The organism is uncultured Roseibium sp. (assembly GCF_947499295.1).
Classification (GTDB): Bacteria; Pseudomonadota; Alphaproteobacteria; order Rhizobiales; family Stappiaceae; genus Roseibium.
The window spans coordinates 172,115-229,000 of record NZ_CANMNP010000002.1 but is presented as its reverse complement, the minus strand read 5'-3'; the positions used below and the strand labels follow the sequence as shown (position 1 = coordinate 229,000).

At 55.2% G+C, this 56,886-nt stretch carries 56 protein-coding genes (2 of these 56 only partly in view); 39 read left to right on the top strand and 17 right to left on the bottom strand.

The window, feature by feature from the left end; genetic code table 11:
• The 16 genes from Q0835_RS05185 to Q0835_RS05110 all read left to right on the top strand — a co-directional run.
• Positions 1–760, top strand: the 3' portion of a protein-coding gene (locus Q0835_RS05185) for a hypothetical protein (protein ID WP_298959021.1). The gene continues 431 nt to the left of window position 1, outside the view; the window shows 760 of its 1,191 coding nt (coding positions 432–1,191); its start codon lies beyond the left edge, outside the window; the stop codon is at positions 758–760.
• 392 nt (positions 761–1,152) lie between these two features.
• Positions 1,153–3,072, top strand: coding sequence for a 1-deoxy-D-xylulose-5-phosphate synthase (gene dxs / locus Q0835_RS05180; RefSeq protein WP_298813662.1), 1,920 nt, complete (start codon positions 1,153–1,155; stop codon positions 3,070–3,072).
• A gap of 166 nt (positions 3,073–3,238) precedes the next feature.
• On the top strand, positions 3,239–4,663 hold the full coding sequence (locus Q0835_RS05175) for an MFS transporter (RefSeq protein WP_298959018.1): 1,425 nt from the start codon (positions 3,239–3,241) through the stop codon (positions 4,661–4,663).
• Between the two features lie 64 nt (positions 4,664–4,727).
• Complete coding sequence (locus tag Q0835_RS05170; protein WP_298959017.1) at positions 4,728–5,123, top strand: hypothetical protein; 396 nt, start codon at positions 4,728–4,730, stop codon at positions 5,121–5,123.
• Between the two features lie 34 nt (positions 5,124–5,157).
• The gene (locus Q0835_RS05165; RefSeq protein WP_298813669.1) at positions 5,158–5,664 is read left to right on the top strand and encodes a copper chaperone PCu(A)C; all 507 of its coding nucleotides are present in this window, start codon (positions 5,158–5,160) and stop codon (positions 5,662–5,664) included.
• A gap of 24 nt (positions 5,665–5,688) precedes the next feature.
• The gene (locus Q0835_RS05160; protein ID WP_298959014.1) at positions 5,689–6,315 is read left to right on the top strand and encodes an SCO family protein; all 627 of its coding nucleotides are present in this window, start codon (positions 5,689–5,691) and stop codon (positions 6,313–6,315) included.
• Positions 6,316–6,342: 27 nt separating this feature from the next.
• A complete protein-coding gene (locus Q0835_RS05155; RefSeq protein ID WP_298813673.1) occupies positions 6,343–6,477 on the top strand; it encodes a hypothetical protein in 135 nt (44 codons plus the stop codon).
• Positions 6,478–6,540: 63 nt separating this feature from the next.
• The gene (locus Q0835_RS05150) at positions 6,541–7,281 is read left to right on the top strand and encodes a TlyA family RNA methyltransferase (protein ID WP_298959012.1); all 741 of its coding nucleotides are present in this window, start codon (positions 6,541–6,543) and stop codon (positions 7,279–7,281) included.
• A gap of 58 nt (positions 7,282–7,339) precedes the next feature.
• A complete protein-coding gene (locus Q0835_RS05145; protein WP_298959009.1) occupies positions 7,340–7,708 on the top strand; it encodes a VOC family protein in 369 nt (122 codons plus the stop codon).
• Between the two features lie 136 nt (positions 7,709–7,844).
• A complete protein-coding gene (locus Q0835_RS05140) occupies positions 7,845–9,077 on the top strand; it encodes a class I SAM-dependent RNA methyltransferase (protein ID WP_298959006.1) in 1,233 nt (410 codons plus the stop codon).
• A gap of 3 nt (positions 9,078–9,080) precedes the next feature.
• Positions 9,081–10,193, top strand: a complete 1,113-nt coding sequence (locus tag Q0835_RS05135; protein ID WP_298959003.1) for a class I SAM-dependent methyltransferase — start codon at positions 9,081–9,083, stop codon at positions 10,191–10,193.
• 72 nt (positions 10,194–10,265) lie between these two features.
• Positions 10,266–11,585 carry a 3,4-dihydroxy-2-butanone-4-phosphate synthase gene (ribB, locus tag Q0835_RS05130; protein WP_298958998.1) on the top strand — a complete coding sequence of 440 codons (1,320 nt, stop codon included), beginning with the start codon at positions 10,266–10,268 and terminating at the stop codon, positions 11,583–11,585.
• Positions 11,586–11,646: 61 nt separating this feature from the next.
• A complete protein-coding gene (locus Q0835_RS05125; protein WP_298958995.1) occupies positions 11,647–12,168 on the top strand; it encodes a hypothetical protein in 522 nt (173 codons plus the stop codon).
• 188 nt (positions 12,169–12,356) lie between these two features.
• Positions 12,357–13,460, top strand: a complete 1,104-nt coding sequence (locus Q0835_RS05120) for a patatin-like phospholipase family protein (RefSeq protein WP_298958992.1) — start codon at positions 12,357–12,359, stop codon at positions 13,458–13,460.
• Positions 13,461–13,523: 63 nt separating this feature from the next.
• The gene (locus Q0835_RS05115; RefSeq protein WP_298958989.1) at positions 13,524–14,411 is read left to right on the top strand and encodes an alpha/beta hydrolase; all 888 of its coding nucleotides are present in this window, start codon (positions 13,524–13,526) and stop codon (positions 14,409–14,411) included.
• Between the two features lie 22 nt (positions 14,412–14,433).
• A complete protein-coding gene (locus Q0835_RS05110; RefSeq protein WP_298958986.1) occupies positions 14,434–15,966 on the top strand; it encodes an MFS transporter in 1,533 nt (510 codons plus the stop codon).
• 51 nt (positions 15,967–16,017) lie between these two features.
• Here the strand turns inward: Q0835_RS05110 and yghX are convergent, their stop codons facing one another.
• Positions 16,018–16,905, bottom strand: a complete 888-nt coding sequence (gene yghX, locus Q0835_RS05105) for a YghX family hydrolase (protein ID WP_298959499.1) — start codon at positions 16,903–16,905, stop codon at positions 16,018–16,020.
• A gap of 162 nt (positions 16,906–17,067) precedes the next feature.
• Complete coding sequence (locus Q0835_RS05100) at positions 17,068–17,931, bottom strand: LysR family transcriptional regulator (RefSeq protein WP_298958983.1); 864 nt, start codon at positions 17,929–17,931, stop codon at positions 17,068–17,070.
• Between the two features lie 95 nt (positions 17,932–18,026).
• Between Q0835_RS05100 and Q0835_RS05095 the strand changes: the two genes are divergently transcribed.
• On the top strand, positions 18,027–18,788 hold the full coding sequence (locus Q0835_RS05095) for a sulfite exporter TauE/SafE family protein (protein WP_298958980.1): 762 nt from the start codon (positions 18,027–18,029) through the stop codon (positions 18,786–18,788).
• Between the two features lie 20 nt (positions 18,789–18,808).
• Here the strand turns inward: Q0835_RS05095 and aroC are convergent, their stop codons facing one another.
• Positions 18,809–19,894: a chorismate synthase gene (aroC, locus tag Q0835_RS05090; RefSeq protein WP_298958976.1), complete on the bottom strand. Its 1,086-nt coding sequence runs from the start codon at positions 19,892–19,894 to the stop codon at positions 18,809–18,811.
• A 326-nt stretch (positions 19,895–20,220) separates the two neighbouring features.
• Here aroC and Q0835_RS05085 point away from each other — a divergent pair, with 326 nt between their 5' ends.
• Positions 20,221–22,467 carry a bifunctional diguanylate cyclase/phosphodiesterase gene (locus Q0835_RS05085; protein WP_298958973.1) on the top strand — a complete coding sequence of 749 codons (2,247 nt, stop codon included), beginning with the start codon at positions 20,221–20,223 and terminating at the stop codon, positions 22,465–22,467.
• Between the two features lie 6 nt (positions 22,468–22,473).
• Here Q0835_RS05085 and Q0835_RS05080 read toward each other — a convergent pair whose 3' ends face one another.
• From Q0835_RS05080 to fabI, 3 genes are all read right to left on the bottom strand, one after another.
• Positions 22,474–23,643, bottom strand: coding sequence for a DUF3095 family protein (locus Q0835_RS05080; protein WP_298958971.1), 1,170 nt, complete (start codon positions 23,641–23,643; stop codon positions 22,474–22,476).
• Positions 23,644–23,839: 196 nt separating this feature from the next.
• Positions 23,840–24,484 carry a histidine phosphatase family protein gene (locus tag Q0835_RS05075; protein WP_298958968.1) on the bottom strand — a complete coding sequence of 215 codons (645 nt, stop codon included), beginning with the start codon at positions 24,482–24,484 and terminating at the stop codon, positions 23,840–23,842.
• Between the two features lie 83 nt (positions 24,485–24,567).
• A complete protein-coding gene (fabI, locus tag Q0835_RS05070; protein ID WP_152503013.1) occupies positions 24,568–25,386 on the bottom strand; it encodes an enoyl-ACP reductase FabI in 819 nt (272 codons plus the stop codon).
• Between the two features lie 170 nt (positions 25,387–25,556).
• Between fabI and Q0835_RS05065 the strand changes: the two genes are divergently transcribed.
• Together Q0835_RS05065 and dnaA are read left to right on the top strand one after the other, a co-directional pair.
• Positions 25,557–26,969, top strand: a complete 1,413-nt coding sequence (locus tag Q0835_RS05065; protein ID WP_298958965.1) for an FAD-binding oxidoreductase — start codon at positions 25,557–25,559, stop codon at positions 26,967–26,969.
• 1,021 nt (positions 26,970–27,990) lie between these two features.
• A complete protein-coding gene (dnaA, locus tag Q0835_RS05060) occupies positions 27,991–29,451 on the top strand; it encodes a chromosomal replication initiator protein DnaA (protein ID WP_298813704.1) in 1,461 nt (486 codons plus the stop codon).
• A gap of 146 nt (positions 29,452–29,597) precedes the next feature.
• Here the strand turns inward: dnaA and Q0835_RS05055 are convergent, their stop codons facing one another.
• A complete protein-coding gene (locus tag Q0835_RS05055) occupies positions 29,598–29,780 on the bottom strand; it encodes a hypothetical protein (protein ID WP_298813706.1) in 183 nt (60 codons plus the stop codon).
• Positions 29,781–29,783: 3 nt separating this feature from the next.
• On the opposite strand from Q0835_RS05055, the gene Q0835_RS05050 reads away from it, so the two are divergent.
• Both Q0835_RS05050 and Q0835_RS05045 read left to right on the top strand, forming a co-directional pair.
• Positions 29,784–30,215 (top strand): glyoxalase superfamily protein, encoded by a 432-nt coding sequence (locus Q0835_RS05050; RefSeq protein ID WP_298958963.1) that lies wholly within the window; start codon positions 29,784–29,786, stop codon positions 30,213–30,215.
• 214 nt (positions 30,216–30,429) lie between these two features.
• On the top strand, positions 30,430–32,196 hold the full coding sequence (locus Q0835_RS05045) for a caspase family protein (RefSeq protein WP_298958961.1): 1,767 nt from the start codon (positions 30,430–30,432) through the stop codon (positions 32,194–32,196).
• A gap of 11 nt (positions 32,197–32,207) precedes the next feature.
• Here Q0835_RS05045 and Q0835_RS05040 read toward each other — a convergent pair whose 3' ends face one another.
• On the bottom strand, positions 32,208–33,065 hold the full coding sequence (locus Q0835_RS05040; protein ID WP_298958958.1) for a methyltransferase: 858 nt from the start codon (positions 33,063–33,065) through the stop codon (positions 32,208–32,210).
• Positions 33,066–33,125: 60 nt separating this feature from the next.
• A complete protein-coding gene (locus tag Q0835_RS05035) occupies positions 33,126–33,878 on the bottom strand; it encodes an SOS response-associated peptidase (protein WP_298958956.1) in 753 nt (250 codons plus the stop codon).
• A 125-nt stretch (positions 33,879–34,003) separates the two neighbouring features.
• Here Q0835_RS05035 and Q0835_RS05030 point away from each other — a divergent pair, with 125 nt between their 5' ends.
• From Q0835_RS05030 to Q0835_RS05010, 5 genes are all read left to right on the top strand, one after another.
• Positions 34,004–34,516 (top strand): hypothetical protein, encoded by a 513-nt coding sequence (locus tag Q0835_RS05030; RefSeq protein WP_298958953.1) that lies wholly within the window; start codon positions 34,004–34,006, stop codon positions 34,514–34,516.
• Between the two features lie 26 nt (positions 34,517–34,542).
• Positions 34,543–34,965: an NUDIX hydrolase gene (locus Q0835_RS05025; RefSeq protein ID WP_298958950.1), complete on the top strand. Its 423-nt coding sequence runs from the start codon at positions 34,543–34,545 to the stop codon at positions 34,963–34,965.
• A gap of 106 nt (positions 34,966–35,071) precedes the next feature.
• Complete coding sequence (locus tag Q0835_RS05020) at positions 35,072–36,100, top strand: DUF3179 domain-containing protein (RefSeq protein WP_298958948.1); 1,029 nt, start codon at positions 35,072–35,074, stop codon at positions 36,098–36,100.
• 38 nt (positions 36,101–36,138) lie between these two features.
• The gene (locus Q0835_RS05015) at positions 36,139–36,549 is read left to right on the top strand and encodes a TIGR02301 family protein (RefSeq protein WP_363324465.1); all 411 of its coding nucleotides are present in this window, start codon (positions 36,139–36,141) and stop codon (positions 36,547–36,549) included.
• Between the two features lie 189 nt (positions 36,550–36,738).
• Complete coding sequence (locus Q0835_RS05010) at positions 36,739–37,011, top strand: hypothetical protein (protein ID WP_006933467.1); 273 nt, start codon at positions 36,739–36,741, stop codon at positions 37,009–37,011.
• A gap of 76 nt (positions 37,012–37,087) precedes the next feature.
• Here Q0835_RS05010 and Q0835_RS05005 read toward each other — a convergent pair whose 3' ends face one another.
• Positions 37,088–37,726, bottom strand: coding sequence for a LysE family transporter (locus tag Q0835_RS05005; protein ID WP_298958945.1), 639 nt, complete (start codon positions 37,724–37,726; stop codon positions 37,088–37,090).
• Between the two features lie 182 nt (positions 37,727–37,908).
• Between Q0835_RS05005 and Q0835_RS05000 the strand changes: the two genes are divergently transcribed.
• Positions 37,909–38,607 (top strand): hypothetical protein, encoded by a 699-nt coding sequence (locus Q0835_RS05000; RefSeq protein ID WP_298958942.1) that lies wholly within the window; start codon positions 37,909–37,911, stop codon positions 38,605–38,607.
• Between the two features lie 100 nt (positions 38,608–38,707).
• Positions 38,708–40,042, top strand: coding sequence for an MFS transporter (locus Q0835_RS04995; protein ID WP_363324464.1), 1,335 nt, complete (start codon positions 38,708–38,710; stop codon positions 40,040–40,042).
• Between the two features lie 96 nt (positions 40,043–40,138).
• Here the strand turns inward: Q0835_RS04995 and Q0835_RS04990 are convergent, their stop codons facing one another.
• Positions 40,139–40,756 carry a TetR/AcrR family transcriptional regulator gene (locus tag Q0835_RS04990; RefSeq protein WP_298958936.1) on the bottom strand — a complete coding sequence of 206 codons (618 nt, stop codon included), beginning with the start codon at positions 40,754–40,756 and terminating at the stop codon, positions 40,139–40,141.
• Positions 40,757–40,941: 185 nt separating this feature from the next.
• Between Q0835_RS04990 and Q0835_RS04985 the strand changes: the two genes are divergently transcribed.
• The 5 genes from Q0835_RS04985 to Q0835_RS04965 all read left to right on the top strand — a co-directional run bounded on the left by Q0835_RS04985 (position 40,942) and on the right by Q0835_RS04965 (position 46,481).
• A complete protein-coding gene (locus Q0835_RS04985) occupies positions 40,942–41,886 on the top strand; it encodes a homocysteine S-methyltransferase family protein (RefSeq protein WP_298958933.1) in 945 nt (314 codons plus the stop codon).
• Between the two features lie 68 nt (positions 41,887–41,954).
• On the top strand, positions 41,955–42,548 hold the full coding sequence (locus tag Q0835_RS04980; protein WP_298958930.1) for a GNAT family N-acetyltransferase: 594 nt from the start codon (positions 41,955–41,957) through the stop codon (positions 42,546–42,548).
• Between the two features lie 90 nt (positions 42,549–42,638).
• Positions 42,639–43,712: an agmatine deiminase family protein gene (locus tag Q0835_RS04975; protein ID WP_298958927.1), complete on the top strand. Its 1,074-nt coding sequence runs from the start codon at positions 42,639–42,641 to the stop codon at positions 43,710–43,712.
• Between the two features lie 176 nt (positions 43,713–43,888).
• Entirely contained in the window at positions 43,889–44,965 is a 1,077-nt protein-coding gene (locus Q0835_RS04970; RefSeq protein ID WP_298958924.1) for an OmpA family protein, read from the top strand.
• Between the two features lie 40 nt (positions 44,966–45,005).
• A complete protein-coding gene (locus Q0835_RS04965) occupies positions 45,006–46,481 on the top strand; it encodes a caspase family protein (protein WP_298958921.1) in 1,476 nt (491 codons plus the stop codon).
• Positions 46,482–46,519: 38 nt separating this feature from the next.
• Here the strand turns inward: Q0835_RS04965 and Q0835_RS04960 are convergent, their stop codons facing one another.
• The 4 genes from Q0835_RS04960 to Q0835_RS04945 all read right to left on the bottom strand — a co-directional run bounded on the left by Q0835_RS04960 (position 46,520) and on the right by Q0835_RS04945 (position 51,406).
• Positions 46,520–47,176 carry a class I SAM-dependent methyltransferase gene (locus tag Q0835_RS04960; RefSeq protein WP_298958918.1) on the bottom strand — a complete coding sequence of 219 codons (657 nt, stop codon included), beginning with the start codon at positions 47,174–47,176 and terminating at the stop codon, positions 46,520–46,522.
• A gap of 21 nt (positions 47,177–47,197) precedes the next feature.
• Positions 47,198–48,460, bottom strand: coding sequence for a DUF3419 family protein (locus Q0835_RS04955; protein WP_298958916.1), 1,263 nt, complete (start codon positions 48,458–48,460; stop codon positions 47,198–47,200).
• Positions 48,461–48,618: 158 nt separating this feature from the next.
• Positions 48,619–49,845: a L,D-transpeptidase family protein gene (locus Q0835_RS04950; protein ID WP_298958913.1), complete on the bottom strand. Its 1,227-nt coding sequence runs from the start codon at positions 49,843–49,845 to the stop codon at positions 48,619–48,621.
• Positions 49,846–50,074: 229 nt separating this feature from the next.
• A complete protein-coding gene (locus Q0835_RS04945; protein WP_298958911.1) occupies positions 50,075–51,406 on the bottom strand; it encodes a dihydroorotase in 1,332 nt (443 codons plus the stop codon).
• Between the two features lie 178 nt (positions 51,407–51,584).
• Here Q0835_RS04945 and Q0835_RS04940 point away from each other — a divergent pair, with 178 nt between their 5' ends.
• The 5 genes from Q0835_RS04940 (at position 51,585) to Q0835_RS04920 (ending at position 56,241) form a co-directional block, all read left to right on the top strand.
• Positions 51,585–52,475 (top strand): folate-binding protein YgfZ, encoded by an 891-nt coding sequence (locus Q0835_RS04940; RefSeq protein WP_298958908.1) that lies wholly within the window; start codon positions 51,585–51,587, stop codon positions 52,473–52,475.
• 24 nt (positions 52,476–52,499) lie between these two features.
• Positions 52,500–53,162 carry an HD family hydrolase gene (locus Q0835_RS04935; protein ID WP_298958905.1) on the top strand — a complete coding sequence of 221 codons (663 nt, stop codon included), beginning with the start codon at positions 52,500–52,502 and terminating at the stop codon, positions 53,160–53,162.
• Between the two features lie 52 nt (positions 53,163–53,214).
• On the top strand, positions 53,215–53,730 hold the full coding sequence (locus Q0835_RS04930) for a tyrosine phosphatase family protein (RefSeq protein ID WP_298958904.1): 516 nt from the start codon (positions 53,215–53,217) through the stop codon (positions 53,728–53,730).
• A gap of 2 nt (positions 53,731–53,732) precedes the next feature.
• Positions 53,733–54,719, top strand: coding sequence for an NAD regulator (locus Q0835_RS04925; RefSeq protein WP_298813753.1), 987 nt, complete (start codon positions 53,733–53,735; stop codon positions 54,717–54,719).
• 274 nt (positions 54,720–54,993) lie between these two features.
• The gene (locus tag Q0835_RS04920) at positions 54,994–56,241 is read left to right on the top strand and encodes a cell wall hydrolase (RefSeq protein ID WP_298958902.1); all 1,248 of its coding nucleotides are present in this window, start codon (positions 54,994–54,996) and stop codon (positions 56,239–56,241) included.
• An 18-nt stretch (positions 56,242–56,259) separates the two neighbouring features.
• Here Q0835_RS04920 and Q0835_RS04915 read toward each other — a convergent pair whose 3' ends face one another.
• Both Q0835_RS04915 and nadC read right to left on the bottom strand, forming a co-directional pair.
• Positions 56,260–56,763, bottom strand: a complete 504-nt coding sequence (locus Q0835_RS04915) for a YqhA family protein (protein WP_298813757.1) — start codon at positions 56,761–56,763, stop codon at positions 56,260–56,262.
• A gap of 84 nt (positions 56,764–56,847) precedes the next feature.
• Positions 56,848–56,886 carry the 3' portion of a carboxylating nicotinate-nucleotide diphosphorylase gene (gene nadC, locus Q0835_RS04910; RefSeq protein WP_298958899.1) on the bottom strand. Its footprint extends 825 nt past the window's final position, so only the last 39 of its 864 coding nucleotides appear in the window; its start codon lies off the right edge, out of view; the stop codon is at positions 56,848–56,850.

The following is a 56,886-nucleotide window of genomic DNA, read 5'->3' as shown; positions in this document are numbered from 1 at the left end:
CCGAACCACCATCCTATTCGGATGCTTCTTCCTGGAACATACGCCTGAAACCGTTGATGTTGCCGTTGCCAGCGAAACGTTCCGGCGATTGACCAAAGCAATCTCACCGGCTCTCAGCCTGCACTTTCAGCTTGAAAAGGAACGCGTCGGCAATCTGATGCAGCAGGTCCTGCTTTCCTCCCTGGACCGTTCCGTCATTCTCATCAGCGCAGATCGAGATATCCTTGCAGCAACACCCACTGGTTCAACTGCATTTGCCGACATCGACGCAGCCGAACCAAGGCGCGGCAAACTTGTCATCAAAAACAAGTTGATCGAAGCGGCCCTGCAAGACCTATCTGCGGAGTGCAACTCTTCGCAGCAAACATTCAAGTCTTCCGGCATCGCAGATCAGACCCGCTCGGTCTATGTAACGGCGGCAGACAATGCGCCTCGCAGGGTTGCCATCGAAATGGTCCCCCCAGCACTGACGGAGAGTAGTTCTACATCGACACCCTGGTTTCTTGTCAGTGTCAGCGAACCGGCGGATTTGCCGGAAGAACTCGAGCAGGTTCTGCAGGATAGATACGATCTGTCCCAGTCAGAGGCTCACTTGGCCCGGAACCTGACGATGACCGGGTCGATGAACGAGACGGTGGCACAGCTCGGCATTACGCGAAACACGGCCAAAACCCACCTCAGGCGTATCTATGAAAAGACAGGCGCTCATACACAACTGCAACTCGCAAGCCTGATCTACAGGCTCGCCGGACTGTTCTAGGACAGCTCAGCAAATCGGCGCTAAACACCGCCTAACTGGTTGAACGTACAAGCGAAAAACGATGACAGGACATTGCCTTGAACAAAAAAATGGGGCCGCGAGATGCGACCCCAAGTTGATCACTGTGCACGTGGCCCCATCGACCACGATAAATTCATTAGGCCAGATCCACCAAAGATGCATCACCCAAACGGGTGATTGCGTATAATTTCGTCAAAAGTTGCGCAGCATTTGCACCAGTGCCACCTTATTTTCAAAGATCGATAGACACAGCATCTCACCCGAAGGAAACACAAGGCCAAAATGGCGCATTCCAACACCACCATTTGCGCGCTATATCCCGTTGGTGTATGCCTGCCCGCCATGCCTGAAATCTTGGAGCCGTCTTAGTAGTGACTTCCAGACCCGAAACCCCATTGCTCGACAAAATTTCTTCGCCGGCTGAGCTTCGCAAGTTGAATGAAGCGGATTTGCTTCAGCTCGCGGACGAATTGCGCTCGGAAACCATTGACGCGGTTTCAATTACCGGTGGTCATCTGGGAGCAGGCCTCGGTGTTGTGGAACTGACAGTTGCCTTGCACTACGTGTTCAACACACCGGACGACAAAGTCATCTGGGACGTTGGACACCAGTGCTATCCGCACAAGATCCTGACGGAAAGACGCGACCGCATTCGCACACTGCGTCAGGGAAAAGGCCTTTCCGGCTTCACCAAACGGGCGGAAAGTGTTTACGATCCATTCGGGGCCGCTCATTCTTCGACGTCGATTTCAGCCGGGCTCGGCATGGCGGCCGCACGCGACCTGAAAGGTGGAGACAACAATGTCATCGCGGTGATCGGTGACGGTGCCATGTCCGCCGGAATGGCTTACGAGGCGATGAACAATGCCGGACATCTCGGCTCCCGCCTTATAGTGATCCTGAATGACAATGACATGTCGATTGCACCACCGGTCGGTGCCATGTCCGCATATCTTGCAAAGCTCGTTTCGGGCCCGACCTACCAGACCTTGCGGGACGCTGCCAAAAACCTTGCCAAGAACCTGCCGAAGCCTGTCTTTGAAAAGGCTGCCCGCGCTGAAGAATATGCACGCGGCTTCTGGACAGGCGGAACCATGTTTGAAGAACTTGGCTTCTATTATGTCGGCCCGGTCGACGGCCACAATCTGGATCACCTTCTGCCGATCCTGAAAAATGTTCGAGATACGCATCACGGTCCCGTTCTCATCCATGCCGTCACGCAAAAGGGCAAGGGATATGGCCCGGCCGAGGGCGCCAAGGACAAGTATCACGGCGTTGCCAAGTTCGATGTGGTAACCGGCAAGCAGGCCAAGCCGAAGGCAAACGCGCCCAGCTACACAAATGTATTTGCCACGTCCCTGATCAAGGAAGCCGAAGCAGACGAAAAGGTCGTTGCGATCACGGCTGCAATGCCCGACGGCACAGGCCTGAACCTCTTCGGCGAAGCCTTTCCTGAGCGAACCTATGATGTCGGCATTGCCGAACAGCATGCTGTAACCTTCGCTGCCGGCATGGCAACGGAAGGTTTCAAACCCTTCGCAACGATTTATTCCACGTTCCTGCAAAGGGCCTATGACCAGGTCATTCATGACGTGGCAATCCAGGGGCTTCCTGTTCGCTTCCCGATTGATCGTGCTGGCCTGGTGGGCGCTGACGGTCCGACACATGCCGGTGCGTTCGACACAGCGTTTCTGTCCTGTCTTCCAGGCTTCGTGGTCATGGCAGCTGCAGACGAAGTGGAATTGAGGCACATGGTGGCGACTGCTGTCGCCTATGACCAGGGACCAATATCCTTCCGCTATCCGCGCGGCGAAGGTGTTGGACTTGATCTGCCGGAACGCGGCAGTGTGCTTGAAATCGGCAAAGGGATCATCCGCCGCGAGGGAACCAAGGTTGCCCTACTGAGCTTTGGCGGACGCATGAGCGAGTGCCTAAAAGCAGCTGATGAACTTGATGCCGCAGGCCTCTCGACAACCGTTGCGGATGCGCGCTTTGCCAAGCCACTCGACATGGACCTCATCCGCCGCCTGGCGCGGGAACATGAGGTTCTTGTTACTGTTGAAGAAGGCTCAAACGGTGGTTTCGGCAGTCATGTTCTGACCCGCCTCGCTGAAGAAAGCCTGCTCGACAACGGGCTTAAAATTCGCACGCTTGCCTTGCCAGACACCTATCTGGATCAGGACAAACCCGATGCCATGTATGCGGCAGCGGGCCTGAATTGCGACGGCATCATGCGCACGGTTTTCGCAGCTCTTGGAACCGAAGCCCTGACTGCACCGCAACGCGCATAAGCGTCACTGCGAAGCGGTATTCCGGCATCCGGGTGATGCGCTTGTGGGCCGGAAATGAATCTTGATTGACACGCGTCTTCAGAACTGAAAAGGCTGGATGCAAGTAGTTATCGCGTCGGTTTCGCCCGGCGCGTTTTGCATTGTTTTCAGCACGCGGGAGGCAGCCATGGTTCAGACACTTCTTTCAGTGTCCGCACTCATGTTCTCCGTTGCCCTGTTCATATTCGGGCACGGGCTTCAAACGACTTTGCTGCCTCTGGCCGCTGACCGATACTATTTCTCCGATTTTGAAATCGGGGCAATGTCATCTGCCTACTTCTTCGGCATGGTGCTTGGCTGTCTGGGCGCTCCCCTGATTATTATGCGAGCCGGCCATATCCGCGCATTTGCTGCTTTGGTTTCGCTGATGTCTGCCGCTGCGATCATGCATCCGGTGTTCATTGACCCATACGCCTGGATCGTCATTCGCATGATTTCCGGTTTCAGCCTTGCCGGATTTTACATGATTGCAGAAAGCTGGCTGAACGAGAGTGCCACCAACGAAAACCGCGGCACGGTAATGTCGTTTTACATTGTCGTTCTGTTCGGAGCGCTGATGGCAGGTCAGATTTCCATCGCGACCATGAACATTGCCACCTTTGTTCCCTTTGCGATTGCTTCGGTCGCGGTCAGTCTCGCTGTCATGCCCGTGTCGCTGACGACCTCCACACAGCCTGCCCCGATCACGCTTGTCCGCTTCCGTCCGATCCAGCTTTACAAGAACTCACCGGCGGCCTTTGTCGGCGTCGTCTTTATCGGCGCAACACAGGGTGCGATCCTCACACTGTCACCTCTTTACGGGTCTCAGATCGGTTTGACGACAAACGAAGCGGCGTTGTTCGCAGCAGCGCTCTTTGGCGGCGGGCTCATTTCCCAGTGGCCTGTCGGACGGCTTTCAGACCTCTTTGACCGTCGCCGCGTCCTGATCGGCCTTGGTGTTGCGACAGCGGCCACATCCCTTGCGATTGTGTTGGTGTCTCCAAGCACTTTTGTCGTGGCTGCACTGATGGGCATTCTGATCGGCATGTCAGCGCAACCGCTTTACGCAATTGCCGTAGCGCATGCCTTTGACCATGCCGCCGCGGAAGACTTTGTCGAAACCTCCTCCGGCATGCTGCTCTCCTTCGGCATCGGCTCGATCGCTGGCCCGTTGATTGCATCCGTTGTCATGAGCAACACCGGCCCGTCCGGTCTGTTCTACATGGTGATTGGGTCCAATCTGATCATGGTCACCTTCCTGTTGACTCGCGTTGTCGCCCGCAGAGCGCTTCCGGCGGCCGAGAAGACAGACTTCGAATATGCATCGACCGCACAAGTTGGTACCGTCATTTCATCCGAGCCTTTGGATGCCGAAGCTGAGGAATACGTCATTCCGCCGGAAGAATTCCCTGCCTATGAAGATGACATCTACAATTTCGAACCCTCCGAGGAAGGAGACGGATCCGAAGGAGCGGAAAAGGCTGCCGGCATTCCAGAGGAGCAAAATGCAGAAGCTCAACAAGCAACCGCGACCGCAAAAGGCAAGGTGACAGAGCCACAACCGCCAACCTGATGGCGATATGACCTGCGCTGTTTCGTCCCTCGACTTGACCAGAAATTAGGCGTATAGCCGAAGCATGAGCTCGCGTGTTTCACAACTGCAAGTGCTGCGCCAGGAACGCCACCCATTGGTCGCGTTTGCCGCTCTTGCTTTTGTCATGCGGCTCTGCATCACCGTCCTTGCGACCGCCTTATCGCCGAATGCGGCGGCAGCGGCAGGCTTTACGAGCTTGTGTCAGCCATCAGGTCAGCATGAAAACTTAGCCGGACAACACGACGCGCTCTCCTGTCAGTGTGGTCCGGTCTGTGCTCATGGCTGTGCTCTTGGCCCTTGTCTCGCCGGCAATGCCTGCCTCCCCCAGCCCATTCAAGCATCCGGCACCCCGGGTTGGGTTCAGGCCTATCAGGACAGCTGGAAATCCGACGTCGGCCGGTTCAATTCAATCCGTGCACCACCAGTCTCCTTGATCTGAAAATCAACACGAATTCAGACCTCAAGGAAACGTTATGAAATTCTGGAAATCCATCGCCGCGGCGACGGCGCTAACACTTGTTTCGCTTGCAGCGACAGCAGGCGACTACACGGCTGGCGATCTGAGCATCGGCCAGGCCTGGACACGGGCAACTCCGCCAAAAGCAAAGGCCGGTGGCGGCTTTGTCGAAATCGTTAATTCCGGCACCGAAGCCGACACACTGGTCAAGGCATCGTCCGATGTTGCGGGCAAAGTTGAACTGCATGAAATGGCCGTTACGGATGGCGTCATGAAAATGCGTGAACTTGAAAGCGGCATCGAAATCCCTGCAGGCGAGACCGTCACCTTGAAGCCGGGCGGTCTGCACATCATGTTCATGGGTCTAAACCAGTCATTCGAAGAAGGCGCGACCGTCCCGGTTGTCCTGACTTTTGAAAAAGCCGGTGAGGTTGCCGTTGAGCTGGCGATTGCGAAAATGGGTGCGAAAACCATGGCAGCCGGTCATATGGACCATGGCAAAATGGATCACAGCAAGAACTAAGCGTCTTGAAGAAGAGGACATTCCATGTCTGGCTTGAAACTCTTCCGGTATCTGGCTTGGGCGGCGGTTGCCGTCCTCGCCGTTGTATCCGGAGCACTCGTCTATCAGCAGACCGCAGGCAACAACAATTCTGGCAGCCTGATCGAGCCGTTGGCCGCCATTGGTGGCCCCTTTGAGCTCGTCAGTGGCTCGGGTGAAACGGTTACCGACGAAACATTCGCCGGCAAACCGCTTGTGCTGTTTTTCGGCTTCACCTATTGCCCGGATGTTTGCCCGACAACGCTAGCCGAGCTTCAGGGATGGCTCGAGGCACTTGGTGAGGACGCGGGCAAACTGAATTATGCCTTCGTTACCGTCGACCCGGAAAGAGACACACCTGATGTCATGCGGGACTACGTATGGGCTTTTGACGAGCGCATCATGCCTTTGACCGGCTCGCGCGAACAGATCGATGCCATGATCAAGGCCTATCGTGTCTATGCCAAAAAAGTACCGCTTGACGACGGCGACTACACCATGGACCATTCAGCTGCTGTCTACCTGATGGACGCTGACAATAAATTTGTCGGAACGATCGCCTATGGTGAAGCAGAAGAGAACGCCCTTAGTAAGCTGCAGCGTCTGATCAAAAACGCTCCTGCAACTTCGTAGGGTTGCCACAGGAGCTCACGGACCCACATGCGGATGCCTCTTTATTTCGGATTGGCAACAGGCGCGACGGTGCTCGTCGTGCTCGCCATCGGATTGTGGCTCTATTCCGGTGAGCGGGTCTACGCTGACAGGCTGATCTCCATGATCGCCAATTGTTTCTGACGTCACCGCCCATCAAAGAGCGGTGACTTTCCTTTCCTCCGACACATCGCGGAATAGCTGCGCATGTCAAAACAGCGGTTAGACCAGCAACTTGTGGACCTCGGTATCTTTCCCAGCCGGGCCCGTGCGCGCGATGCGGTTTTGCGCGGAACCGTGTCAATTGATGATGCTGTCTGCATCAAACCCGCCCAAAAAATAGGTCCGGATGCGAAGGTCTCCGTAGACGATCCGGCGGCGACTTACGTCTCACGTGCGGCATTGAAACTCATCGAAGGTCTCAATGCTTTCGGCGTTGATCCCACCGGCAGGATCTGTCTCGACATCGGCGCTTCTACAGGCGGTTTCACACAGGTTCTCCTGGAGCGCGGCGCAGCCAAGGTCCATGCGATTGACGTCGGACACGATCAGTTGCACGAAAGCCTGCGGCAAAACCCAGGTGTTGCGGCAACTGACGGCCTCAATGCACGCGACCTCACCGGCGACCATCTTCTGGGCGACATGCCTTCCCTTCTTGTGTCTGATGTCAGTTTCATTTCCCTGAAACTCGCCCTGCCACGTGCTCTCGACCTCGCCGCCCCCGGTGCAGAAGGCATCTTTCTGGTCAAACCGCAATTCGAGGCCGGCAAGGACAACATCGGCAAGGGCGGACTGGTGGACCCAAGCATTGCAGCCCGGTCTGCAAAAGATCTTCAGCATTGGCTTGCCGTCCAAAATGGGTGGAATGCACTGGACATGGTCCCTTCTCCCATCAAGGGTGGAGATGGAAACGCAGAGTTTCTGCTTTTCGGTCAAAAGCAGTCATGACGATTCAGGCGGTCCAAGCCTGGGTCGCACCCCTGCAAATCGGATCTCAAGAAACCTCATGAAGTTCATCAACCCGCTGCCTTTTGTGACGGATATGGAAAGATCGAAGGCTTTCTATCGCGATGTTATGTGCCTGAAAATCATCGAAGATCACGGCAATTTTGTCCGCTTTGAAAATGGCTTTGCACTTCATGAAGGGCGCTCGCTGCTGCAAACCGTATTCTCCAGAAACCCGGAAGTGAACGAACCTTATGGCAGGAACAATCTCGTACTCTATTTCGAGGATCCGGATATTTGGTCGTCCTTTGACCGCATCGCACCGCATGTTGAACTGATCCACGGGATAGAGCGGCAGACCTGGGGACAAAGGGTTTTTCGTTTCCATGACCCGGATCGGCACATTCTGGAGGTCGGAGAGCCGACCTGAACACCGCGCACTTCGGATGCAACCCATCCCTTCTCTGGCCTTGAGCACGCACGCTTGTTGATCTTCGTCTTCGTTCTGCATTCCTGCAAAGCTTTCGGGGCTTGCTCCCAGGATGGGTTGGCGCTATCGCTCAGCCATGAGTGAGAGAGAACTTGAAGTTTCAAGCCTGGGTCATCGCGGCGATGGCATTGCGGCAACCGAGGACGGGCAGGTCTACATTGCGGGCGCTTTGCCCGGCGAAACAGTCCTGGCGGAAGTGGTCAATGGCCGCGCAAAAAATCCGCGCAGGCAATCGACGTCCCCGGACAGAATAGATCCAGTCTGCCGCCACTATGAGGCGTGCGGTGGCTGCGCCTTGCAACACCTGTCGGAGGCACCTTATCTCGACTGGAAACGGGGCCTTGTCGAAAAGTCGCTTAGCGATCGCGGCATAGACTTCGCAGTTCGTGACGTGATCGCCGCGACGGCGGACGGACGCCGAAGGGCGGTCTTCACCGCAACCAGAGCCGGCCGACACACTCTTTTGGGATACCATGAGAAGTCCAGTCACCGTCTGGTAGATGTTCACGAGTGCCCTGTCCTCGACCCTGACATCGTGCGTGCCCTGCCCGGCCTCAGATCCCTTGCTGCGCAACTCTTGCCCAAGAAGGGCGATCTGCGACTGACCGTTCTTTCCACAACGGCCGGACTCGATGTCTCCATTGAAAAGGCGGACAAGACGTATGAACGCAAGATCCCCTCGCTGTCTCAAAAAACCGTGGAACTGGACCTGGCGCGACTGACCGTCAACGGAGAGGTTCTTCTTGAAACGCGCCCTCCACTTCTTGACATGGGCGGCGTTGGAATTGTGGCTTCGCCCGGTGGCTTCACTCAGGCGACACGGTCAGCCGAAGTGGCACTTTCAAAACTGGTGCTGGAAGGCATTGGGAAGGCAAAATCGGTCGCGGACCTCTTCTCGGGCGTCGGAACCTTCGCGCTTCGCCTGGCACGGGGCGCCAATGTCCATGCTGTCGAGGGTGATGCAGCAGCCATATCCGCATTCGACAAGGCGCTTCGAAAACCACAAGGGCTAAAGAAAGTAACTTTCGAAAAACGCGATCTCTATCGACGCCCGCTGGTTGCGCACGAACTCGAACCTTTCGACGCAGTCGTGTTCGATCCGCCGCGAGCCGGTGCTCAGGCGCAGGCTGAACAACTGGCAGCATCAAAGGTCAAAAAGGCGGTTGCCGTGTCTTGCAATCCAGCGACCTTGGCCCGCGATCTCCGGATCCTGATCGATGGTGGATTTGTGCTGCAAACCGTCACACCAGTGGACCAGTTCGCCTATTCGCCCCATATTGAAGTTGTGGCGGTGCTGACACGGGAGTGAGCAATGAGCGTAGCGGATGAGAAACTGAGATCGAGAGGCCGTGATCTGTCACGTCCACCTTTTTTAACCCTCGCCCGCAGATCACGTTACGCCCTTACCCAGGGGAGCCGTGTCGCGCTCTATACGCTCCACTCGGAAGCCATGCGGCGCATGAACCGGCGCTTGCAGAAGGACCTGCCTGACACACCTAAAGTCACGCCAGAAGGGCCGGTGCCGAGCCAGAGGCGCATGCTTGCCGATATCCTGCGGCTCTTCGCAGATGACATGAGAGCCGTAGAAGACGGGCTATACCCACTGCCATCGGACGGCACCATGACACCCGGCGAATTGATCGCGACAAGCCGCGCGTTTTTCAAGGATGTTCCAGAGGTCGCACGCCGGCGCGCCACGGGTGCACATCAGGAAGTGAATGAAAGCCCGGAAGGATTCGCAGCTGCGCTGCCCCGCTACTACCGTCAGAATTTTCACTTTCAGACCGATGGCTGGCTTTCTGAGGACAGCGCCAAACTTTATGATTTTCAGGTTGACGTGCTTTTCTCCGGTGCAACCGCGGCCATGCGCCGCCGGGCGCTTGTTCCCTTCGCACACATCCTGAGGCGCAAGGACCAGCGCCGGGTCGCATATGTGGATTTGGCCTGTGGTACCGGTGGCCTCCTGCGTCCGGCACTCAGAGCATTTCCGCGCCTGAAGGGCACCGGGCTGGACCTGTCGGAGCCCTATCTCAATGTCGCGCGCAGCCGGGCGAAGACCCACAGGGCCAGCTACGTTACGGCGATGGCTGAAGAGCTGCCTTTTGCAGACAATTCTCTGGACATCGTCACTTGCGTCTTTCTCTTTCACGAATTGCCCCCAAAGATACGGCGGCAAGTCGTTTCGGAAGTCGCAAGAGTGCTCAAACCTGGCGGATCGTTCCTTTTTGTAGACAGTCTTCAAACCGGTGATGTACCGGACTATGACGGGTTGCTGTCGCTCTTTCCGCAGCTCTTCCATGAGCCCTATTATTCCTCTTATCTGACAGAGGACCTGACTGGGCTGTGCTCAGCACAGGGCTTGCAGGAGCAATGGATGGTTCCGGCATTCGTGTCGCGTGTAGCAGAATTCGTCAAAGGCACCTAGCTTTTCAGGCTCACTGAATTTTTGCCGTTCATTACCTTGTGACTGAAAGAAATCTGGCCTATATCCTCGAGCATGAGACTCGATCAATGGCTCTTGCAGACCGGGGAAAACCGCAGCGCATTTGCGCGACGGGCTAACTTGTCTCCCGCTTCAGTAACAGCCCTTTGCAATGACCCGAATGTCTGGGTCTCGCGGGACATGGCCCGCAAGATCGCCATTGCCACCAATGGCGAAGTTACACCCAACGACTTTCTCGGACTGTCTACAACCAAGGAGCATCCCGTGTCCCAGGCCCGTGTCGCAGAAGCAATCCGCGCGTTCGAACGTGGTGAAATGGTGGTCGTGACCGATGATGATGATCGCGAAAACGAAGGCGACCTGATTGTTGCGGCGTCCAAGATTACTCAGGAGCAGATGGCCTTCATGGTCCGGCATACCTCCGGCATCATTTGCGCGCCCATGACGGTTGCCCATGCAAGGCGCTTGCGGCTTGATCCGATGGTTGCAGAAAATGACGCGCCGCTTGCGACCGCCTTTACAATTTCCGTCGACTATCGTCACGGCTTGACGACGGGCATATCCGCTGAGGAACGCTGCTCCACCGTGCACGCGCTGGCCAATCCGAACGCTGCTGCAGAGGACTTTGTGAGACCTGGCCACATATTCCCGCTCGTCGCCAAGGAGGGCGGCGTGATGATACGCTCTGGCCACACGGAAGCCGCTGTCGATTTGTGTCGTTTGTCCGGGCTGGAGGAAGTCGGCGTGATCAGCGAGCTCGTCAATGACAATGGCACAGTCAAACGCGGTCAGCAGGTTGCCGAATTTGCGGCCGAACACGATCTCAAGATGGTCTCGGTATCCGATCTCATCGCCTGGCGCCAGCGGACCGAGCGCATGGTTGAAAGGGTGAACGAGCAACCGGTCGACACCATCGCCGGTCCGGCCTATGCGATGACGTTTTCAACACCCTACGACCCGATGCATCATCTGGCGATCGTCTATGGCGACATTCTTGACGGGCGCAACGTTCCGGTACGTTTGCAATTGGAATCCGTGCTCGACGATGTCTTCGGCGAAACACAGCCTCTCGATCAGATCATGGAGCACTTCGCCGAACGCGGGCGTGGGATTATCGTCTATTTGCGGGAAGGTTCCGCAGGCGTCGCACGCCAGTCCAAACGGACACGGCTGGACTTTGAGGCCGCCGACAGTGAAGAACACAGTTCGGCACAATCGAGGCAGGAGCAATGGCGGGAGATTGGCCTTGGCGCTCAAATCCTTAAAGATCTCGGTGTCACGTCAATTCGTCTATTGTCATCCAGGGAACGGCACTATGTCGGGCTGGAGGGCTTTGACATCAAGATCGACGAGACGGAAATTCTCGACACTTAGTCGCAACGAAGCTCCGCTTCCAGGTTCTCAATCCGGCAAGCAGGAAAAGGCTTAAAGGCAATTGCACGAAACCACAGGTCCTGTTCCATTCGCTATCGGATACAATCGCAGCCAGGGCGAAGGTCTTGTCTATGGCTGTATGTTGCTAGGCCTGATGATGGCAGTTGTTGGCGTTGTCGCTGGCCTGCCGCTGCTATCGCTTGCAGCGCTTCTGCCCCTTGGCATCGCCTTTTGGCACTATCCGATGGTCGAAAAGGGACAACCTCAACTCGGTGCGAATGAGGATGGACTTTTTGTCGATCGAATTGGTTTCATAAACTGGGCCGCCGTCAGCGAGATCGACATCAAGCGCACCTCGGTTCGAAATATCATTCTTGTACGGTTGGAAATCCTGTTAAATTGTCCCCTCGGTGAGGCCATCAACAAAGATCAGGCCCTGCCGCCATGGAAGAACCTGATGCTCCGCAACTGGCGTCGCGTGCGATCTGAAACCAACTGCGATGCGGTCATAGTCAATCTGCATACGCTTGCGGCCGATCCCGATGAGATCTTTCAGCGACTACGCCGCTATAAATCTGCTTAGTTGCGCATCCTGATTTTACTCATAGAATTCAATTCTCTATCCAAATTCCTCCTGTTTTTCTCTTAGGTTAAGTCAAATTTACCTTAGCTGTTAACAGGCCATCCATATTGCTCGCGCAGACTGACCCTCACTCTATTGCGCTGCAGCAACCGCTGCCAATGCGTCTTCTGTTGCCGAATGGGTCAGTCATGAATGATAAAGCGAAAAAAGTTGGTCTCGTCCTCCAGGGCGGAGGAGCACTCGGGGCCTATGAGGCTGGCGCGATCAAACGAATTTACGAACTCGGCTACCGACCTGAGATCCTGACCGGGACGTCGATTGGCGCACTGAACGCAGCCGTGCTCGCAGCTCCCTTATACGGCGAAGCACATGAAACGCTTCTGGAAATGTGGGACTATCTGGGCCACGAGCACCCCTTTCCGCTCTTCCAGAATTACAACACCGCCTACACAAGTCTGGGTCACCCGCGTTTCTTCAAACTGCATGGCACTCTTTTCGGCATGGGGCGGCGGCCCAGCATCTACGATATCTCGCCCGCACTCGAAACGATGCGGCGCTATATCGACTTCGACAGGTTGAACGCGCCCGAAGCGCCGACGGTGGTCGTAACGGCAACAAATGTGGTCTCCGGTGAAATTGAGCGGTTTTCAAACCGGACACATACTTTGACACCGGAGCACATCATGGCGAGCGGTGCTCTGCCCCCGAGCTTCCCGCCGATTGAAATTGACGGCGAGCACTATTGGGACGGCGGTATTTACGACAACACCCCCATCCAGTCTCTTGTGCGCATTCTAAACGAGCATGAGACCGCCCATCTGCCGATCTTCGTGATCGAGCTTTTCGGCGCTCTTGGGGATGTGCCGAAGGATCTTGGCCAGTCCATCGACCGAATGACCGAACTTGTATACGAAGACAAGTTCTGGAAGACCTTCGAAGGTCACGACAAGGCATATGAGTTTGCAGAGATGCTCTGGGACCTTGAACAAGACCTGCCGGAAGATTCTCCTCTCCGGGAGCGTGATACCTTCAAGAGCCTCATGCGCCTTCGAGCAATTTCCCACATATTCACAATACCCGCAGAAAGAGCAGCGCTGCGCAATGTGATCGACTTCAGTCCTACGACAATCGGGAAGAGAATCGAAAGCGGCTATAAATCCGCTGACTACGCGCTGGACAAAAACGCCTTTCAAATCAACTACATCATCCATAATCGAATTCAAAGTGAAGTCGATGCTGCGTCAGCAGCGAAGAAAGATAGCAAATCTCGACGCCGGAACACGGCAGCCTAGGACACGGGCTCATTTATTTGTGCATTCAGCCCGCACATTTGCGTTTCCGGCAGGAGTACAGACATGACCAGCTCAATTGAGAGCAAACACGATTCCGGCAATTACGAAGCCACGACCTTCGCAACGTCTGACGGCCTCTCTCTGGCCTATCGCGTATACGGAGAGAAAGTTCCCGGGAAACCGGCAATCATCGCTCTTCCGGGCCTGACTAGAAATGTCCGCGATCTCGATCCCGCCGCCAACCTGCTGGCAGACACCTTCAGGATCTACACGCTAAACCTGCGCGGACGGGACACCTCGGATCACGACCCGGCCTATTCCAACTACAACACTGTGGTTTACATCCGTGACATCTACGAGTTCTGGCGGCACCTTGAAGAAGAGCCCGTCGTTCTGCTCGGGTCTTCACTTGGTGCACTGCTCGCAATGCTCATGGTCGAAGATCACCCTGACATGCTGGCCGGAACCATCCTGAATGATTTGGGAGCCACGATTGAAACTGCCGGCATGGCCCGCATATTCGGTTATGCAGGCAAGCTTCCCGATGAATCAGATCTGTCGAAAGTTGTGGCGACCTTGAAAGAGCATGTCGGCGCTCAGTTTCAAGGCTTGAGCGACGCGGACTATGAGCGCATGGCTGTGTCGATGTATGGCCTGAAGGACGGGAAGTGGCATCATCGCTATGACGACAACCTTGGAAAGGCCCTTGCCGAAAACAAAGAGACACCACGTGATCTTTGGGCCGCACACAGAAAAGCGGCAGAACTGAACCTGCCGGTTCTGTCAATTCGCGGTGTTTTATCCGATGTAACCGCGCCTGCAACAATCAAACAGATGCAGGACATCGCCCCGCGCATGACCGCTGCGGAAATTTCGGGCCGGGGCCACTGCCCCATCCTTGACGAACCAGCCTCTCAACATGCCATTGTTCACTTCATGAACGGTATTTAAGCTCCGGTAAGGCTCATTGGCGATGGATAAACGGTATCTCATCCTGGTCAACATGACCGGGGCGATCGGGATGATCATGATCGACCAAACGGTGATCGGGATTGCTCTCCCACCATTGCAACGTGCCTTTGCGTTCGGCCCGATGGAGTTGCAGTGGGTTGTCAACGGGTACACGCTTGCACTTGCAGCTGCATTGATCTGTGCCGGTTGGGCAGGCGACAGATTTGGTCACTACCGCTCATTCACGGCGGGAGTTGGCCTTTTTACAGCCTCCTCCCTTCTTTGCGCGATCGCGCCAACCGGTGAGGTTTTCATTCTTGCAAGGATTGGCCAGGGCATTGGAGCTGCCCTCATGCAGCCAGCCGCAACCGCAATTGTCTTCGGCATTTTTCCGGCGGAACTGCGCGGCAGAGCTATGTCGATCTACGTGGGCAGCGGATTGTTGTTTCTGGCCGCCGGTCCGCTGCTTGGCGGTTTTCTCGTCCAGCACCTGTCGTGGCACATGGTGTTCCTGATCAATGTTCCAATTGGACTGGTGACGTTCACAAGCGCAGTCTTGTTCAGCGGACACGCTCCCAAAGGTAATGACATACCATTTGACTTTAAAGGGGCATTCTTGCTTGTCGCCGGAATTCTTACCCTGACAATTGCCATTCAAAGCTTCGGTGACAGAACCATGGCGGTGTCGATATCACTCGCCCTTGCGGTTGCCGGACTGCTCGCTCTCGGCGTTCTGCCTCTTCGCAAACCCGCGAAAGGGGCCTCGATCATCGACTTTTCTATGTTCAAGAGCCGTGTTTTTCTCGGCTGTGGCATTGTCTTGTTCTGTATCCAGTTCGCGATGCTTGGACAGGTTGTCTACGGCGCGGTCTTCATCCAAAACGTACTTGCCTTTTCCCCATTTCAAACCGGCCTTTCCATGATGCCGGTTGTGCTTACGATCATAGTGATGGCGCAGGTTTCGGGGTATCTGTTTGACAAAGTCCCCTTCCGGCTTCTTGCCGTCGCGGGGACGCTTGCCATCTCGGTTGGTTTCTTTTCACAAGCTGTCGTTCTTGAGCAGAACAACATCATCTGGCTGGTCCCGGGCATGATGCTGATTGGCTTTGGGCTTGGTCTGCTGGCAAGCACTGTCACGACGGAAGGATTGTCGCACGTTTCCCAGACACAGCGCGCCACTGCATCAGCGATATTGCAAACGTTGAGGCAAACCGGCGGTGTTTTCGGAATTGCCTGTATCGGCTCCGTCATCAACCTTATTGAAAAGGACCGTATTTCGATGGTTGCGGACAAACTGGAGCCGCTCGCCGATAAACGCTACGATCTGCAGGTTCTTCTTTTCCAATCGGAGCAGGCTCAGGCCACGGCAACCGATCAGCTCCGTGCACATTGGCCGCGGGCTCTCGACGAACTAAAAGACATTACAACGGAAGCCATTGCTGCCGGCTATTACCTGGGAGCGGGCGTGGTGCTCTTGGCTGCAATATTTTCGATTTGGTCTTTCTCACAAAAAGGCGAACCTGAAATAGCGCCTGATACGCTTGAACAAGACTAAAAAAAACCCGGGCTTGCTGCCCGGGTTCAGGATTTGGGTCCTTGCTAAAACCTACATCAGCTTTTCTTTGAAAAACGCCACCGTTCTGTCCTCGGCGAGCCTTGCTGCGGCTTCGTCGAAACGTGGCGTCGTGTCGTTGTGGAAGCCGTGATTTGCGCCCGGATACATATGCACGACATAGTCCTTGCCATTGGCCTTGAGAGCCTCCTCATAAGCTGGCCAGCCCGCATTGATGCGTTCATCCAGCTCGGCAAGTTGCACCATCAAAGGTGCTTCGATCTTTGCGACGTCGGCAGCATCAGGTTGACGCCCATAAAACGGCACTCCAGCGGCAAGCTCTGGATAAGCGACCGCGATCGCATTGACGACACCGCCACCATAACAGAAGCCAACCGCACCGACCTTGCCTGTGCCGTCATCGTGGTTCAGCAGGAACTCAAATCCGGCAAAAAAGTCATTGAGCAGTTTTTCCCGGTCGACCGTGCGCTGCAGTTCGCGCCCCTTGTCGTCATTGCCCGGGTAACCGCCGACAGAAGTCAATCCGTCGGGTGCCAGCGACATGAAGCCGGCCTTGCCCAGTCTTCTGGCGACGTCTTCGATATAAGGGTTCAAACCTCGGTTCTCGTGGATCACCAGTACGGCCGGAAGCTTGCCGGTTGCTCCGGCCGGCTTAACCAGATAGCCGTTGACCTCACCATGGCCGTTCGGCGACGGATAGGTGATGCGCTCGGTCACAATCGAGGCATCATCGGGTTCCACCTGCTGCGCAAGCGCGTAATTGGGCGAAAGCTGACCAAGCAGCATCGTCGCGGTTACGCCGCCAACGGCAAACTTGGCCGCTCCGCTCAAAAACTCACGCTTGGTGATCTTGCCGTGAGCATAATAATCATAAAGGTCCAGCAATTCCTGCGGGAAGTCCTTGGCCGTCATGCGGCGCACCGGTGTCATGTCATTCATGTCCATGCTCCCTGAAAATTCGGGTTTTCTGCCCTCAGGCAACTAGAAGCCTCTTTCTTGAGATCCAGCTTGCGCACCAAAGAATTGTGTAACGCTTTGTATCAGTCAGGGCTCCAACGAGCCATTGGCGACTGCGAGCAAAATTCAAATGCGAGGTTTGACGCTGAAAATCTCCTCCAGCCAATGGCTGACGGTTTTCATGCGTGCAAGCGATGCCTGATCAGCGTGCTGCAGCAGCCAGACTTCGCGCAACAACTCTGGTTCGGTCTTCGACAGCCTGAAGAGACGTTCGTCCTTTTCCGCGATAAGTGTTGGCAATGCAGACTTGCCCAATCCCGCTGCCACGGCTTCAATCACACCTTCAAGGTCGTATGGACGCACGCTAGAAAGCTCGCTTTTTGCCGAAGAACCGTTTTCGGCCACCCAGCGCGCCTGAGGCAGAAAACTCATGTCTTCGTGGTATTGAACCCAGGGCAAGTCCGTCGACCGCATATGTGCAGGCGAATAGACCGCATGATCCAGCACAGCGATCCTTTTTGCCTTGACATTGTGCCCGCCCTCACCCGGACGACCGAGCCGAATTGCCATGTCGGTCTCGCGCTTCGGCAAACTGACATTGCGACCTTCGGATGCAAGGTGCAGTTCAATACCAGGGTGTTTGGACGCAAACGCGCTTGCGCGCGGTATCAGCAAGCTGTTGACCACCACAGGGACTGAGGAAATTCGAACAATGCCTTCCTCGGCGAACCGCGCACCGGTCAGGTCCTCATCCAGTTTCACCAGGGCCGTTTCGGCCATTTCCACGTGCTGCACCGCTTTTTGGCCAGCACGCGTCAGAGTTAGAGCCCCTCCAGACGAACGCTCCAGGAATGCAACACCGGCTTCGTCTTGAAGCGCAGCAAGGCGGCGAGAGACCGTGGTTGCATCTACCCCGAGCCTTTGGGCGGCTTCGACGAGTGTTCCGGCTCTATAAAATGCCAGTAAGTATTTCAGGTTCTCCCAGTTCATGCCTGCATACTTGCAGACCTACTATGCAAAATCGAGCATTTACCTGCGTCTTTGCATGCCTCAGTACTCATGATCACTTGAAGGATTGGAACAAGATGCAGGCACTTGCCGACTGGATCGGACTACCACCGTCTCTCTTTCTGATTTCGCTGGCCGTAGCTTTCCTTGCCGGCGCCGTGCGTGGATTTACCGGTTTCGGGCTTTCTGCTGTTGTGATGGCAAGTATGGTGGTGTTTCTGCCACCCGTTGACCTTATTCCGATCTGCTTCCTGCTTGAGACTGCCGCAAGCCTCGTGATGTTCCGCGGCGGCTTCAGAGATGCAGACAGGCGTATGTCCTTCACTCTTGCTGCCGGCAGTGCCATTGGTACACCTCTGGGACTTTTGGCGACGACGTCAATTCCGTCAGAAATTTCAAAAGCAGTTGCCCTTGCGCTTGTCCTGGCGCTATCGGTCTTTCAGTTTTTCAAAGTGAATCTGAAGCTTTTCGAGATACGCGGCGCGCTTCCGGCAACGGGGATTTTGGCCGGCATTGCCACCGGGCTTGCATCCGTTGGCGGTATGGTTATCGCGCTTTACGTTCTTGGCACTGCGCACGAGGCTCGAAAAATGCGCGCCTCTTTGGTGCTGTATCTGTTTGCGAGCATGGCAGTGTCGTTCATTGCGCTGCTCTATTTTGGCGTGCTGAACGAGACCGCACTCAGACGCGGCATTGCGTTGGCACCTGCCGTTTTGGCTGGTGTCTTTCTGGGAAGCCGCCTCTTCAGTCAAAGACTGCAAAGTGCCTATAAAAGCTTTTGTCTCGGGCTCTTGATCATGCTGTCCTGCGCGGGTGTCCTGAGGCTTTTTCTCGCATAGCGGACAGAATCAGAAAAAAGTCAGCCCACTTGGCCCCGGTGCCGCAGAAAGTGGTCTGCCAGAACACACGCCATCATGGCCTCTCCTACGGGGACCGCACGAATGCCAACGCAGGGGTCGTGACGGCCCTTGGTCATCACATCTACCTCTTCACCCCGCCGGGTGATCGACTTGCGCTCGGTCAGGATAGACGATGTCGGTTTTACGGCAAATCGCACAACCAGAGGATCGCCGTTGGAAATTCCCCCGAGGACACCACCTGCGTTGTTGGTCAGGAATACCGGTTGCCCGACGTCATTGACGCGGATTTCGTCAGCGTTCTCTTCCCCTGTCAAAGTAGCCGCATCGAACCCATTGCCGACTTCAACACCCTTGACTGCATTGATGGACATCATCGCAGCGGTGAGATCAGTGTCGAGTTTTCCATAGATCGGTGCTCCCCAACCAACCGGAACACCTTCGGCAACCACTTCTACAACTGCACCGACCGAGGATCCGGCTTTTCGAACTCCATCAAGATAGTGCGCCCAAAATTCAGCCGCCTGCTTGTCGGGAGCGAAAAATGCATTGTTTGCGGTTTCCGCCCAATCCCAATTTTTACGATCAACCTTGTGGGGCCCAACCTGGACCAACGCGCCGCGAATGGTAACGCCCTGCAACACCTTTCTGGCAACCGCTCCGGCGGCAACCCGCATGGCGGTCTCGCGCGCAGAGGAACGGCCACCACCGCGATAGTCGCGGATCCCGTATTTTGCGTCATACGTGAAATCTGCATGTCCCGGCCGGAAACGATCCTTGATTTCAGAGTAATCCTTTGACCGCTGGTCCATGTTTTGAACCATCAAGGAAATCGGTGTTCCGGTGGTTTTTTGCACACCGTCCTCATCGACCATAACACCGGAGAGGATTTTGACTTCGTCCGGCTCGCGTCGTTGCGTTGTGAAGCGGGACTGACCGGGCTTGCGCTGGTCCATATATCCTTGAATGTCGGTTTCGGTGAGCGGGACAAGCGGCGGACAGCCGTCGATCACGCAGCCGATTGCCGGTCCATGGCTTTCGCCCCATGTTGTGACACGGAATAGGTGGCCAAAACTGTTATGTGACATGGGCAGCATCCGAAAATATCAGGAAAGTTGTCAGGCGCTGAGCGATACGCCATCAGGAGATCAAGCTCAAGCCCATGCCCCAAGACAACAGGCGATTTCGCGCAATTGCCACTGGCTGCTTCAAAATCGATTGAAAACCGTTTTCTGCCCCAAAATCACATTGCGTTTCATTGCGGCTCTCAATCTATGGTTTTACAGCATTTGATTGCACAGGAAAAAAATCGCTACAGATTTGCCAATCCTTAAGGCTCTATCGGTATTACCTTTAGGAACTGGGGCTAATATGAGACACAGAAGTGCGCATTCGGGGTTGGCTAACAGGTTTAATGGTTTTTCTGCTGGCGCCCTGCCTGCTGTTCGCCTCACTGTGGTTCAAAAACAAATTCGAAAACGTCGAAGCCATTGATCGAAGCCTGCGCGGACTGCACCTCATTCAAGCGCTTGGCCCGCTTGTGCAAGAAAAATCCGTCACTGGCTCTCTCGGTAAAGTTCCTCCCAACCTCAGGCAAGAGCTGATCGATTTCGGCGGTGAAAACCTTGCCGACCCTCTTACAAGCCAGCTCGATATTTTCCTCAACGAACCCGACGTTAAGACATCTCTCGGGTATGCACAGGAACTGAGCGTGAGCATTTCCCGGGTGGCAATGCTCGACATGTCGGTGTCCTACGAGGCTTCGACGCTGCCAAACCTTGTCAACAACCTGCTTTTTTCGGTGATCATCGAGTCCTCCAAGATGACCGATGATGCTCGCAGGCTTTACACACGCAAGAAGGTCAACGTCTGGGAGAAGATGCTGATCACCGTTCAGGGTGGAAAGTTCAAGGCTGCTGCCGATACGGCGTCACAAATTACGGCAAACTTCATCGACAAGCTGGAAGGACCGGGTTCCGCGGTGCTGCAAAGCAAGACGCAACTCTTCCGGCAGGCGAATTTTGCCTTTCAATCTGAAGGCAGCAAGCTTCTTCGATCTACGATCCTTGCAAAGACCGGCAAGGATGTCGCTGCAGGTCCGATTGCCGAAGTGCACCCGGAACTGATGCTTGCAACACTGGCACTTTGGCAGTCGAGCCTGGACTATCTCAATGGCGATCTGGTCAAGCGACGGACCGAAATGCAGCTCGACGTTCTTCTCGCCGGACTGATCGGTGCACTTGTGATTGTCGCGGCCTTTGCAATTTCCGTTGCCTTGACAAGAGCCCTCGCGGAACGGACCCAACAGGAAATCGAAAGCCTCGGCTATCATGATCCGCTGACAGGCCTGCCAAACCGTCGTGCTCTTCTCAAAAGAATAAAGACACTTCCCGAGCCGGCCCCGACTGCGCGATATGGATTGCTGTTGCTCGATTTGCGGCAATTCAAGAAGGTCAACGATCGTTTCAGTGATCAATGCGGGGATTCGATCCTGAGGAGTGTTGCCGGGCAGCTTGGCGAAATCGCGGACCCGGAAGATTTCCTGAGCCGCACAGGTGGCACCGAATTCCTGCTGTTCAGACCAGAGCTGAAGGACGCAGGAAAGTTCAAAGAATTTGCCGAAGAACTGATTCAGGAAATTAGAAAAGAACGGTTTGTTGCCGATCAGAAGGTCAAGATCGAAGCAAATGTCGGCCTTCTTATCAGCCAGCGAGGCGATTGCCTCACAAGCCACACACTGACTGATGCGGCCCTTGCGCTAAGGTCAGCCAAACAGAAGGGCTACAGTACCTTCGATCTCTTCACTCCGAAAATGCGCGCAGCCTTCGAGGAACACGGCGAAATTGCCAAGGAGTTGCTCAAGGCCATCGAAGAAGGTGTCATCCTGCCGTGGTACCAGCCGCAAATCGATATTCGCACGGGTGAAATCGTCGGTGCCGAAGCATTGGTCCGCTGGATCGACCACGACGAGGTGCGCTATCCAGGTTCGTTTTTGCCTGCAGCAGTCGAGGCCGGCTACATGGAGCTTATCGAAGCGACGGTACGCACCAACGCCTTGCGCCTCGCCGACAGCCTCAGTGGCCGAACACAACGGAATTTCCACCTTGGCCTGAACGTATCCGCCAGCCTTCTTGCCAGTGCGGAGGCGGTCGACGCACTTTACAGACAAGTCCGTGCCATGGGGCTGGAACCAGCGACCGTCAGCCTTGAGATACTGGAGGCGGTCATGATCGACGAAATCACCGCCGCTCCTATCAAGGAAAACATCGCACGCCTGTCAGACCTCGGCTTTCACATCGAACTGGACGATTTCGGTACCGGGCACTCAAGTATTTCAAGCTTGAGGGATCTCAAGGTCGATCGCGTAAAAATCGATAGAAGCTTCATTTCCGGAGTTGATCACAAACCAGCACTGCAGAAATTTACCAGCGCCTTGATAAACCTTGCCAAGAGCCTTGATATCAGCGTCCTGGCAGAGGGTGTCGAAACGGAAGCGGAACGACAGTGGCTCCTGGAAAACGGATGCGATGTCATCCAGGGCTTCCTGATTTCGAAGGCCGTTCCGGAAGACGAGCTGGCGACGCTCATCCTCAGGCGGAACTTCTCTCTCAAAACACAACTGCCCGACCAGAACTCGATCCGTTCGGCCCGCTCCCGTTAGAGGTTCCTAGGTAGAGCCGAGCGCCGCTTCACGTTTCTTGAACTCGGCTGCTGCCATGGAAAATCCGCCATTTGCACCGTCAATGAAATGGATGTGCTGGCTTTTGCCTATGTCCTCGACGAAGCAGGTCATCAAAGCTTCATCCGAGACGTGCATGCCAAAAACAGCTTCCTTGGCGTTGTAGGCTTTTGCAAGACTGTCCCTGATTGCCGCCAACTGTTCGGCAGTGACATCCAGGACAAGCTGCAGACTATCCCCGATCTTGCGATGATCGGAGTTCAGGCTGAGTTCGTTGAAGTATTTTTTCGGATCAAAAGGCCCCACCCGCCTGCCGGTGGCATAGCCGTAGACGAAAAACACGCATTCGACGAGTGCCATCGACCATCCCCTGACCTTTCTGCCAGCAGATGTCAGATTGACTTCCAGATTGAGACCGCGCGGAGGAAACCTGAATTTCAGTCGGGGCCCCTCGGCAAGTTTTGTCCTCGCGTCATCTATCAAGGGATTGAACCCGATGACGCCGGCAAGATCATTCATGATATCCGGGAGTGATTTGCGCCCGGTTGGTTTGACAATCAGCGACACGATGTGACCGTTCTGTGCAGGAAGCGGTTCCCACCTGCAGGACAATCCTTCCAGCTGTGGCAGCTGCGTGTTTTCCTGCGACACGGCAAACGGCGTGCAAGCGTCAGGATCCTTGAGGATCCGGTCGGCCATTGCCAGACCATCACCGACAATCATCGCCAGATGATTGCCTGGGCTCAGCCGGTATTTACGCAAGCGAATGTCGCCTCCGAGCTTCCGGATGTGGGCAACGGGGATCGCTGCCGCACGCAGTTCAAGTTCCATGACCTGTCTGGCAAGATCCGCAACTCCTGCCAGCGCTTCCCGGCCGGCCGCGACTTCACTTGCCGGAACAACAAGCATCGCGCCGTCGCCACCGAAGACAAAAGGCACCCGCTCTCTGCCGACACAATTGAGTACAGCAGCTACGACAGCAGCGCCAACCATGTTGACGTCCTTGTAACGCCCCTCTGCAACAGCATCGCTTGAACGGACGATATCTGCTGCAAGAACGCACCAGTCGTCTGGAACAGGGCGGTAATCCTGCAGATCACCAACGGTGCTGAAGTCGGAAAAACTCGGCAATTCACTATAGAAATCATCTGCAGACACGGTTTCTGCCCCTGTAACCTTTGATAGGCTACGTTGCTAAGCGCGTTGCCGATCAGACGATCGACCCGGCCGTGGTCAATTATTTGTGTTTCGGCATTCGATATTTGACGAATGCGCGGACAGGAATTTCGTTCGAAAGAGCTGGGTCCAATTCTGGTCTTGCCCGCCGCAAGATCTGGCCTGTCACTTCTGAGAGCTAGATTTCCTCAAAAGTGCCGCGGCGCCAGACAAAGACCTTGTTTTGAGGCACATCCAGTTTCGGGATCCGTTTGGTGTCCAGCCCTTCCAGATGGCCGCGCAAGACACGGAACACGCCGCCATGCGAGACGACGACCGTTGGCCGGTCGACCGTTTTCAGCCAGGTGCCGATCCGCCCTGAAAGCATTTTGTAGCTTTCACCATCGGGGGGAACAAATCTCCACTTGTCGGCCCGGCGCTGAAGGATAAGGTCCTGCTCTTCATCAGCCAACTCTTCCAAGGTGAAGCCTTCCCAGGCACCAAAGGTGATTTCCTTCAGCTGATCATCAAGCCTGTAGGTTTTTGAGTCGATCTCCATGGCCTGACGCATCAACTCCATGGTGGATCTGGTACGACCGAGTGGCGAACAAACGAAATCCAGAGACTGATGACTGATGCCTTCGGCCTCCAAAAAGGTTTTCAAGCGCACGCCATTGCCGGTTGCCTGCCCCTTCCCCGTTGCGTTGAGAGGAATGTCCTTATGACCTTGCATACGACCTTCGAAGTTCCAGTCCGTCTGTCCATGTCGAACAAAAACCAGTAACTCGGGGTCATGTAGCCTGGGCAGCTCACTCGAAGCCGGATTTGGGATGGCGGTTGTCATAAAAGATCCAGAACAAAGACTAGGCTTGGCAGCCATGAGACCGCGCAAAGAAATGGCCGGACTGGGCCGGCCATTGAACCAGTTCAGTCTTTTACGACCGATATGTCTGGAGCATCCACCGCCTTCATTCCAACAATGTTATAGCCGCAATCCACGTGCTGGATTTCACCGGTGACCCCGCGACCGAGATCGGACAGCAAGAACAGAGCGCTGTCGCCGACTTCCTCAATCGTCACAGTGCGGCGCAGCGGTGAATTGTATTCATTCCATTTCAGGATATAGCGGAAGTCACCGATACCAGATGCAGCAAGCGTTTTAATTGGCCCTGCCGAAATCGCGTTGACACGGATGTTCTGCGGACCGAGATCCATTGCCAGGTATTTGACGCTCGTCTCCAGCGCAGCCTTTGCGACACCCATGACGTTATAGTGCGGCATGACTTTCTCAGCGCCATAATAAGTCAGTGTCAGAATCGACCCGCCATCGGCCATCAGCTTCTCTGCTCGCTGCGTCACGGCAACCAGCGAATAGCAGGAGATGTCCATGGTGCGTGCAAAGTTGTCCGAACTCGTTTCAACAAACCGCCCGGTCAGCTCAGCCTTGTCGGAAAAAGCGACAGCATGTACGAGGAAGTCGATCTTGCCCCACTTGTCTTCCAGCGTCTTGAAGACTTCATCAATCGAAGCTGCGTCGGTTACGTCGCAATGTCCGGCAACAATGGCACCCAACTGATCTGCCAGCGGCTCAACGCGTTTCTTCAAGGCATCACCCTGATAGGTAAGAGCCAGCTCCGCGCCTGCATCCGCCAGAGCTTTGGCGATGCCCCAGGCGATTGATTTGTTGTTTGCCACGCCCATGATCAGGCCACGTTTGCCATTCATCAGTCCGCGCGTTTCCGCCATCGTCATCTCCGAAAAGGATTTCATTACCACCCGAATGGGCTGGCATCCTATGGCACAAGGGATTTCTTCCTTCAAGAGACCCGGCAGCGGAATGAGGCGTCGACGGCGGCCCGATCACCCACTATGTTGGCGCGCAAATTTTACTGTCAAACTTAACGAGGAACCCGCGCATGGAGCGTTCCCCCCACGCCGATCGCTTCGCCGAGATAATCGGCGCAGCAAATGTTTTGACCGCCAAAAGCGACCAAGCCCCCTACCTGACAGAGTGGCGCGATCTCTACCAGGGCGTCACAACGATGGTGCTGCGTCCCGGCTCCACCGAAGAGGTGAGCGCGGTGATGACCTATGCCTATCAAAATAACCTGAAGGTTGTTCCGCAAGGCGGCAACACAGGCCTGGTCGGCGGGCAGATTCCGCAGGAAACCGGGGATGAGATCGTCCTTTCGCTGTCGCGGCTGAACAAGGTGCGCGCTGTCGATCCGGTCGGCTTCACCATAATTGTGGAGTCCGGAGTTGTTCTCGAGACGCTGCAAAACGAGGCCGAAAAAGTCGACCGGCTGTTCCCGCTTTCACTCGGTGCACAAGGCTCCTGCCAGATCGGCGGCAACATTTCCACCAATGCCGGCGGCACCTCCGTACTGGCATATGGCAACACGCGCGACCTTGTTCTCGGGCTCGAAGTCGTCCTGCCGACGGGAGAGATTTGGAACGGGCTCAGGACCCTTCGCAAGGACAATACCGGTTATGATTTGAAACAATTATTTATCGGCGGCGAAGGCACCCTGGGGATTATTACCGCAGCTTCCCTGAAGCTTTTTCCGAAGCCCAAGAAAATGGAAGCAGCATTCGTTGGACTGCCGGACCCTCATGCGGCTCTCAGGCTGTTCACGCTAGCCAAAGCGCAGGCAGGACCCGTCCTGACCGGCTTTGAGATCATGCCGCGTATCGGCGTTGAGTTTTGCTTGAGCCATCTGGACGGAGCTCGTGATCCCCTTGAAGGGTCTCACGCATGGTATGTGCTTATGGAGCTCTCCAGCGGGTCAGACGCATTTCCGGTGCGCGACCTGCTTGAAGGCATTTTGGGGGATGCGTTCGAAGACGGACTGGTGGAAGACGCAGCGTTTGCGCAGAACCTCAGCCAGGTACAAGATTTCTGGCACATAAGGCATGGCATGTCAGAGGTTCAGAAAGCAGAAGGCGGATCGATCAAACACGATGTGTCGGTGCCAGTTGCCTCGATCCCGGAGTTCCTGGACAAAGCTGCCGCAGCCGTTGAAGCCTTCGTGCCTGGTTGCCGGCCTGTGCCATTCGGCCATATCGGGGATGGCAACATTCATTTCAATGTCAGCCAACCAGTCGGTGCAGACAAGGCTGCCTACCTGGCGAACTGGGATGACATGAATGCAATCGTTCACGGCATTGTTCAGGAGTTTGGCGGCAGCATATCAGCCGAACACGGGATTGGCAGGCTGAAGCGGTCGCTGCTGAAGGAAGTCAAAGCGGATATCGAGCTGGATCTGATGCAGAGAATTAAGTCGGCGTTCGATCCAAAGGGTCTTCTCAATCCTGAGCGGGTTCTGTGACGCCTGACTGAAATCAATTCGAACTCGCATGTCAGCAGCTGCCGGTCCCATCGGCAGCTGTTTTCAATTTGAGCTCCTGTTTCTTTCCAACGAAACAAGAACTGCGTGAGTACCGTTCCAGACGGACAGTAGTCACGCCGAATTACTGGCTCTGTCCTTTGGAAAAACACGATTTGCCGTTCAAGACTTCAGAAAGCGACCGGACATGCACCAACCGTTCAAAACGACAAACGATCAATTGGTAATACTGGCGAGACACCTTAATTATCTAACGGCCTGGGGATAAGAAATTCCCGCGCCAATCGGAAATCAACACCCCTAATACCTTGTGCACCGGCGCGCAGAAAGCTGATCCTACTGAAGTTTCTGCAAACGCTGCCCAGTTCGATTCCCCACTCGCGTTGCCCAAAAACGTCCCACCCAGCGGCTGGAATTGTCCCCAACTTCGTCTGAACGAGTCGCCGCTTCGCGGTCTGCAGGTTGAGAACTTCGGGCTGTTCGCCTCCTAGCGCGAAATACACCTGGAATGAGCTATCGTTAAAATTCGCTAGCTCATTTGCGTTATCGCCAGATTTTCACTGCTTAAAATCCCGATTTTTACAAGCAGCGTTTGAAAACTTTGAGAAAAAATCCCGAAAAGTTAATAATTTCCTAAAACTGTCTTTATGCCCAAAGGCATTCTTGAAGATGCAGAAGGAGATCAACTCGGTCAGGACTTAAAACAACTCCCTGACGCAAACGTAATGCAAGATTCGCCATGTAAAATTTACATGCGTCGCAATCGTCATCTACAAAAATTACAATATGAAACGTCTATGACCTCATAAGAATAAGCTATTTGTAAACATGGTAAGTAAAAGGTTAATGGTGTTTCATAGGCGTAAAAAAGCCACCGGTCAGGAGGCCCAAAAAGGGTCCAAAGACCTAACAAAAGCAACGGGCAGCGACGGCGGAATATCGCAGCCCATTAGACAGTGCACGGGGGGGAGCAAGATGCATGTTCCCTCAAATGGAGGCCACTATGCAGGTTCAGAACCTAGCAAGCTCGGATCAATGGGATCGTGTAAAAAAGGAATTGAGAAACGAACTTGGAGATGATGTTTTTTCCAACTGGTTCGGACGCGTCAAACACGAAGAAACCACAGGCGACGCAGTTCGGCTGTCAGTACCGACCCGTTTTCTCAAAAGCTGGATCCAAAGCAATTATGAAAAGCAACTCGTTGGACTTTGGAAACGCGAGCAAGGCGAAATCAACCGCATTGAACTGACCGTTCGCGGAGCATTGCGCCCCCGTCAGATCAGCAAGACCCCACCAAAGGCAATCACGGCTCGCAGGATCAGTGGTCGACCGGCTCCATTCAGCAGCACACCACAATTCGGCTCGGCTGTCGGCACTGCCGCCATTCCCTGTCTTGCAGACAGCGGTGAAGAAGCTGCGACCGATTTCCTGAGCGGTGCGGCCCTGAACCCGAAGCTCACCTTCGATACGTTCGCTGAAGGCGCTTCAAACAGCCTGGCTTGTGCTGCAGTGCGCCAGATAGCAGCAGGCCACGAGGGCACGCTGGACCTTCTTTATATTCATTCAACAACCGGGATCGGCAAAACTCATCTGCTACAGGCGGCGGCAACCGAGGCCCGGAAAACCGGACGCCAGGTCGCGTATCTGTCCGCAGAATTCTTCATGTACCATCTGGTGCCTGCTCTGCGGACCCCGGCATTTCCGGTGCTCCGTCAGGCGATGAGATCCATCGATCTGCTGTTGGTGGATGACCTTCAGTTTCTCCATGGCAAGCAAGCCCATGAGGAATTCAGCAAGACGCTCGAACTGCTGATGGAAGCTCCGTCACAAATCATCATGGCATCCGATCGTGCGCCGGAAGATCTCGATACTTTGGGACATGGCCTGCGGCAACGGATCCAGAGGGGCCAGGTTGTCGGCATCCAGTCTACGGACTACGCCTTACGTCATGATATCTTGAGAAAACGTACCGCTTCCGCACGGCGGACGCACCCGGGATTTTCCGTCCCGGAGGAGGTTACCGACTATATAGCACGGTACGTCATCTCTTCTGCTCGCGACCTGGAAGGCGCTCTGAACCGGCTGTTCGCACACAACCAATTGACCAAGCAATCCGTGACGATGGAGCTTGCGGAAAAAACCCTGCACGACCTGGTACGCATCGGCGAACCACGCTCGATCAAGGTTGAAGAAATTCAGCAGGTGGTCTGCAAGCATTTCAGTGTCACCAAGGCAGATCTCCTGTCGTCATGCCGGGCTCGCACGCTGGTGCGTCCACGTCAGATCGCGATGTATATCGCAAAGGTCATGACCGGGCGGTCTTTGCCGGAAATTGGCCGCAGGTTCGGTAATCGCGATCACACAACGGTGCTGCACGCAGTCCGTAAAATTGAATCCATGGTGAAGCACGACACCGTGCTTGCTCAGGAAGTCGAACTCCTGAAGCGTCTGGTTCACACCTAACCCGATCCGGGGTCGCTCCCGGCTGACTGCGCAATCGGGGCCATCCGATTGCGCACAAACTCCCGGCGGCGGGTACCGCCTGCCGGTTCATCTAAACCTCCCTCTCCTTAAAGCCGCAATAGCGGCTTTCTTTTTTGGTCATTGACTCAATCGAGGTCGACGCTTATTGACGGCTCCGGTTCGAGAGCACCGGCCGCCCGCGGGCACTTGCCCTTGGTGAAGTTTCTCGCGCGATCCATTCGCGGACATGCATGAGCTTCCACAGGACTGTGCAGGCTGATGGCAATGCGGGCCCCGTCGACATCGCCTGCCTTTCTTGAAAGGTACATCTCATGTCGCCTCCAAGCGTCGCCGACCTGAAAACTCAGGCCAAGCGGTTGCGTACCGCGCTCGCTGCAAAAGGCCAAATCGTTTCCCACAGCCAGGCACTGGAAATCTTGTCGGTGCAACATGGCTTTAAGGACTGGAACACTGCCTGCGCGGCACTCTCGAAGCCAAACTCCGTTTCCTTTTCCGTCTCGGACCGGGTGACAGGGACATACATGCTCCAGCCCTTTGAAGGCGAAATCCTGTCGCTTTCCAAGCTGGGATCATCGGGGCAATACCGGATCACCCTCCAGTTCGATACACCGGTCGACGTGGTAACATTCGACAGCTTTTCCGCGTTGCGCAGCCGCGTTACCTGCGTGATCACGGCTGACGGTATCGCGGTCAAAAAAACCTCCAACGGTGAACCATATCTGCGACTGAAGACATCAGGTTGATGTCCGGTTCCAATGCGCGGTGCTGGCCTTGCGTTCGCGTGAGGACAGCACCGCGTCCTCCTCCACACTCAGGTTCGCCGTTTCGTAAAATCATGAAAACCGGCGGAAGCCATGGCATAGTAGCAATTCAGACAAGTTGAAGGGCTTGGCACACCGACCCGCCGGCAGCGGCGTCTTGGGCCAGGTTCGTACCCGTGACCCAAGGACGTCAGACATGACCGAGCAGATCGCCGCTGCCTCGAAGCCCTTTCACCGGCTGCGCTTATTATGCATCCTGTTCGCGCTGCTGGCGTCAACCCTGGTTTCCACCGCGTCTGCCTCTGTCATGCCAGGCGGAAATTCCGGCTGGCTGGTAGTCGCCAGCCGGCCTGACGCAAATGCCGCAATTTCGCTGGCAAGTGGATTTGCCAAACGATTTCCGCAAGTTACTGTCTTTCAGTCCAACAACGGCTGGTATGCCGTCACACTGGGCTGGATGAGACAGCCAGCCGGAAATTCATACAGGGCCCGGCTGGTTTCCACGGGGATCATTCCCGGTGATAGCTATTTTCACAACGGTCAGCGGTTTCAATATGCGGTCTGGTCCGCCACCGGCATGACAGGCGCGGCTTCGCAGGCACTGTTTGCCGCTACCGCCCTGCAACAAGGAACCAGTCCATCGCCCGAACGGTCGCCACCCCAGGCTTATGTGAGTGGCCTGGATCCGCGTGGCGACAACTACCTGTCGCTGCGTACAGGTCCCGGGACGCGTTATCAGGAAGTCGCACGTATGGCCCCAAATACTCCGCTGACAATCCTGGGGCGCAGCGGTTCCTGGCTCAATGTCGCAATGGCAAACGGGCGCAGCGGCTGGGCCTACAGCAAGTACGTAGCCTCTGCGCCCTCGTATGCGCCTTCACCGCAAACGCCCGTCATTGCGCCTCCTCCGGTCACGTCACCGACAATTGCAAAACGGTCGATTGCTCCTCCCCGCCCTGGCGTTGTCGGCGATCTGAGCGACAGTGGCGACAGCTTTTTGTCGCTGCGGACCGGTGCAGGATCCCGTCACACGGAAATTGCGCGCTTGCTTGAGGGAACCGAGGTTTCAATGCTTGCCCAGCAAGGCGCCTGGTTCGAAATTGAGCTTACCAACGGCATGAGAGGCTGGGCGCACGGCCGTTATCTGGCAGCTGCCAAGCCATCCTCGTCTGGGGCTGTTTCGCCGGGCGTGCCGACCATCGGACCTGATGCAAACTCAAATCCACCTGCTTCATCCCCGAATTTGCCTGACCTGTCATCTTTGCCTGATGGAAAGCGTGTTGCTCTGATCATCGGCAATTCGGCCTATGAGCACACGACACCCTTGCCCAATCCGAAGAATGATGCGGCAGGTCTGACGGCCTCCCTGAAACGGCTTGGCTTCACGGTTATCCTTGGTCTCGACCAAAGCAAGGTGGCCATGGAGAGCACCATAAGATCCTTTGTGCGCAACATTCAGGACGCGGATGTTGCGCTCTTTTTCTATGCCGGTCATGCCATGCAGATGGATGGAAGAAACTTCCTTATTCCGATCGATGCCAAGCTGGAAGACGCAACCGCAGTCGATTTCGAAACAATCGAACTCGGCACGGTCCTGAACTACATGAACGCCCCCGGCAGACTGTCGATCGCTTTGCTCGACGCCTGCCGGGACAACCCACTGTCCCGGCGGTTTCGAACCCTTAGCCGAAGTGCCTCTGTTGGCCGCGGCCTCGCAGCACCGCGCGCGGGAGATGGCAATATCCTGATCGGATTTGCAACAGCCCCCGGCGATGTCGCTCTGGACGGGGAAGGCCAGAACAGTCCGTTTACCGAGGCTCTACTGAAACATATCGAAACGCCGTCTCTGGAAATTGAAATCATGCTCAAGCGCGTCAAGGCCGATGTCTATGCCTCCACGCAAGGCTCTCAATCTCCCTGGCACAATTCGGCACTTCGCCGTGAATTCTATTTTTCAAAGTAAAATGCCGGGGCCTAGCGCAAGCGTGCCATCACCAGATGCCCGGGGACGGGTTCACCTTCCTCAAGACGAACCGTGATCGGTTCCATGGCAAGGACCTCAAATCCGGCAGCGCCAAGCCCGGCGAGAACGTAAGCCTCTCCTTGCGCAAACCGGTTCTTGGGTCCGACCATATATGACCGGCCTGAGAGGGTCTCCTTGGGGAGGGTTTCAGTGGAAAAAGTCAGGTACCCGCGTGCATTCAGCCGGTTTGACGCTCCATTCAGGAACGGTTCGATCGCTCCCAGATAAGGCAGCACGTCCGTGGCGGCGATCAGATCCCAATGTGGCCTGGAACCGTCCTCTTCTTCAAAATCTTTCAAAAACTCAACGGCTTCACCAACATAAAGGTCATCATAGACCTCTCGATCATAGGCCAATTCCACAATGCGTTCCGACAGATCGACCCCTGTCCGATGATGCGTGCAATCCGCGAGAGATACACCTGTCAACCCGGTGCCACAGCCAAGGTCGAGCATGCGATCGAATGGGCCAATGGCCAGGCGATCAATCAGGTCGCGCACCAGCAAAGGCACGCAATACCCCAGTTCATCAACCAGGATCTCGTCGAAGACATCTGCATGCTGATCAAAGAGTGTTGCCACATAGGCATCAGGCATTTTTTCGGGAGAATTCTCAACACCTATGGCCGCAAGACGTATCGCGACGCCTCCCGTGTCCTTCGGATCGAGTGCCAATGCCAACCGGAAGGCTTCTTCCGCCCCGGTCAGATCACCGGTCTTTTGAAGCTCGAGCCCTTTGTTGTACGCCTCAGCCAGCGCTTCATTGTCTGTCTCGTTGCCTTGAGACGGTGCGTCGTCATCATCGCTCATCGGATCTCCTTAGAGCCCCTCCCCTACAAGCATCCATTGCGCTTTGCACGGGAAATCTCGTCAAAAAAGATCAAGCTGGCTGTCGTCCTTGGCTGGTTTTCCAGACCTGGAGTCCACTGGCTTTGCATGGGCCAGGACCATCTCATCTTCGCTGACAGGACGCTGCACGTCTTCATCGTCATTGACGACCTTGTTCACCCGCGTTGAAACAGGGTCAGCGACCAGAAAGTCATCCTCAACTGGAACCAGAAGTTTCTTCGCCTCACGCACATCCACATTTGCCGTATCAAGCCACACATCAAAAACTTCCGGTTTCAGAATGACCGGCATTCGATGATGAATACCGGACATCATCCCATTGGACTGCATGGTCAGAATTGCACCGCTATCCATGTCGCCGCCATCAGGGTCTGACCAGGTATCCCAGAGGCCCGCAAATGCCATCAGATCACCGTTGGCAGGGTGGATCCAATAAGGTTGCTTGCCTTCCGGCGTCCGCCGCCATTCATAAAAACCCGACGCTGGAATGAGGCAGCGGTGATGCCTCATCGCTGCGCGGAACGAGGGTTTTTCAGCGGCTGTTTCCGCTCTTGCGTTGATCAGAAGCGTAAAACTGCCAGGGTCCTTGACCCAGGAAGGTATCAGCCCCCAGCGCAATAGGTGAAATCTGCGCTTACCGAAGTCCTGGCGAACGACTGCCAGGGGCTGTGTTGGTGCGATGTTGTATCTGGGCGGAAAGTTCGGCTGGTCCAGATATTCAAAAAAACTCCGAACAGCGTCCGGCGGCGTAGTGAGGGCAAGTCGGCCGCACATTTTAGGTATCCCCTATCCGGAACCGGTTCGCGTTCAGAACTCGGCGCTACAAGCTGATGCCAAGTTAGGCAATTGGAAACAAAAAAGAAGTAGTCTGATCATCAAGTCAATAACGGGGGACGGGTATGGAGTGTTTGGATCCAGTTTTGGGCGCCGGGGATCTGGCAGCCGAAAGGCTGGAGCAGGCGAATATCAATCCCCAGACTGGTCTGGCAACGGACTACCTCAATCATTTCAACGAAGTGATGATGCTGCTGGAAATGCTTCCGGCAATGCCTGATTGCGCAGAAGATGTTCTCGATTGGGAACCTCTGGACTATGAAGGTCATTTTGAAAATTCGACCTTCAAGGACAAGAATCTGGCCATTGCGGCTTATCACGCCGCGCCCAATTACTTGCGTGAACATCTGGAAGCCCAGGTTGCAGACATCAACAACCTGGTTGGTGAAATTCAGACGCAGCTTCGCGAAGCTGCCGACCCTGCCACCGTTGCTGCGGAAATCGCCGACAGAGCAACCCATGAGATCAAACCGTTGATTTCTGTTGCCGGCGCCGTGATCCATGGTCATGTTGAGCCAGAAGCAACGCAACATGAAGGCGATGGTGCCCAGGCGGAAATCGACGCCCTGTTCGCCTGATCCGAACTACTTTCCCAGGCCGGTATATGTCCCGTTTCTATCCAGATGCGCCCCGTGTCGGTGTCAGTGTACTGTGCTTTAAGGACAACAAGGCGCTCATGATCAAGCGCGGCAAGGAGCCTTACCTTGGTCATTGGAGTCTGCCCGGAGGCCTTGTTGAATTGGGTGAAACCCTGAAACAAGCTGCCGAAAGAGAGTTGCGTGAAGAAACCGGCGTTCAAGCCATTCTCGGTGAACCGGTTGAAACCTTCGACTCCATAGTCCGGGACGAGCACGGAAAGGTAGTGACCCATTTCATCCTGACCGTCTTCCGGGGCAGTTATCTCTCCGGGGCGGCTCTGGCCGGCGATGACGCCGCTGATGTTGCGTGGGTTCACATCGACGATCTGGATGACCGACCGACAACGCCAGGTACACCAAAACGAATTCGGCGGCTCATGCAGGTCTGACAATCGCCTATGCGCTTCACGCAGCTTTGCAAAGACTGTGATTCCATTTCCGCTGAAAAATGTTGGACGATGGCCCAGAAACAACTTGCGTCTCGGAGACACGACCATGTGGCCATTAGGAACTACTGGAGCAGCGCTCCTGCGATCCATGACACTTGTCAGCCTTCTCGCCCTCGCCTTCGCCAGCTCAGGTCATGCCAGTCCCGAACGATGGCAGCGGGGCGGTTTCATCACTGATTTTTCAAAATCCACCGTCGACTTCAAAGATATTTTTTCCGGTGGCCCACCAAAGGACGGGATACCATCGATCGATGAGCCGCAATTTGAAACGGCCAGCACGATAACCTGGCTGGACGGCAGAGAACCGGTGATCCGTCTGGAACAAGGCGACGTTATCAAGGCCTATCCGCTGCAGATCCTCATCTGGCACGAAATTGTCAACGATCGCATTGACGATCTCCCGGTCGCCGTTACCTATTGCCCGCTCTGCAACTCCTCCATCGTCTTCGACCGCAGGCTCGACAGCGAATTACTGGATTTCGGAACAACCGGACTTTTGCGCAACTCTGACCTTGTTATGTACGACCGCCAATCGGAGACCTGGTGGCAGCAGTTTACGGGTGAAGGCATTGTTGGAACGCATGCCGGCCGGGAGCTGAAAATGATCCCGTCGAGGGTCGTTGCTTTTGCGGACTTCAAGAAAGCGCACCCAAATGCCGAGGTCCTTGCCCGGCCCGTGCCTGCAAGACGCAACTATGGTCACAATCCCTATCTCGGGTATGACAGTCGCTCCGCACCTTATCCACTCTATAAAGGCGACTTGCCGGGCGATATCAATCCGATGGCAAGGGTAGTGATCCTACGCAATGGTGACACGCTCATTGCGGCAACGCTGGAACACATCCGCCAAAATGGCGCGCTTGAGCTTGAAGACGGCGTGTCGTTGCGCTGGACAGGTGAAATTTCCTCCATCCTGGACAAAGGCAAAACCGACGCAGGCCGCTCTATCGGTTCTGTCGACGCGGTGAAGACCTCGGGATCTGATGAAGTGCCGCTCGTTCATGACGTAACCTTCGCATTCGTGGTTCACGCCTTTCACCCTGAACTGCCAATTCTTGGGATCAAGTCACCATAGCGCTTGCAGCATGCAGCTCACTTGCGCATGATCCGCTCATGAAGAATGGATGCAAGCGATTTGCCTCGGCCCGCGCTGCCCTTTTTGCGATTCCAATGCTGTCGCTACCTGCACAAGTTGTATTGGCGCAGGAGAGTTCTGTGGACGAACCGCCCTTTGAACAACAGCTGATGCGCTTGTCAGAAATCTTCGGTGCCCTTCATTTTCTCAGACCGCTATGCGGCGAAGATGACACCCCAAGCTGGCGGGACCAGATGGAAGACTTTCTGGACGCTGAAACACTGGACGAAAACCGGCGCCGACGTTTTATCGAACGTTTTAACCAAGGTTATCGTGGCTTTTCAGTTGCTTACCGGGACTGCACGGACGCGGCGCGTATCGCAATGGGACAGTACCTGAGCGAAGGCGAAACAATTATTACCGACGTCACCAGTCGATACGGCCGATAATTCCACAGAAAACTTTCAAAAGTTACGACTTCGTAAACCTTTTCCATCAAATTTGTGGGTGGACGTTAAGTTTGCGTTCACGGTTACTTATCAGCGCGGTCCGCCGTGCTAGGATCGGACTACAAGATTCGGGGCAGGAACACGCTGGAGTTGTTACGCAGCGTACGGAGAGAACCGGTAAGGAAGCGAATGATAAACGACGATTATGCTGATGCGGCAATGGAAGCCGAATTTGCCGAAGACGAAGACATCAGGCGTGCTGCTCTGGGCTTCATCTCCGACGCATGGGCAGAAGCAATTGCCAATGGTGTCGACGCTGACGCAGTAGCGCATGCGGCAATGTTCACAGCTCTCGCGGATCTCGTAGCCGCCTATGGCGAAGACGCTGTTGCCAAGCTTGCCGAAGGACTGCCGGATCGCATCCTGCAAGGCGACTACACTGTGAACCGCGTTCTTCAATAGTCCGCCAGGAATTAGAAAATGAAAAAGGCCGGACAGTCCGGCCTTTTTTGATTCTGTCTTACCTGGCGAAAAGTCCCTATCCGAACGCGTCAAACGCCAGGTTCGCGTAAAGCAACAGACCGAAAGAGATCAGCAAGACACCTGCGATGTGGTTCACCCGATCAAGCCACTTGTCATCAATCGACTGTCTGAAGTGGGATACAGTTGCCGATATGAACACCCACCATGACGTTGCTCCCGCTGCAACGCCGGCGACCATAATCAATGCACCAATATGATCGCCGTGCTGCGGCCGCCAGTCACCCAGGCTGCCGAAGATAAAAATAAAAGCCAGAATCGCTCCCGGATTGGTGATTGCCATGAAAAACGCGGCTGCGGCATCTCCCAGGAACCCTCTTTCGAACCCGTTGCCCTTGCCGTTCAGGTGCGGATGGGTGTGCCAGATCTTGAAGCCGAATATGATCAGCAGTGCTCCGCCGACAAGTTCGATCAAACCCGACTGACCCTTGATGAAATTAATGACCGCTGACACACCGAAAATGGCTGCGGCTGCGTAAATCGTGTCGGCCACGACTGCGCCAAGACCAACAAAGACACCCTGGCGGAAACCGCTGTGAACGGCATGCTGGATCGCCATGATGTTGACTGGGCCGACAGGCGCTGTTGTGAGTATGCCGACAACAAACCCGATCAGCGCATATTCAAAAAATGACACAACCGGTCTAACCCCCAGACCTCTGATCTCGCTATCGTGAAGATTGCACTTTTCGATAAACATCCATCAGCTTGATGACAAGGCGCGAGAAATTCACATTGGCGCTGTTTCCACACTCGCATGAATTGTTTAATGAAAGGCCTATTCAATTCGGGCAGGGCGGCATCGGGAGACAGTCAAAAATGAGACGGATATTCTCGGCAACAGGTCTTGCCCTATTCGCTGCTTTGGGCGCGAACGGCGCCATGGCGGCCAAGGCGCTCACAGTGCAGACGGAAACCATACCAGTCACATCCGGCACTCAGTCCGACACGGCACCGCTTTCTGAAGACGACGTTAAGGTTCCGCAGTCGAGTAGCCCGCCACCGTCCGACGATCCGAAGGTCAAATCAACCGATGCAGGTGCACAGGCCCCGCTGCCGGAAGTTCTCTACAGCACGGACTATCTGCCAAAGCCCGTCGCGCGCATGCATTCACAGTTGAAAGAAGCCGCACTGCTTGGCGACATGAAACGCATGCGCATGGTTCTTGAAAGCAACGAACTGCCGCCGACATTATCCTTTGGCGAGATCGGTGATCCGATCGAGTTTTTGAAACAGAGTTCGGGCGACGGTGAGGGTTTTGAAATCCTGGCCATCCTGGCCGATGTTCTGGATGCCGGTTTCATTCACGTCGACAAGGGCACGCCCCAGGAAATGTATGTCTGGCCCTATTTTGCCCGCTTCCCGCTGCATGACCTGACAGCTGAACAGAAAGTCGAGCTGTTCCGCATCGTGACGGCTGGTGATTTTGCCGAGATGCAGGACTTCGGAGCCTGGAGCTTTTACCGTGTCGGCATCGGCCCTGACGGCACACTGCACTATTTCGTTGCAGGGGATTAACTGGGATATCCCCGGAAGGCTGACTTCAACACACGCTTTCCATGCACCTTGTCCTTGGTCATACTCGCGACCTTCCTGCTATCGGCCACGAGGCGCAGATTTGGCTATCGAAACCGCAGACTATGAGCCGCACGATCGCGCCTCGCTTGTTCCGATACTTTCAGTGAATTTTGTCGGCACGCTGGGATTTTCAATTGTTGTGCCGTTCATGGTTTTTCTTGTGGCCCAATGGGGCGGCAATGCCATCATATATGGGGCGCTGGCTTCAACCTATTCCGTGTTCCAGCTGATCGGAGCCCCTATTCTTGGAAAATGGTCCGATCAGGTCGGCCGCCGAAAGGTCCTTCTGCTCAGTCAGCTTGGAACGATGCTGTCCTGGATCATTTTTCTAACTGCCTTCGCATTGCCGACCGACTCACTTCTTGATGTGGACAATGCCCTTCTTGGACAGTTCAGTCTGACATTGCCCCTGATCATCCTGTTTCTTGCAAGAGCCGCCGATGGCCTTACCGGAGGCAACGTTTCTGTTGCCAATGCCTATCTGGCCGACATTACCGATGACGCGCACCGCACCAAAGACTTCGGCAAGATGGCAATGTCGACAAATGCCGGTTTTATTCTGGGCCCCGCTCTGGCCGGTCTTCTGGGAGCAACCGTTCTTGGCGAGATCTTGCCCGTGGTCGCAGCGCTGGCAATCTCGATCATCGCCAGCGTCCTCATTCTTCTCGGGTTGAAGGAAAGCCATGCCGAGGTCCTGAAATCAAAGCCAGGCCTTCGCAATGCCTGCAAGGTGTTCGGACAGGACACAAAGGAAGTCTACCAACTAAAAGGCCGCGAGGAGACCTCGAACCAGGATATTCTTCGTCTGCCGCTGATGCCCGCACTCCTGACCGTCAACTTTCTGGTCATGCTGGGGTTCAGTTTCTTCTATATCGCGTTTCCGGTTCACGCCGCGACACAGCTCGCTTGGACGGTGACCGAAACCGGGGTTTTCTTCGCTGTCCTCAGTTTGTGGATGATGCTCGTTCAGGGGCCCCTGCTCTCTCGGGTATCTGGATTGATACCCCAGCATATTCTGCTTCTGGCGGGCGGACTGATACTGAGCCTCGGATTTGTATGCCTGTTCTGGGAAAATCCAATCACGATTTATCTTGCCGCCCTTTTCATCGCCATTGGCAATGGGCTGATGTGGCCAACTTTCACCGCGGTTCTGTCCGAATTCGCCGGACGTTCGCTCCAGGGCGCTGTCCAGGGCTTTGCCAGCAGCCTCGGGGCCGCGGCCAGCATATTCGGCTTGCTTGCAGGTGGCCTGCTCTACAATTGGGCTGGTGCCTGGGTCTTCCCGCTTGCCGCTGTTGTTATTGCAAGTGCGGCCATGATTTCGGTCAGTTTCAGACGGACCAACGAAAGTCAGGCTGAGACTTCCGGTAAATGAAGCCAGGATTTTGGCCGTTTAGCTTATGGCAAGTCTGCAAAGCTAAGGGTGCCTCAGACCAATTCATGACGTCATCATGACCCCGTTGCCGAGCCTTCAGTTTGCGCGCGGCGAGAACAGTAGCTTCAGGTAGGTGCGCAACAACATGATTTGTTCCGAAGCGCTGTTGTTCTCGCGAAGGGCCCGCTGAAGAACCAGCCCTCCTTCGACAACGCTTGAAACCATGTCGCCGAGAGCATCAAGATTCACATTCTCGTTTGGCTGGTAGACCAATGAGATCTCTTCAAACATGCCGCGGAAGCGCCGACGCCAGCTCAAGATTGCCTGGCGGTTCAGCTCCCGGACACCGTTGTCGAACAGACGGTCTTGATAAGCGGTCGCGGCGATTACGCAGCCAGGATGGCCATTGGGCATATCGGCCAGCATCTCTGCCAGCATTTTCAGACCGATCAGCATTGAATGAAGCGGATCGTCGCTCAGTTCGCGCGCCCGGGCAAACAAGTCGTCATAAAGTGCGTCTTCAACAGCGATGTATCGTTCAAGCATTGCGCGTGCCAACGCGTTCTTGTCCTTGAAGTGATAAAAGAAACCTCCGCGGGATATCTGTGCGCCGGCAACGATCTCGTCGATCGACGTCGCCTCGAAGCCTTTTTCAAGCACTGCTGCTTCTGCAATATCCAGGATCCGGGTACGTGTGTCGGATTTTTCGGTCATCTGCCCCTTCCCAACTGTACCGTGAGTCCAGTTCAAGCGTTTCCTACACCTATCGCTGTGACATCAATCTGCCTTAGCCATTGAAATTACTGCACAAAAATAATTTGAGCAACCTGACCACGCGACAACTACCGACGGATCGGCGTGCAGCATACTTCTTGTCCATCAAACAAAGGATGGAATAAATGCGAATTCAATTACTTGCCGAGACGGATCGATTTTTCCTGACCGACGGCGGCCTTGAGACTTTCATGATTTTTGACAAGGGCCATGAGCTCCCCTGTTTCTCCGCTGCCGTACTGTTGGATACAGAGCCCGGTCGAAATGACCTGACCGCGTATTATGAGACTTTTATTGATCTGGCCCGGAAATCCGGTCGAGGGTTCGTTCTGGATGCCCCCACCTGGCGGGCGGGCCTGGCCTGGGCAGGCCCATTGCAAACTTCCGTGGCAGAAATCATGGAGACCAATCGCCTTGCTGTTGAATTTGTGAGCGATATTCGCAACAGGCACGAAACGGAAGCATTGCCAATTCTTATCAACGGTCTGATTGGCCCAAGCGGAGATGCCTACGCCACTTCGTCCGAACTCACGGCAGAAGATGCGTTCATGATCCATGCACCGCAGATCCATGCACTCGGGCGTGCCGGCGTGGACATGATCAGTGCAATGACGCTCACGCACTCAAGCGAAGCAATCGGGATTGCCCGAGCCGCACAAGAGATCGACGTACCAGTTGCCATCGCTTTCACCCTGGAAACAGATGGCCGGTTGCCGTCTGGTCAACCTTTGGGAGAGGCCATCGAAGCTGTTGATCACGCTACCGATGCAGCACCGGTCTACTACATGATCAATTGCGCACATCCTGACCATTTTCAGCATGCACTCGACACCAAAGCCGCCTGGCTCGAGAGAATTGGCGGGGTTCGGGCGAATGCTTCGCGGCAAAGCCATGCAGAACTCGACGCAGCTGAAATTCTGGATGATGGCGACCCTGAGGAGCTTGGCCAGTTGAACCTTCAACTTCTCAAGACACTTCCAAATCTGTGCCTGATCGGAGGTTGCTGCGGCACCGACCATCGCCACGTCACCTGTATCTCGAAACAAGAACTACTTCCGCCGGCGGCTTGAATTCGAACCGAGCGAAACTGAATTTTTTCAGCAATTTCAATCAACACCGACATACGGACACAAAAACCATGATCGACTTGAAACAAATCATTGTTCGGCCTGCGACCTCATCCGACGCGCAGGACCTTGCCAAACTCATTGATATCGCTGGCGAAGGCATTCCCCACTGGCTGTGGTCACAAAATACAGCTGAGAACCGCACACCACTTGAGGTTGGAACAGAGCGGGCGCAAAGAGAGAGCGGCGGGTTTTCATACAAAAACGCAATAGTGGCAGAGAATGCCGGACAAGTGCTCGGTATGGTGCTGAGTTACCCGATTGCTGAAGCCCCTGATGAAGACATTGATAGTCTGCCGGACCCAATCGCCCCATTTGTCGAACTTGAAATGAAGTCTGTCGAAACCTGGTACATCAACGCACTTGCCGTCTTTCCGGGTCATCGCTCATCCGGTCTCGGCTCTTTGTTGATGGAGGCAGTTGATACGGCCGCAAGCACATCAGGATTTTCGCGCTTGAGCATTCAAGTCTATGGGCAGAACTCGGGCGCAGCACGACTCTACAAGCGTCTTGGCTTTCGAGAAACAGCAAGATCCCGTGTGAGATTGCACCCGGTGCAACCCTATTACACAGGTGATGTTTTGCTTCTGGAAAAGAACCGATAGCAATTGCTGGGCCTGAAACCTCAAATTCAGACGTATTTCAGGCCCGGATCTGCTAGAACAGGTCGCGATGAGGACGAACGGAAAAACGGCATGCGACGTCGGGAACTTCTCAAAACGAGTGCAATGCTGAGCACGATCGCATTAACAGGACAGCCACTCTTGGCAATGCAAAAACCCGATTTGTACGTGCCACCGGAAGAAGCGCCACATGAACTGACTTTCATGCAATGGCCAGTCAGCCGACGGGTACACCCGGATACGGCATTTCTGCGTGACCTCAAGCAAACTATTGCTGACATTGCCAATATGATCGCTGCGTTTGAGCCTGTCGTGATGTTGGCTGCAGCGGCAGACCACACACAGGCTCGCAAGCTCCTGTCGTCGGCTGTTGAACTTTGGGATATTCCGACAGAGGATCTCTGGTGCAGAGATTCCGGTCCCCTATTTGCTTTCAATAGCACGCGGAAACGCGTTGTCAGTCACATCCAGTTCAATGGATGGGGCAACAAACAGGTTCATGAGAGTGATGGCCAAATTGCTTCCCGGGTCGCCGAGCGGCTGGCAATGGAGCTGGTTTCCAGCGGGGCGACCGGAGAGGCTGGTGGGATCGAACACGACGGTCACGGTTTGCTGATCGCCCATGAGAGTTCCTGGGTCAACAACAACAGAAACCCGGGGCTGCCCCGGACCGAGATTGAGAACCTGTTGTTGCAAGCCTATGGCGCAGAACGGTTCATCTGGTCACCTGGCGTCTGGGGGGAAGACATCACTGACTATCATATCGACAGCCTGGCCCGGTTCACTGGTCCTGGACGCGTACTGATCAATCTGCCTGACGAGCCGGATGAGGCCGATCCGTTTCATCAGGCTGCACTTGATACTCACGACCGGCTTCTTGCGGCTCAGCTGCAGGTGGATGTCATACCCGAGCCATATGACCATAGGGTACAAACTGTTGATTTCGTCGCCTCTTATGCAAATTATTACGTTTGCAACGGCGGCGTGATAGCCCCTCAATTTGGTGACGCGGAAACCGATGCAATCGCCGTCAAAGCGCTTGAGCGACACTATCCTGGCCGTCAGATTGTCGCGCTGAACGTTGATGCTCTGGGTGAGATCGGTGGTGGCATCCATTGTGCGACACAACAGTTGCCGTCGGCCTGACCCCATCAGTATCCGACCGCCCCGGCCTTCGCCATCCAAATGATGCGTAGATCCGTCATGCAACCTCAGATACATTCACGAAGAGTTGCATTATTCCAGTATCTTATTACAGTTTCCTTAGGGAAGGGATGTTATGGATAGCGCGCTTGCGCGTGCGACCAAGGAAGGAATGAAACATGTCAAAGTTACGAGCCGTTTTAGCGGTTCTGTTGCTAGCCGGCATTGCGTTCCTGGCATCGCCCGTCGTCCGTGCTCAGGCAGACGGAATATTCGATGACGGCTGGACGCTTCAACCCGACGCGTCGTCGCTCAGATTCCAGTCCGTCAAAAACCTTACGCAGGTTGAATCAAGCAGCTTTGCTGAGTTTGAAGGGAAGATCGAAGAGAATGGCGACGCTTCCGTTCGCATCTTTCTTGATTCAATCGATACCAAGATCGATCTTAGAAACGTGCGAATGCGTTTCCTTTTCTTTGAAACGTTCGAGTTTCCCTCGGCGGTCATCTCAACAAATATCGATCCGACGGTGTTGAGCGATTTGCCCGAGCGCAAGCGCAAGATTATTCCGCTGACCTTTTCCCTAAAGCTTCACGGTGTCGAGAAGACCCTAACGAGCGAAGTCGCCGTGACGCTGATGAGCGACGATCTGGTCGCCGTGTCGAGCACAGCGCCGATCTCCGTCGCAGCTTCCGATTTTGGTCTGGATAGCGGTGTCAAGAAGCTGGAAGAAGCAGCAGATGTCGTGATCGTACCTTCGGCTACGGTTTCCTTCGATTTCGTCTTTGCCAAGAACCAGGATGATGACGAAGCTCGTACAGCTTCTGCCGAACCCGCCAAACAATCGGAGCTAGCAGCCGCCAAAGCGCTGGAACCAGAGGGCGACTTTGATCTTGAGGCATGCACCGGACGTTTTGAAATCCTGTCGCGCACTGACAACATCTACTTCACCAGCGGCAGTTCCGGTCTTGACCCGAGAAGTGAGCCTTTCCTGAACAGTCTTGTTGACATTGTCGCCCGCTGCCCGGGTCTCGTGATCGAAGTGGCCGGCCATACCGACAGCGTCGGCCGCGCAGCAGCCAATATGAGATTGTCACAACGCCGGGCAACAGCCGTCATGGACTATCTCGTCTCGAAGGACATTCCCGATAATCGGATCAGAAGCGTCGGCTATGGAGAAACCCAACCGGTCGCGTCCAACAACACGCCGGAAGGCAAACGTCGAAATCGCCGAATAGAGTTCTCCATTGTTGAATAGAAACAAAGTCAGCTCAGCTTCGCTAGTTTCGGCCACCTTGATGATCTTGCTGGCCCTGATCCTGCCTGCAAAGGCGGAAGAAAAACGCATTGCGCTTGTCATCGGCAACGCCGGCTACAGCAATGTGACGCCGCTGGACAATCCTCTCAACGATGCCGAGCTGATGGCGTCTTCGCTCGAAGCCGTCGGTTTCGAAGTCATTCTCGTCACCGAAGCAACACAGCTTGAAATGGTTCAGGCAATTGCAAGCTTCGGCAGTAAACTGCGTGACGCTGGCGAAGACGCGACGGGGCTGTTTTATTACGCAGGTCACGGCGTGCAATCTTTTGGCTCCAACTTTCTTCTACCGGTTGACATCGCGCTCAACGATGCCGCCGATCTCAGTCTCGTTGGCGTGCCTGCCCAAGCAGTGCTGTGGCAGATGTTTTCTGCAAAAAACCGAACGAACATCGTCATTCTCGACGCGTGTCGGAACAACCCGTTCACGACAATCGCGGATCTGAACGACAATGGTCTTGCGGAGATGAAAGCGCCCAAGGGCACGTTCCTTTCCTACTCAACCGCCCCAGGTGAAATTGCAATCGACGGTGTCGGTTCAAACAGCCCGTTCACCGAAGCGCTAGCAAAACGAATGACAGAACCGGGGCTCCCGGTCGAGGCACTTTTCAAGAAGGTGCGTGTCGACGTTCTCAGCGAAACCGGCGGGCTCCAGACCCCATGGGACACCTCTTCACTCACCACCGACTTTCAATTCGTCACCGCTGAAGCGCCACCGGCACAACTCCTGCAAATGCGCCAGCTTTGGGACTCGGTTCGTCTGAGCCGTGACCCTGTTCAAATTCTTCTGTTTTTGCGCGCAAATCCGGACAGCGTCTTCACGAAAGATGCCCGGGCACTGCTACAGGAATTGATGCTGGAGGAGCTGCAGGCGGAAGCCGGGAAACCCGCACCGGAAACGGAAACTGCCGAGCAGTCGAAACCGGCCGTACAGCCTGAACCGGTTTCGCCGGGCCAATCGGAGCGCGATCTTATTGAAGAAGCGCGCAAAACCGGCGACGCAGAAGCCTATGAGAACTATCTGAACGCTTACCCCGAGGGCGCGTTTGCCGAACTGGCCCGCCTGGAGTTGCAGTCAATTCAGACAAACGCTCAACGCACGGACCCGATCTCCAATCCTCAGCCTGTCGTGACACAAGAGCCTCAGCAGCCAGCGCCTGATCAGGAGACACGGATCACATTCAATGCTCCCCTGGGCATTGGCGATGCCGAAATCGCCACCCGCAGCATAGCCCAGCTCATTCAGGGATCTCCTCGCTTCCCACCGATCGAGGGCCTGCCGGAAGACGCCTGGAAAAACAAGAGTTGCGCTTCCTGCCACCAGTGGGAACAGGCCAACCTTTGCGAACAGGCCCAAACCTATTTGAAAGAAAACTCCGAGGCAGCCGACAAAGCTCACCCATATGGCGGCGGATTTAAGTCGGCACTTAGAGACTGGGCACGCAGCGGATGTGAATAGGCCTGTGCGAGAGCCATTCAGGATCGATTGATTGTTTTCTATTCGGCGCTTGTGATTACTGCATAATCTGCATATCCGCGATAGAGCTGGCGATATTCAAGGCCAGCACCTTTTCGTTCTGCAAGAGCCTCAAGTTCCGATTTCAGCTCACTGCGCGGACTGACGTGGAATGACCGCAGCCACTTGAACAAGGCTTTCCGGAACCAGGCTGGAAGTCGTCCTTGCTGACCGAAATCGACCACGTGAATTCGCCCGCCTTCCGCGAGACACCTGCTTCCGGCGGCAAGCGCTTCTCGCCAGACCGGGATCATCGACAGTGTATAAGAATAAATAATCCTGTCGAATGCCGGGATACCCAGACCTTCTGTAACGAAAGGATCGGCTGCATCGCCTTTAATCAGGTGGACCTGATCGCCGATACCGGCTCTTTTAATGTTCTTCTCTGCGGTTTCCAGCATGTTTCTGGAAATATCGAGGCCATAAAATCTCGCATCCGGATATCTCCGTGCAGCTGTCACCAGGTTCCGACCCGTGCCGCATCCCAGCTCCAATACCGTGCCGCCTCGCGGCGGTTGCAGATCGCTGATTAGCTGATCGCGCCCGAGAAGATAGTATTTTCGCGTCAGATCATAAAAGTGGCGCTGGTTACGATAGACAGCATCCATCAAACGGGCAGTTTCGACGGCTTCTCTCATTGTCATTTCCGGATCAGCTGACTACCCGTTGAACACATAAAGATGGAACCCGCCATAGATTGACGAACGATCCTGCCGACCGAGTTCTAGGCTTTCTCTTTCTTCATAGGTCCAACGATCAAGTATCGCATCAGCAACGCGGCCCGGCAGCAAAGAGGGTTCAGCAGCCGTGCGGAACACGACCCTGGCCCCCGGTCGAGCGGTGCGGGTGATCTCACTCCAAAGGGCATTCAATTGATGATCGGTCATCCAGTCCTGTGCATCGAGAAGCACATAAGCATCCAGCATGTCGTCATCGACGCCTTGCAAGTGCTCGGTGAAGTTCCGGTTCAGGACCCTCACCCTGCCGGCGCGTTCGCGAATTTCTTCAAAATGCGCTCGTTTCAGATAGGGCGGCAAGGGCCCCGATCCTCCAGTGGACCCATCTTTATCCGATGCATATCCGCGCCCGAATGCCTGCCAGGCAAAATAGTTGTCCTGCATGGAAAAATCACAGGCAAGCTTTTCGAGCCTCTGGCGCAGGACCGCTGACATGTCCCCTTCCGCATTGGCTGAGACAAGCGCGTCATACTGTGCCGGTGGAATACCCAGCCCGTAAAGGGACATTTTTTTCGAGGTCGCCCAACGGACAAGTCGCTTGTCAAAGAGGGGCGCCAGCGCCGTATCGAAGAACGAACGTTGCTCCTCAAGCGATTTGGCCTTGACCATGTGCTTGGGGTCGATGCCGTATAGCCGTGCCACAAGGTGACCCAAGCCGATGCAGTATCCGAGGAGACCGTGATGATAGAGATCACGGGAAAAAAGCGTAATGCGTTTCCGGCCCCAATTGGCCAGGTCGCGTCCTTCCCAGTAAGCGATGGTTTCCGGATCAAGGTTGTCTTTGAGGAAACGACGATATGCCGCCACGTTGGCTTTTTCGTCCGCTTCGCCGAAGAAACGGTAGAACGTTTCGTAGTTCGGGAAATACTTGGCTGCGGCCAGTTTCAACCGGCCGAGAGCCACGTGAGCGCGGTTGAGGTCAACCGCGGTGATTTCAGCCGGATTGGCAGTCAGGTAGGACATGACATTACAGCCACCCGAAGCGATTGTGATCATTCTGCTATCAGGGGTCAGTCGCAGAGCCTTCATGTCCACGTCCGGATCTTCCCAGATCTGAGGATAGACAAGGCCCTTGAAGGCGAAGGTGAACAAGCGCTCAAGCATTCCCTCGCGAGAGGTTGCCCCGGATCGGTGAACCGCGTTCTTTAGCCGTTTCTTGGACGCCGATAGCGTGCCATTCGCCATTGCCCTCTCCCGAGTCGCCTGTGAAATGAACCTGCTTTCCGATACGGCAGAGACACGACAGTTTGGTGACGTTCCTGGAGAATTATTCGATTGTCCGGGCAATAAAAAATCCCCGCCGGAGCGGGGATCTTCGGTTTCGGATCTGATCGGACAGCCGACTAGCGGGTGACTACGACAAAGTCTGTGCCCAGGCCCGTGTTTCGCTTGAAAGTCCGGTCGGTGATGGTCAGGGATGTCCCTGGCGTCAGCATCTTGGAGATCTCGAGCGCGACCTTTTCCGGCATCACGACCCGGTCAAGCAAGTCTTTTGAGTCGCCGCCGCGGTCGCCTTCTGCTGAGACAGCCATCCAGTCGACGGTCTGGTCGCCCTTTTCAAAATCAAGCGCGGTATAGACGTGCGTACCGATATCCTTGTCTATGTTCTTCAGTGTTACAGGCGCTGAATACACATCACGGAACTTGCGGCGTACGCGAAGCATCGCATTCTGCGGCTTTTCATATCCGGCCTCTGCGTAGATCTTTGCCACAAGCGCATCGGTCACCTTGCCGGTCACTGGCAGTTCGGCACCTTCCTGATAAAGGCTCAAAGCAGCCCGTGTCTTGCGGCCGAAGATACCATCGACCGGACCTGCGTCGTAGCCCATCTCATTCAGAAGACGCTGCAGTACTCTCGTGCGGCTCGGCGCTTTCTGAGGTGTAATGATCATCCTCAAAGGCTTGTCAAAATACGGATTTTCCAGCTCGGCAACAGGCAAAGAAGCCTGCAGGTTCGCGGGCTGAATAGCGCCCCGCAGGGCGGGGTCTGCCTGAATGTTCTTGCCGGACAGACTTGCAACCTTGGTCTCGGGAACGAAGGGCTGCGGCAGGACGCTGTGACGGACGCTTTGCGGCTTTGCCGGATCCCTGGTGACGACGACATGCATGCCTCTGTCCGTCATGCTGTAAAGCGACTTGGCAAAGGGACGTGGCATTCGAATGCAGCCATGCGAAGCCGGATAACCGGGCAGCCTTCCCACATGCAGCGCAATACCTGACCAGGTCAGACGCTGCATGAATGGCATTGGCGCATTGTCATAAAGATTGGAAAAATGCTTGCGGCGCTTTTCCAGGATCGAAAAAACACCCGTGGGCGTGCTGTGCCCACGCTTCCCCGAAGAAATCGGCGACGTTTCGATCAGATCGAGCCCGCGATAAACCTGAATCTGCTGCTTGTTCAACGACACCAGCATATGCAACGGTGGCTCGGTTGCCGCTTTTTCGGCATCCTTTGCAGTATCGCGTGCCCATGCACCGGATACGGCGGTAGCTGACAGAAGTGCTGCACTTGCCAGACCCAGCAGAGCGCGTGTCCGCCTTCCGCGGCTATATTGACTAAAAGACGACATCCCAGAGCTCCCCAACGCAAAACCTATCAAGCTCGACCTAGTGTTTAACCGAGATCTTTTTAGATCGGGTTAGGAAACACGGTTACTTATTGGTTTCCTTCACCCTTTCCCCCAATCCGTCGCACACTATCGGGACTCGATCTGTTATTCACATCACAAATTGTACAGCTCTGACTCCAAGAGGTGAGGTTTGCCTCACCTGAGACGCGGGACTTCACGCGTTTCCGATCTATTTCCTGAGGCCGTCCTGAAAGACGACTGCTTCACCACGGGACGGTGTTGTGAGCTCATCTTCCCACATGACACGCTGTCCCCGCACAATGGTTCCAATGGGCCAGCCGGTTACTTCCTTACCGTCATAAGGTGTCCAACCACACTTTGAAGCGATCCATTCGTTCCTGATGGTTTTCTTGAGCTTCATGTCCACGACAGTAAAGTCCGCATCGTAGCCGATCGCGATCCGACCCTTGCGGGCAGTCTGGAACAATCTGAGTGGGCCTGCGCTTGTCATGTCGACAAATCGGGCGAGGCTCAATCGACCGGCGTTCACATGATCGAGCATGATGGGAACCAGGGTCTGAACACCTGTCATGCCCGACGGAGAGGCTGGATAAGGTTTCTGTTTTTCTTCCAGCAAATGCGGCGCATGATCAGACCCGAGGATATCGAGAATGCCTTGCTGCAGCCCCCACCACAGACGATCCGAATGATGCGGTGCGCGCACCGGCGGGTTCATTTGAACCAATGAACCGAGGCGATGATAGGCCTCATCCGTCAATGTCAGATGATGCGGAGTTACTTCGATAGAAGCCACGTCCTTGTGCGCGATCAGATAGTCCACTTCCTCCGCTGTCGAAAGGTGCAGAACATGTATCTTTGCGCCTGTTTCCCGGGCGATCGTGACCAGGCGTTCGGTACACTTCAAGGCTGCAATTTCATCCCGCCAGATGGGGTGCGAGCTCGGATCGCCTTCAACGCGTTCCCCCTGTCGCTCACGCAAGCGAAACTCGTCTTCGGAGTGAAACGCTGCACGGCGCCTTGTTACCGACAGAATGTCTCTGACACCCTGATCGTCTTCAACCAAGAGATCTCCGGTGGAGGACCCCATGAAGACCTTGATACCTGCTGCTGCCGGGAGCCGTTCAAGTTCGGGAATATCCTTCACGTTTTCGCGGGTACCGCCAACCCAGAACGCAAAGTCGCAATGCATGCGATGGTGCCCACGGCTGACCTTGTCGGCAAGGGCCGCTTCGCTTGTGGTCAAGGGGTTTGTATTGGGCATTTCGAAGACTGTTGTTACCCCGCCCATCGCGGCAGCGCGCGACCCGGTTTCAAGATCTTCCTTGTGCTCAAGACCGGGTTCGCGGAAATGAACCTGTGTGTCCATCACCCCTGGCAAGACATGCAATCCGGTACAGTCAATCACTTCTCCAGCCTGAGCGCTGTCGAATGAGCCGATGCCGGCGATGCGACCATTTCTAATCCCGACATCCCGAACCCCCTCGCCGTCCTGGTTGACTACGGTTCCGCCTTGCAGGATCAGGTCATACGTCGCGCTCATTGAGCTCCTCCGGTATCGCGTTCGGGGCATTTTAACTGGTCTCATGGGGCTTATACGCGGACCCTATTAAAAGAGCCAGACACGGTGCCCGGTTTCCACTCTTGCCGGCACCATTGAGAGAGCCTATTTGGGGCAAGGGCGAATGTTCTAATTTCATGTCCGACAAAAGGAAGATGCCGTGCCGTCTGCAACCTATGCTCATCTGACCGATCGTTCGCTGATCAGGGTCGCCGGTGATGAGGCGACGCATTTTCTACAGAACCTGGTGACGTCGGACCTCGACAATCTGGGTCAGCTCGGTGCTGCCTCCGCCGCTCTGTTGACACCCCAGGGCAAGATCCTCTTCGACTTCCTGATCTACAAACTCGACGATGTTTTTTACGTAGACGCGCCAAGTTCCATAGCCCCCGATCTGCTCAAGCGTCTGACTTTTTACCGCTTGCGGGCGAAAGTCGATCTTGAAGCTGTCGACGCAGAAATTGGCGTCTTCGCTTTTTGGGGAGATGGAAACACAACAAACGAAGGTCTCCTTACGGTCAACGATCCGCGTCTGGAGACCCTCGGTCAACGTGTCGTCGGTCAGGTCGATCTTCTATCGCATTCCCTTGACGGTGCTCCTGCCGATCTTGCTGCCTATGACACGCACCGGATCGCACTTGGCGTTCCGGAAGGGCTGAAAGACTATGACTATTCCGACATCTTTCCTCATGACGCCGACCTCGACCAGCTGAACGGCGTCTCATTTACAAAGGGCTGCTATGTCGGCCAGGAAGTTGTTTCAAGGGTCCAGCACCGTGGCACGGCGCGCAAGCGGTTCGTCAAGGTCGCCAGCGGCTCTGATCTTCCTGCCAAGGGAACAGACCTTACCGCCGCGGGCAAGAGTGTGGGAACGCTGGGGTCAACAGCCATTAGTCAGAATGGGTCGATTGGGTTGGCGCTGATCCGCCTTGACAAGGTTGCGCAGGCCAAGGACAACGGCAGCCCACTTCTATGCGGCGATGTGGAAGTCGGCGTGGCTTTGCCTGACTGGGCTCAATTCACGTGGCCTGAAACGAGCGCCGTGGACTGAAACCGCTCTTTGTCCAGAGGACCGATGCCCGCTGCCCGTTCCGATCAGCCCCCTCGTGCCTGGCAACGCATGTTGTCGGGAAGACGCCTTAATCTGTTGGACCCTTCACCCCTCGATGTCGAGATTTCAGACATTGCGCACGGCCTTGCCCGCGTCGCACGCTGGAACGGCCAAACCTTTGGCGATCATGCATTTTCAGTCGCCGAACACTCACTGATCGTAGAAGACATCGCGCGGCAACTCAGGCCCGACCTGACAGCGAACTGGCGGCTCGCCGTGTTGCTGCACGATGCACCGGAATACGTGATCGGGGACATGATATCACCGTTCAAAGCGGTTATCGGCGAAGCATACAAGGCCGTTGAAACCCGATTGCAAGGCGCAATTCACCTGCGCTTCGGACTGCCTGCTGTAATTCCTGTGACGGTCAAGAAACTCGCCAAACGGGCGGATATCATCAGCGCGTATTTCGAGGCTGTTGAACTTGCCGGTTTCGATGAACAGGAAGCAGCCAAGATCTTTGGACGGCCTCGTGGTTTTCCACTCAACAAGGATGGCAAGCTGCACTATGGGCTGGAACCATTATCGGTGGCAAAAGCCCAGGAAAAATTCATGGAGCGTTTCAACGAGATCGAAGCCCTGCGTGAAGCTGGGAACAAACGGAGCGAACGCGAAGCAAACGGGTGACCTTGAGCGCGAATGACCCTAGTTTGTTGGCAGATACTAAAAAGGTTTTGCCATGCTTCACGTGTGCTCCTTATCCAAGTTGACGGATACGGTGAATAAGACCGGCGCAAAAACACTGGTCACGCTAATCAATGCGGAAATGGAAGTACCGACGCCGGCGGGCATTGATCCCGGCAAGCACCTCTTCCTGGCTTTCAATGACATTGTCGACCCTGTCGAAGGATTGATCCCGGCAAGCGAACGACATGTTGAAGACCTGATTGCTTTTGTCGGTTCCTGGGACAGGCAAGCGCCGCTGGTTATTCATTGCTGGGCCGGCATCAGCCGGTCAACGGCAGGTGCCTACGTTACGGCCTGCGCTCTCAATCCAACGGCAAACGAATATGCGCTCGCCGCATTGCTGCGGAAGCGCTCGCCGTCTGCAACGCCAAATGCACGCATCGTGGCCATGGCCGACAAGTTGTTGGGCCGGGACGGGCGCATGATCGACGCCATTCGTGGAATTGGACGAGGTGCCAACGCCTTTGAAGGAACACCGTTTCTCATGCCCATCGATTCTGAGGAGTAGCCATGCCGCACCGGCAAGCCAGCATCGAAATCGGATTGAACGCCGTCATCGTGTCGGTTTCCAACGGCATGCCTCAGATCGTCCATGTGAACGACACGGTGGGTTCACCCCTTAACGGACTACCCTTCGGACCGTTTGACCCGATACGGCATCGCACCTTTGACATCGGCCTGAGGGCCTGGGTGGAAGAGCAGACCGCGTTGCGGCTTGGCTATGTCGAACAACTCTACACTTTTGGCGACCGGGGCCGTCACCGCGTTGCCGGAGATGAAGGACCTCATGTTGTTTCCGTCGGGTACCTGGCCTTGACGCGTCAAACACCCGATTCTGAGGAAACACTGTCTAAGCACAACTCCGCCTGGCATTCCTGGTATGACTATTTTCCTTGGGAAGACTGGAGAAGCGGACGCCCTGCGCTGCTCGACAATGAAATTCTGCCAGCGCTCGACGCTTGGGCCCAGGAACCACCGGCGGCCGGAGAACCGCCAAGGCCACTTGCCCGCAGCGAGCGTATTCATCTTGCCTTCGGCACCGGCACGACAAGCTGGGACGAGGAACGTGCGCTCGAGCGTTACGAGCTGCTTTATGAAGCCGGATTGGTGCAAGAGGCCCGAACGGACGGTCGCGCCGCGGCGCAAGCCCGTGGCGATCTGCCTTTCCTTGGCGTGCCCATGAGGTTCGACCATCGACGCGTCCTGGCAACGGCAATCTCCCGCCTGCGAGGAAAGTTGAAATACCGACCGGTTATATTCGAGCTCATGCCGGAAACTTTTACTCTGACAGACCTGCAAACATCGGTTGAAGCAATTTCCGGGCGTCACCTGCACAAACAGAATTTCAGACGGCTTGTAGAAAACGCCGATCTGGTTGAGCCAACCGGAGCAACCTCTACCGCGACCGGCGGGAGACCGGCTGCCTTGTTCCGTTTTCGACATCAATTGATGAGCGAGCGCCCTGCACCTGGATTGCGCGTTGGTGGCGGACGATAGCCGCCTTTTGATCGAATCGTATTTTCATTTGTGCCTAAGACTTTGACGGGTTGGGTCAATTTCCGACATTCAGCTCTGAAAACTACTTAGTAATATTAACCATAACTTCGCGCTTTTGATTTCAAACGCCGAGATTTTCCGCGAATTCTTCGCTTATTAACGCTCTTTCAAGGTTAAGCAGACATCTTCAATTGCAGTATTGCCGTTTACACGGCGTTAGCACCAATCATCCGGTGAACCGGGATGATGTGTAACGAGTTGGAGTTGGCTGCGTATGTCTGGCCCAAAGTCCCGCAACAGTAAGCGGTTTTCTGCAAAAGTGACTCAGGAATACGGCCCGGTCCGTGCGCGCATGCGGCGGATCAAATATGTTCTTGTCGCCAGCCCGTTGTTGTTCATCGGGCTTGGCGGGTCGGTTGCCGAGCAGGACATCTTCGCACTCATCAATGCCCGCAACGAAGCCTCCCCACGCTGGATGATGGCTTTGGAACCGGGGAACTTCACCTCCAAGGTCTCACCGCAGCTGTCGTTGGCAACGACGCCTCCACCGAGCCACACCAGTGCGCCCGTTCTGACGCTGACATCAGCAGACAAGGAATTCGAGGCCAAACAGGTTATGGGTCTTGAAGAGGTTGCCAGAAGCGTGCAACCGACTGAAATTCCAGACCGGATTGAGACCAATGAGTCCTCCAAGGGTGACCGGCTGATCACCATGGCTCCCGATCGGCAAATGGTTGATCAGGCCGCCGGGAATGTCTTTGCGATGTCGAGCCTGATCTCGACCGAGAAAAAACACAAAGACCTGCCTCGCGTAGCCTTCGTCAAACCGGAACCGCTCGACAGCAAGGAAACCACCCGGCTGGCCAAAGCCAGCGAAGATGGGCTCCTGGAAGACGGACCGCTAGATCTGCAGCGTGTCATGATGGCACGCAATGCAGCCGCAGCCAGCTTCTCGCTCGTTTCTGCATACGCCCCGGACAGTGTCAAAGAGACCAAAGAACCCTTTAATGCCCTGTTTGGCGCGGCGAAATACGAACAGGAACTCCCTCCTCCAGAAGACCCCGAAAACCCGCATTGGTGGGCCCAAAAGCCGTTGCCTCTTTCCGTCGGTCAACGCAAGGAGCAGCGCTGCCTGGCCGAGGCGATCTATTTCGAGGCCCGCGGCGAGTCCGAAGAGGGACAGGTTGCAGTTGCTCAGGTTGTTCTGAACCGGGTCAAGAACCCGGCCTATCCGAATTCCATCTGCGGCGTGGTCTACCAGAACAAGCACAAGCGCAATCGTTGCCAGTTTTCCTTCGCCTGTGACGGGATCAAGGATCGAATCTCAAGTCCGGCTGCCTGGAAGACGGCACAGCGCCTGACCAAGGACGTTTTGAACGGCAAGCAGTACCTGAAGATGGTCGATGCCTCGACGCACTATCACGCAACTTACGTCAGTCCACGGTGGGCACGATCCATGGCCAAACGCGGCCAGGTCGGACTGCACATTTTCTACAAGACCTATGCAGGCGGCTGGAACTGATCCGGACGCTCAGCCTCGTCAGTCGTTTGACCGGAAAACATTTGTGACCACATAAGTGGCAAGCAGGACGATGTGAAAGCCGAGCAGCGCTGCAACTTGCAGCATGCTGATCTGCGAAAACTCCAGCAGTTCACTCAAGACGTGGATCGACGAGATAATGATGATCGTCGAGACGATCCGGTGTTTCATCCGCCGGTAGGCCCGCTCTCCCTGCTGAATGTAGTCGTCGCCGTGTACCGACTTCTTGAGCCGGTATGTGTTGTAGGTGTTGGTTGCGACCATGATCAGAAGATTGGCGATGAACACCATGTCGAGAAGATTGAGGATCAGCAGGATCGTCTTCTTGCGATCCAGAAACTCGTATGTCTCGACCGCGTGGTAGATGTCCACGAAGAACGTGATCAGAAACAGAACCATGCCAACCGCAAGGCCCAGAAGCATAGGGATCTGCGCATAACGTGTCAGCCGGATGACGAAGTCTTTTTCTACCGTGCTGTTGTTGTGATTATGCTCTTCGCTCATCATGCGCCCTGACGCAACGGATCTGACTTATTGCAACGCACGCTAGAGTGCTTTTTCAAGCCGATCAACCAGTGCCTGTCGGGATCAGGACAGCTCGATATCCAACCCGAGGTCGAGGACCGG

Excerpts from the sequence above, each read along its gene's own strand:
- Q0835_RS05175 (WP_298959018.1), top strand. The coding sequence starts at position 3,239 with ATGGTTCAGACACTTCTTTCAGTGTCCGCACTCATGTTCTCCGTTGCC.
- Q0835_RS05170 (WP_298959017.1), top strand. The coding sequence starts at position 4,728 with ATGAGCTCGCGTGTTTCACAACTGCAAGTGCTGCGCCAGGAACGCCAC.
- Q0835_RS05165 (WP_298813669.1), top strand. The coding sequence starts at position 5,158 with ATGAAATTCTGGAAATCCATCGCCGCGGCGACGGCGCTAACACTTGTT.
- Q0835_RS05160 (WP_298959014.1), top strand. The coding sequence starts at position 5,689 with ATGTCTGGCTTGAAACTCTTCCGGTATCTGGCTTGGGCGGCGGTTGCC.
- Q0835_RS05155 (WP_298813673.1), top strand. The coding sequence starts at position 6,343 with ATGCGGATGCCTCTTTATTTCGGATTGGCAACAGGCGCGACGGTGCTC.
- Q0835_RS05150 (WP_298959012.1), top strand. The coding sequence starts at position 6,541 with ATGTCAAAACAGCGGTTAGACCAGCAACTTGTGGACCTCGGTATCTTT.
- Q0835_RS05145 (WP_298959009.1), top strand. The coding sequence starts at position 7,340 with ATGAAGTTCATCAACCCGCTGCCTTTTGTGACGGATATGGAAAGATCG.
- Q0835_RS05140 (WP_298959006.1), top strand. The coding sequence starts at position 7,845 with ATGAGTGAGAGAGAACTTGAAGTTTCAAGCCTGGGTCATCGCGGCGAT.
- Q0835_RS05135 (WP_298959003.1), top strand. The coding sequence starts at position 9,081 with ATGAGCGTAGCGGATGAGAAACTGAGATCGAGAGGCCGTGATCTGTCA.
- ribB (WP_298958998.1), top strand. The coding sequence starts at position 10,266 with ATGAGACTCGATCAATGGCTCTTGCAGACCGGGGAAAACCGCAGCGCA.
- Q0835_RS05120 (WP_298958992.1), top strand. The coding sequence starts at position 12,357 with ATGAATGATAAAGCGAAAAAAGTTGGTCTCGTCCTCCAGGGCGGAGGA.
- Q0835_RS05115 (WP_298958989.1), top strand. The coding sequence starts at position 13,524 with ATGACCAGCTCAATTGAGAGCAAACACGATTCCGGCAATTACGAAGCC.
- Q0835_RS05110 (WP_298958986.1), top strand. The coding sequence starts at position 14,434 with ATGGATAAACGGTATCTCATCCTGGTCAACATGACCGGGGCGATCGGG.
- Q0835_RS05100 (WP_298958983.1), bottom strand. The coding sequence starts at position 17,931 with ATGAACTGGGAGAACCTGAAATACTTACTGGCATTTTATAGAGCCGGA.
- Q0835_RS05095 (WP_298958980.1), top strand. The coding sequence starts at position 18,027 with ATGCAGGCACTTGCCGACTGGATCGGACTACCACCGTCTCTCTTTCTG.
- aroC (WP_298958976.1), bottom strand. The coding sequence starts at position 19,894 with ATGTCACATAACAGTTTTGGCCACCTATTCCGTGTCACAACATGGGGC.
- Q0835_RS05085 (WP_298958973.1), top strand. The coding sequence starts at position 20,221 with ATGGTTTTTCTGCTGGCGCCCTGCCTGCTGTTCGCCTCACTGTGGTTC.
- Q0835_RS05075 (WP_298958968.1), bottom strand. The coding sequence starts at position 24,484 with ATGACAACCGCCATCCCAAATCCGGCTTCGAGTGAGCTGCCCAGGCTA.
- fabI (WP_152503013.1), bottom strand. The coding sequence starts at position 25,386 with ATGGCGGAAACGCGCGGACTGATGAATGGCAAACGTGGCCTGATCATG.
- Q0835_RS05065 (WP_298958965.1), top strand. The coding sequence starts at position 25,557 with ATGGAGCGTTCCCCCCACGCCGATCGCTTCGCCGAGATAATCGGCGCA.
- dnaA (WP_298813704.1), top strand. The coding sequence starts at position 27,991 with ATGCAGGTTCAGAACCTAGCAAGCTCGGATCAATGGGATCGTGTAAAA.
- Q0835_RS05055 (WP_298813706.1), bottom strand. The coding sequence starts at position 29,780 with ATGTACCTTTCAAGAAAGGCAGGCGATGTCGACGGGGCCCGCATTGCC.
- Q0835_RS05050 (WP_298958963.1), top strand. The coding sequence starts at position 29,784 with ATGTCGCCTCCAAGCGTCGCCGACCTGAAAACTCAGGCCAAGCGGTTG.
- Q0835_RS05045 (WP_298958961.1), top strand. The coding sequence starts at position 30,430 with ATGACCGAGCAGATCGCCGCTGCCTCGAAGCCCTTTCACCGGCTGCGC.
- Q0835_RS05040 (WP_298958958.1), bottom strand. The coding sequence starts at position 33,065 with ATGAGCGATGATGACGACGCACCGTCTCAAGGCAACGAGACAGACAAT.
- Q0835_RS05035 (WP_298958956.1), bottom strand. The coding sequence starts at position 33,878 with ATGTGCGGCCGACTTGCCCTCACTACGCCGCCGGACGCTGTTCGGAGT.
- Q0835_RS05030 (WP_298958953.1), top strand. The coding sequence starts at position 34,004 with ATGGAGTGTTTGGATCCAGTTTTGGGCGCCGGGGATCTGGCAGCCGAA.
- Q0835_RS05025 (WP_298958950.1), top strand. The coding sequence starts at position 34,543 with ATGTCCCGTTTCTATCCAGATGCGCCCCGTGTCGGTGTCAGTGTACTG.
- Q0835_RS05020 (WP_298958948.1), top strand. The coding sequence starts at position 35,072 with ATGTGGCCATTAGGAACTACTGGAGCAGCGCTCCTGCGATCCATGACA.
- Q0835_RS05015 (WP_363324465.1), top strand. The coding sequence starts at position 36,139 with ATGAAGAATGGATGCAAGCGATTTGCCTCGGCCCGCGCTGCCCTTTTT.
- Q0835_RS05010 (WP_006933467.1), top strand. The coding sequence starts at position 36,739 with ATGATAAACGACGATTATGCTGATGCGGCAATGGAAGCCGAATTTGCC.
- Q0835_RS05000 (WP_298958942.1), top strand. The coding sequence starts at position 37,909 with ATGAGACGGATATTCTCGGCAACAGGTCTTGCCCTATTCGCTGCTTTG.
- Q0835_RS04990 (WP_298958936.1), bottom strand. The coding sequence starts at position 40,756 with ATGACCGAAAAATCCGACACACGTACCCGGATCCTGGATATTGCAGAA.
- Q0835_RS04985 (WP_298958933.1), top strand. The coding sequence starts at position 40,942 with ATGCGAATTCAATTACTTGCCGAGACGGATCGATTTTTCCTGACCGAC.
- Q0835_RS04980 (WP_298958930.1), top strand. The coding sequence starts at position 41,955 with ATGATCGACTTGAAACAAATCATTGTTCGGCCTGCGACCTCATCCGAC.
- Q0835_RS04975 (WP_298958927.1), top strand. The coding sequence starts at position 42,639 with ATGCGACGTCGGGAACTTCTCAAAACGAGTGCAATGCTGAGCACGATC.
- Q0835_RS04970 (WP_298958924.1), top strand. The coding sequence starts at position 43,889 with ATGTCAAAGTTACGAGCCGTTTTAGCGGTTCTGTTGCTAGCCGGCATT.
- Q0835_RS04965 (WP_298958921.1), top strand. The coding sequence starts at position 45,006 with ATGATCTTGCTGGCCCTGATCCTGCCTGCAAAGGCGGAAGAAAAACGC.
- Q0835_RS04960 (WP_298958918.1), bottom strand. The coding sequence starts at position 47,176 with ATGAGAGAAGCCGTCGAAACTGCCCGTTTGATGGATGCTGTCTATCGT.
- Q0835_RS04955 (WP_298958916.1), bottom strand. The coding sequence starts at position 48,460 with ATGGCGAATGGCACGCTATCGGCGTCCAAGAAACGGCTAAAGAACGCG.
- Q0835_RS04950 (WP_298958913.1), bottom strand. The coding sequence starts at position 49,845 with ATGTCGTCTTTTAGTCAATATAGCCGCGGAAGGCGGACACGCGCTCTG.
- Q0835_RS04945 (WP_298958911.1), bottom strand. The coding sequence starts at position 51,406 with ATGAGCGCGACGTATGACCTGATCCTGCAAGGCGGAACCGTAGTCAAC.
- Q0835_RS04935 (WP_298958905.1), top strand. The coding sequence starts at position 52,500 with ATGCCCGCTGCCCGTTCCGATCAGCCCCCTCGTGCCTGGCAACGCATG.
- Q0835_RS04930 (WP_298958904.1), top strand. The coding sequence starts at position 53,215 with ATGCTTCACGTGTGCTCCTTATCCAAGTTGACGGATACGGTGAATAAG.
- Q0835_RS04925 (WP_298813753.1), top strand. The coding sequence starts at position 53,733 with ATGCCGCACCGGCAAGCCAGCATCGAAATCGGATTGAACGCCGTCATC.
- Q0835_RS04920 (WP_298958902.1), top strand. The coding sequence starts at position 54,994 with ATGTCTGGCCCAAAGTCCCGCAACAGTAAGCGGTTTTCTGCAAAAGTG.
- Q0835_RS04915 (WP_298813757.1), bottom strand. The coding sequence starts at position 56,763 with ATGAGCGAAGAGCATAATCACAACAACAGCACGGTAGAAAAAGACTTC.